The 53,745-nt window shown below is 71.3% G+C and carries 46 protein-coding genes and 3 pseudogenes; 23 read left to right on the forward strand and 26 right to left on the reverse strand.

All coding sequences use genetic code 11. The annotated features are described in order from the left end of the window. Window positions 1-42: 42 nt before the first annotated feature. Window positions 43-873, forward strand: a complete 831-nt coding sequence (gene tnpC, locus AC5JJ1_RS27625; protein ID WP_495788333.1) for an IS66 family transposase — start codon at window positions 43-45, stop codon at window positions 871-873. A gap of 3,101 nt (window positions 874-3,974) precedes the next feature. Here the strand turns inward: tnpC and AC5JJ1_RS27630 are convergent. Further along, the gene (locus AC5JJ1_RS27630; protein ID WP_495788334.1) at window positions 3,975-4,154 is read right to left on the reverse strand and encodes a hypothetical protein; all 180 of its coding nucleotides are present in this window, start codon (window positions 4,152-4,154) and stop codon (window positions 3,975-3,977) included. Between the two features lie 602 nt (window positions 4,155-4,756). Here AC5JJ1_RS27630 and AC5JJ1_RS27635 point away from each other — a divergent pair. From AC5JJ1_RS27635 to AC5JJ1_RS27650, 4 genes and pseudogenes are all read left to right on the forward strand, one after another. Continuing rightward, a complete protein-coding gene (locus tag AC5JJ1_RS27635) occupies window positions 4,757-5,053 on the forward strand; it encodes a transposase (protein ID WP_495788335.1) in 297 nt (98 codons plus the stop codon). Window positions 5,054-5,158: 105 nt separating this feature from the next. Further along, window positions 5,159-5,344, forward strand: a pseudogene (locus tag AC5JJ1_RS27640) (IS3 family transposase); the annotation flags it as partial. Further along, a pseudogene (locus AC5JJ1_RS27645) lies at window positions 5,272-5,706 on the forward strand (DDE-type integrase/transposase/recombinase); the annotation flags it as partial. The pseudogenes AC5JJ1_RS27640 and AC5JJ1_RS27645, both read left to right, overlap by 73 nt. A 26-nt stretch (window positions 5,707-5,732) precedes the next feature. Further along, the gene (locus tag AC5JJ1_RS27650) at window positions 5,733-5,933 is read left to right on the forward strand and encodes an IS3 family transposase (protein WP_495788336.1); all 201 of its coding nucleotides are present in this window, start codon (window positions 5,733-5,735) and stop codon (window positions 5,931-5,933) included. On the opposite strand, the pseudogene AC5JJ1_RS27655 reads toward AC5JJ1_RS27650, so the two are convergent. After that, a pseudogene (locus AC5JJ1_RS27655) lies at window positions 5,870-6,178 on the reverse strand (hotdog family protein); the annotation flags it as partial. The gene AC5JJ1_RS27650 and the pseudogene AC5JJ1_RS27655 overlap by 64 nt on opposite strands. A 358-nt stretch (window positions 6,179-6,536) precedes the next feature. On the opposite strand from AC5JJ1_RS27655, the gene AC5JJ1_RS27660 reads away from it, so the two are divergent. Continuing rightward, complete coding sequence (locus tag AC5JJ1_RS27660) at window positions 6,537-7,832, forward strand: BLUF domain-containing protein (RefSeq protein ID WP_495788337.1); 1,296 nt, start codon at window positions 6,537-6,539, stop codon at window positions 7,830-7,832. Window positions 7,833-7,982: 150 nt separating this feature from the next. Here AC5JJ1_RS27660 and AC5JJ1_RS27665 read toward each other — a convergent pair whose 3' ends face one another. From AC5JJ1_RS27665 to AC5JJ1_RS27690, 6 genes are all read right to left on the reverse strand, one after another. Next, window positions 7,983-9,011 (reverse strand): class I SAM-dependent methyltransferase, encoded by a 1,029-nt coding sequence (locus tag AC5JJ1_RS27665; RefSeq protein ID WP_495788338.1) that lies wholly within the window; start codon window positions 9,009-9,011, stop codon window positions 7,983-7,985. Window positions 9,012-9,024: 13 nt separating this feature from the next. Beyond that, a complete protein-coding gene (locus AC5JJ1_RS27670) occupies window positions 9,025-9,993 on the reverse strand; it encodes a Bug family tripartite tricarboxylate transporter substrate binding protein (RefSeq protein ID WP_495788339.1) in 969 nt (322 codons plus the stop codon). A gap of 49 nt (window positions 9,994-10,042) precedes the next feature. Beyond that, window positions 10,043-10,981 carry an AEC family transporter gene (locus tag AC5JJ1_RS27675; RefSeq protein ID WP_495788340.1) on the reverse strand — a complete coding sequence of 313 codons (939 nt, stop codon included), beginning with the start codon at window positions 10,979-10,981 and terminating at the stop codon, window positions 10,043-10,045. Between the two features lie 3 nt (window positions 10,982-10,984). Next, window positions 10,985-11,455: a hypothetical protein gene (locus AC5JJ1_RS27680; protein WP_495788341.1), complete on the reverse strand. Its 471-nt coding sequence runs from the start codon at window positions 11,453-11,455 to the stop codon at window positions 10,985-10,987. Window positions 11,456-11,518: 63 nt separating this feature from the next. Then, window positions 11,519-12,016, reverse strand: coding sequence for a bactofilin family protein (locus AC5JJ1_RS27685; protein WP_495788342.1), 498 nt, complete (start codon window positions 12,014-12,016; stop codon window positions 11,519-11,521). 344 nt (window positions 12,017-12,360) lie between these two features. Further along, window positions 12,361-13,026: an EI24 domain-containing protein gene (locus AC5JJ1_RS27690; RefSeq protein ID WP_495788343.1), complete on the reverse strand. Its 666-nt coding sequence runs from the start codon at window positions 13,024-13,026 to the stop codon at window positions 12,361-12,363. 102 nt (window positions 13,027-13,128) lie between these two features. On the opposite strand from AC5JJ1_RS27690, the gene AC5JJ1_RS27695 reads away from it, so the two are divergent. The 4 genes from AC5JJ1_RS27695 to AC5JJ1_RS27710 all read left to right on the forward strand — a co-directional run bounded on the left by AC5JJ1_RS27695 (window position 13,129) and on the right by AC5JJ1_RS27710 (window position 17,420). Beyond that, complete coding sequence (locus AC5JJ1_RS27695) at window positions 13,129-14,142, forward strand: adenosine kinase (protein ID WP_495788344.1); 1,014 nt, start codon at window positions 13,129-13,131, stop codon at window positions 14,140-14,142. A gap of 51 nt (window positions 14,143-14,193) precedes the next feature. Beyond that, window positions 14,194-15,129: an ATP synthase subunit B family protein gene (locus tag AC5JJ1_RS27700; protein ID WP_495788345.1), complete on the forward strand. Its 936-nt coding sequence runs from the start codon at window positions 14,194-14,196 to the stop codon at window positions 15,127-15,129. Between the two features lie 195 nt (window positions 15,130-15,324). After that, window positions 15,325-17,154 carry a translational GTPase TypA gene (gene typA / locus AC5JJ1_RS27705; protein WP_495788346.1) on the forward strand — a complete coding sequence of 610 codons (1,830 nt, stop codon included), beginning with the start codon at window positions 15,325-15,327 and terminating at the stop codon, window positions 17,152-17,154. Window positions 17,155-17,237: 83 nt separating this feature from the next. Beyond that, complete coding sequence (locus tag AC5JJ1_RS27710; RefSeq protein ID WP_495788347.1) at window positions 17,238-17,420, forward strand: hypothetical protein; 183 nt, start codon at window positions 17,238-17,240, stop codon at window positions 17,418-17,420. Here AC5JJ1_RS27710 and AC5JJ1_RS27715 read toward each other — a convergent pair. The 3 genes from AC5JJ1_RS27715 to AC5JJ1_RS27725 all read right to left on the reverse strand — a co-directional run bounded on the left by AC5JJ1_RS27715 (window position 17,410) and on the right by AC5JJ1_RS27725 (window position 20,473). After that, a complete protein-coding gene (locus tag AC5JJ1_RS27715; RefSeq protein ID WP_495788348.1) occupies window positions 17,410-17,979 on the reverse strand; it encodes a Yip1 family protein in 570 nt (189 codons plus the stop codon). The two genes, AC5JJ1_RS27710 and AC5JJ1_RS27715, sit on opposite strands and share 11 nt — an antisense overlap. A gap of 2 nt (window positions 17,980-17,981) precedes the next feature. Further along, window positions 17,982-19,484 (reverse strand): flavin-containing monooxygenase, encoded by a 1,503-nt coding sequence (locus tag AC5JJ1_RS27720; protein ID WP_495788349.1) that lies wholly within the window; start codon window positions 19,482-19,484, stop codon window positions 17,982-17,984. Between the two features lie 116 nt (window positions 19,485-19,600). Next, on the reverse strand, window positions 19,601-20,473 hold the full coding sequence (locus AC5JJ1_RS27725) for a VOC family protein (RefSeq protein ID WP_495788350.1): 873 nt from the start codon (window positions 20,471-20,473) through the stop codon (window positions 19,601-19,603). On the opposite strand from AC5JJ1_RS27725, the gene AC5JJ1_RS27730 reads away from it, so the two are divergent. Both AC5JJ1_RS27730 and AC5JJ1_RS27735 read left to right on the forward strand, forming a co-directional pair. Next, window positions 20,472-21,437, forward strand: coding sequence for an NAD(P)H-dependent flavin oxidoreductase (locus AC5JJ1_RS27730; RefSeq protein ID WP_495788351.1), 966 nt, complete (start codon window positions 20,472-20,474; stop codon window positions 21,435-21,437). The two genes, AC5JJ1_RS27725 and AC5JJ1_RS27730, sit on opposite strands and share 2 nt — an antisense overlap. Window positions 21,438-21,534: 97 nt before the next feature. After that, window positions 21,535-21,921 carry a hypothetical protein gene (locus AC5JJ1_RS27735; RefSeq protein ID WP_495788352.1) on the forward strand — a complete coding sequence of 129 codons (387 nt, stop codon included), beginning with the start codon at window positions 21,535-21,537 and terminating at the stop codon, window positions 21,919-21,921. A gap of 18 nt (window positions 21,922-21,939) precedes the next feature. Here AC5JJ1_RS27735 and AC5JJ1_RS27740 read toward each other — a convergent pair whose 3' ends face one another. Further along, window positions 21,940-22,377 (reverse strand): OmpA family protein, encoded by a 438-nt coding sequence (locus AC5JJ1_RS27740; protein ID WP_495788353.1) that lies wholly within the window; start codon window positions 22,375-22,377, stop codon window positions 21,940-21,942. After that, complete coding sequence (locus AC5JJ1_RS27745; protein WP_495788354.1) at window positions 22,374-23,597, reverse strand: cupin domain-containing protein; 1,224 nt, start codon at window positions 23,595-23,597, stop codon at window positions 22,374-22,376. Before AC5JJ1_RS27745 ends, AC5JJ1_RS27740 begins: the two co-directional genes overlap by 4 nt. A 108-nt stretch (window positions 23,598-23,705) precedes the next feature. Between AC5JJ1_RS27745 and AC5JJ1_RS27750 the strand changes: the two genes are divergently transcribed. From AC5JJ1_RS27750 to AC5JJ1_RS27770, 5 genes are all read left to right on the forward strand, one after another. After that, window positions 23,706-28,346: an NAD-glutamate dehydrogenase gene (locus AC5JJ1_RS27750; protein ID WP_495788355.1), complete on the forward strand. Its 4,641-nt coding sequence runs from the start codon at window positions 23,706-23,708 to the stop codon at window positions 28,344-28,346. Continuing rightward, a complete protein-coding gene (locus AC5JJ1_RS27755) occupies window positions 28,343-28,825 on the forward strand; it encodes a mismatch-specific DNA-glycosylase (RefSeq protein WP_495788356.1) in 483 nt (160 codons plus the stop codon). Before AC5JJ1_RS27750 ends, AC5JJ1_RS27755 begins: the two co-directional genes overlap by 4 nt. Further along, on the forward strand, window positions 28,822-30,066 hold the full coding sequence (locus tag AC5JJ1_RS27760) for an MFS transporter (protein WP_495788357.1): 1,245 nt from the start codon (window positions 28,822-28,824) through the stop codon (window positions 30,064-30,066). The genes AC5JJ1_RS27755 and AC5JJ1_RS27760 overlap by 4 nt, the downstream gene beginning before the upstream one ends. A 125-nt stretch (window positions 30,067-30,191) precedes the next feature. Further along, entirely contained in the window at window positions 30,192-31,610 is a 1,419-nt protein-coding gene (locus AC5JJ1_RS27765; RefSeq protein ID WP_495788358.1) for an adenine nucleotide alpha hydrolase family protein, read from the forward strand. A 134-nt stretch (window positions 31,611-31,744) separates the two neighbouring features. Next, complete coding sequence (locus AC5JJ1_RS27770; RefSeq protein WP_495788359.1) at window positions 31,745-32,716, forward strand: TAXI family TRAP transporter solute-binding subunit; 972 nt, start codon at window positions 31,745-31,747, stop codon at window positions 32,714-32,716. Between the two features lie 93 nt (window positions 32,717-32,809). On the opposite strand, the gene AC5JJ1_RS27775 is transcribed toward AC5JJ1_RS27770, so the two are convergent. Beyond that, entirely contained in the window at window positions 32,810-32,989 is a 180-nt protein-coding gene (locus tag AC5JJ1_RS27775; protein ID WP_495788360.1) for a hypothetical protein, read from the reverse strand. A 64-nt stretch (window positions 32,990-33,053) separates the two neighbouring features. Here AC5JJ1_RS27775 and AC5JJ1_RS27780 point away from each other — a divergent pair, with 64 nt between their 5' ends. Together AC5JJ1_RS27780 and AC5JJ1_RS27785 are read left to right on the forward strand one after the other, a co-directional pair. Then, a complete protein-coding gene (locus AC5JJ1_RS27780) occupies window positions 33,054-34,157 on the forward strand; it encodes a mechanosensitive ion channel family protein (protein ID WP_495788361.1) in 1,104 nt (367 codons plus the stop codon). 50 nt (window positions 34,158-34,207) lie between these two features. After that, entirely contained in the window at window positions 34,208-35,170 is a 963-nt protein-coding gene (locus AC5JJ1_RS27785; RefSeq protein WP_495788362.1) for a Bug family tripartite tricarboxylate transporter substrate binding protein, read from the forward strand. Here the strand turns inward: AC5JJ1_RS27785 and AC5JJ1_RS27790 are convergent, their stop codons facing one another. From AC5JJ1_RS27790 to AC5JJ1_RS27800, 3 genes are all read right to left on the reverse strand, one after another. Then, window positions 35,171-35,959, reverse strand: a complete 789-nt coding sequence (locus AC5JJ1_RS27790) for a potassium channel family protein (RefSeq protein WP_495788363.1) — start codon at window positions 35,957-35,959, stop codon at window positions 35,171-35,173. A 2-nt stretch (window positions 35,960-35,961) separates the two neighbouring features. Further along, entirely contained in the window at window positions 35,962-37,197 is a 1,236-nt protein-coding gene (locus AC5JJ1_RS27795) for an argininosuccinate synthase (RefSeq protein ID WP_495788364.1), read from the reverse strand. Window positions 37,198-37,411: 214 nt separating this feature from the next. Then, on the reverse strand, window positions 37,412-37,927 hold the full coding sequence (locus tag AC5JJ1_RS27800) for a hypothetical protein (protein ID WP_495788365.1): 516 nt from the start codon (window positions 37,925-37,927) through the stop codon (window positions 37,412-37,414). 220 nt (window positions 37,928-38,147) lie between these two features. On the opposite strand from AC5JJ1_RS27800, the gene AC5JJ1_RS27805 reads away from it, so the two are divergent. Further along, the gene (locus tag AC5JJ1_RS27805; RefSeq protein WP_495788366.1) at window positions 38,148-38,705 is read left to right on the forward strand and encodes a phosphonate degradation HD-domain oxygenase; all 558 of its coding nucleotides are present in this window, start codon (window positions 38,148-38,150) and stop codon (window positions 38,703-38,705) included. Here the strand turns inward: AC5JJ1_RS27805 and AC5JJ1_RS27810 are convergent. Genes AC5JJ1_RS27810 through AC5JJ1_RS27830 form a run of 5 tightly spaced genes read right to left on the reverse strand, consistent with a single transcriptional unit; the run spans window position 38,693 to window position 43,618 of the window. Beyond that, window positions 38,693-39,502: a metallophosphoesterase family protein gene (locus AC5JJ1_RS27810; protein WP_495788367.1), complete on the reverse strand. Its 810-nt coding sequence runs from the start codon at window positions 39,500-39,502 to the stop codon at window positions 38,693-38,695. The two genes, AC5JJ1_RS27805 and AC5JJ1_RS27810, sit on opposite strands and share 13 nt — an antisense overlap. Continuing rightward, window positions 39,502-40,782 (reverse strand): ABC transporter substrate-binding protein, encoded by a 1,281-nt coding sequence (locus tag AC5JJ1_RS27815; protein ID WP_495788368.1) that lies wholly within the window; start codon window positions 40,780-40,782, stop codon window positions 39,502-39,504. Before AC5JJ1_RS27815 ends, AC5JJ1_RS27810 begins: the two co-directional genes overlap by 1 nt. A gap of 15 nt (window positions 40,783-40,797) precedes the next feature. Then, window positions 40,798-41,607, reverse strand: a complete 810-nt coding sequence (locus tag AC5JJ1_RS27820) for a carbohydrate ABC transporter permease (RefSeq protein ID WP_495788369.1) — start codon at window positions 41,605-41,607, stop codon at window positions 40,798-40,800. Then, on the reverse strand, window positions 41,604-42,485 hold the full coding sequence (locus AC5JJ1_RS27825) for a carbohydrate ABC transporter permease (RefSeq protein WP_495788370.1): 882 nt from the start codon (window positions 42,483-42,485) through the stop codon (window positions 41,604-41,606). The genes AC5JJ1_RS27820 and AC5JJ1_RS27825 overlap by 4 nt, the downstream gene beginning before the upstream one ends. Continuing rightward, complete coding sequence (locus AC5JJ1_RS27830; protein WP_495788371.1) at window positions 42,482-43,618, reverse strand: ABC transporter ATP-binding protein; 1,137 nt, start codon at window positions 43,616-43,618, stop codon at window positions 42,482-42,484. The genes AC5JJ1_RS27825 and AC5JJ1_RS27830 overlap by 4 nt, the downstream gene beginning before the upstream one ends. 146 nt (window positions 43,619-43,764) lie before the next feature. Here AC5JJ1_RS27830 and AC5JJ1_RS27835 point away from each other — a divergent pair, with 146 nt between their 5' ends. Continuing rightward, a complete protein-coding gene (locus AC5JJ1_RS27835) occupies window positions 43,765-43,989 on the forward strand; it encodes a hypothetical protein (protein ID WP_495788372.1) in 225 nt (74 codons plus the stop codon). Between the two features lie 169 nt (window positions 43,990-44,158). Here the strand turns inward: AC5JJ1_RS27835 and AC5JJ1_RS27840 are convergent, their stop codons facing one another. Beyond that, window positions 44,159-46,093: a PhoX family protein gene (locus tag AC5JJ1_RS27840; protein WP_495788373.1), complete on the reverse strand. Its 1,935-nt coding sequence runs from the start codon at window positions 46,091-46,093 to the stop codon at window positions 44,159-44,161. A 153-nt stretch (window positions 46,094-46,246) separates the two neighbouring features. Here AC5JJ1_RS27840 and AC5JJ1_RS27845 point away from each other — a divergent pair, with 153 nt between their 5' ends. After that, complete coding sequence (locus AC5JJ1_RS27845; RefSeq protein WP_495788374.1) at window positions 46,247-46,960, forward strand: response regulator; 714 nt, start codon at window positions 46,247-46,249, stop codon at window positions 46,958-46,960. A gap of 3 nt (window positions 46,961-46,963) precedes the next feature. Here the strand turns inward: AC5JJ1_RS27845 and AC5JJ1_RS27850 are convergent, their stop codons facing one another. From AC5JJ1_RS27850 to AC5JJ1_RS27860, 3 genes are all read right to left on the reverse strand, one after another. Then, complete coding sequence (locus tag AC5JJ1_RS27850; protein ID WP_495788375.1) at window positions 46,964-47,635, reverse strand: MarC family protein; 672 nt, start codon at window positions 47,633-47,635, stop codon at window positions 46,964-46,966. Window positions 47,636-47,702: 67 nt separating this feature from the next. Next, complete coding sequence (locus tag AC5JJ1_RS27855; protein ID WP_495788376.1) at window positions 47,703-51,179, reverse strand: PAS-domain containing protein; 3,477 nt, start codon at window positions 51,177-51,179, stop codon at window positions 47,703-47,705. 40 nt (window positions 51,180-51,219) lie between these two features. Then, window positions 51,220-52,716 carry an N-acyl-D-amino-acid deacylase family protein gene (locus tag AC5JJ1_RS27860; RefSeq protein ID WP_495788377.1) on the reverse strand — a complete coding sequence of 499 codons (1,497 nt, stop codon included), beginning with the start codon at window positions 52,714-52,716 and terminating at the stop codon, window positions 51,220-51,222. A gap of 106 nt (window positions 52,717-52,822) precedes the next feature. On the opposite strand from AC5JJ1_RS27860, the gene AC5JJ1_RS27865 reads away from it, so the two are divergent. Beyond that, window positions 52,823-53,698, forward strand: a complete 876-nt coding sequence (locus AC5JJ1_RS27865; RefSeq protein ID WP_495788378.1) for a polysaccharide deacetylase family protein — start codon at window positions 52,823-52,825, stop codon at window positions 53,696-53,698. Window positions 53,699-53,745 lie beyond the last annotated feature (47 nt).

Raw genomic sequence — 53,745 nt, forward strand, 5'->3', positions numbered from 1 at the left:
CGCGCCCCCTCATTGCGCGATCCTATCCACGCGACAACTGCTGTGACACAGGGGGGAGCCAGGGTGCATGCCGACGACACGCCGATGCCGATGTTGGCGCCGGGCCGCGGCAGGACCCAGACCGCACGGTTCTGGGCCTATCTGCGGGACGACCGGCCGTTCGGCGGGACCGACCCGCCCGCGGTGTTCTACGAGTTCACCCCGGACCGCAAGGCCGAGCATCCGCAGCGGCGCCTGCGCGACTTCCGCGGCATCCTGCAAGCCGATGCCTATGCCGGGTTCAACGCACTCTATGCGGCCGGCCAGGTGGTCGAGGCGGCGTGCTGGACGCACGCCAGGCACTACTTCCATGACGAGCTGGTCTCGACCAGCAGCCCGATTGCCCGCGAGGCGATCGAGCGGATGAAGCCGCTGTTTGCCATCGAGGCGGAGATCGAAGGCCAGTCACCCGAGCGGCGCCTCGCCGCCCGGCAGGCCCGCTCGGCTCCCCTCATGACCGAGTTGCACAGCTGGCTCGAGGCGACGCTGCGGCGGATCTCCGGCAAGTCCGACCTGGCGAAGGCGATCCGCTACACGCTGGCGCAGTGGGCCGCGCTGACGACGGTGCTGCGCGACGGCCGTGCCTGCTTGCATAACAATGCCGTCGAGCGGCAAATCCGCCCGCTGGCTCTCGGCAGAAAAAACTACCTGTTCGCCGGATCGGTCGAGGGTGGCAAGCGCGCCGCCATCATCTACACCTTGATCGGCACCGCCGAGCTAAACGGCTGGGATCCGCAGGCTTACCTCCGCATCCTGCTCGACCGCATCGCCGATTACCCAATCAGTCGCCTCAGCGACCTGGCACCATGGCACCTGCGGCCTGACCCTGCCTGACCCTCGCCACACTGCCGTAGTCGAGGACGGACGCTTACCAGACAAGAGCTTTATGACACAGTAGTATTAGCGGCCGCCTCAGCCGCGTAACAGTGTCCGTGAAAGCGGGTGAAGGCCACCCATGCCTGCATCGCGGAGCGCAGCTCTCATCGAACCTGCACGTTAAGGCGAAGGGGTTCGTTCATTTAACTGCTTTAGAAGGCGTGAAGCTTCCAAGTCTCCGCGCATAGCGCCCTGCTCATACCAATGCATCGCTGCCGTCCGATCGGCCCCAATGGTCCGAGCGCCGGTGCCGTTGAGAGAATCCGGGTCATAGGTTTTACCGAGAGCCGTTGCAGCGGCTGCACTGCCGGCTTCTGCCGCACGTCGGAAGAGCAGACGCGCAGCGGAGACATCACCGGCGTCGCGCATCGCATGACCACGTCGCATGAGATTAGCCAGCATGTCGGGAGAAATGCTGCGCGGAGCCGGAGCTGATGGCGCCCGGTCCGTCGGCGAGGGTAGTAGTTCCGTTGCCAAGGATGGCGAAGGTTGCAGCGGAGCTGGTGCGGGGCGGATGGCAGGTTCTGGAGGGCGTTGTGGATCCGGCTCCGCGATCGCCGCTACCGGACTTTGGGGCGCGGCTTGGATCCGGTTGGCGTCGTCTGCCTGTAGACCCAAACCGGGCGGCTGCGGTGTCCTGGCCGGCGGCAAAGATGTCTCGACGGTGCTGGCACCCGGTGAAAGTGCTGGGACGCTACCCTCAGAAGGTTCCCCCTCCGCTGACCTGGGCGCCGGCGACGCGGCCGTATCAGATGGCGATGGCGCGAATGGCAGGGCAGGCCCGTCACCGCTGCTGGCCTCGGGCCGAGCAGCCAGGGCATCTGTGGCTGACGGCAGCGACGATGCCTCGACATGGTTGACGGGAGGCGGAGCAACCGAACCGTTGGCATCGGCGGCGGTGGCTGCCGGCAAGTTGCGAAGCTCGGGACTGATGCTGTCTGGCTGATCGGTGACGCTCTCTCCTTGGCGCCTCTCTGGCGCCGTCCGGCCCGGCAGGTCCGGTGCCGAAGCAGGCGTGGCTTGATGAGGCGTTTCCGCATCGGCTCGGGACGATCCGTCTTGTGATGTGGCCGACATCGTGGTGGGGTTTGCCGCCGCGGACTGCGCGTCCGGCTGCGGGCCGTGAGCTGGCGCATGATCCTCCGGTAGCCAGCGCGCATCGGGAGATCCGATTGCCGGGGATGAACGAGGTGGCGCTTCAGGCGGTCGGTCCATGGCCTCACCACCTTCGGGATCGTGGCCCAGTCCCGGGCTCGCCCGCGGACCGACTGATGCCTGCGTGGAGGAGGTTGAATGACCCTGGCTCGTGCCTTGTCCGCTCCAGCCCGGTGGCGGATGGTTGGGCGTCAGCGGCCTGCTCCCCTCGACAGCTGATGAGCCGGAGGGCGGTCCCGTTCCTAAGCCAACCATCCGGCCCAGCGGATCGATGACGTCAAACCGACTGACAAGCGCCCAGCCGAGACCCGCAAGGATAATCAGGGTCAGGGTCGAGCCAAGCAGCACCGCAGCGGGGACAGGCTTACGGGTCGGGATGGTGCTGATCGCAGTCTCGGCTGAGGGCTCGCTTCGTGCGGTCTTCTCCCCGACCGGGCTGCTGGCGCGTGGCGGCGCCGCATCGGGTGTCAGGGGCGGCGATCCATGCGAGGCAAACTGAGCGACCGCGACCGCCGGAGATACCGTATGGTGGGGATTAATTGTGGTCCGCGGCGCTTGCGACACGGGATAGCTCAGAGGTGCAACCTCAGGGACGACATCGTGGCGCTGGTGTCCGTCGTTTTTCGAACCGGGCCGAGCGACAAGCTTACCGATGAAGGCATCACGCACGGCTTGCAGCCACGCCTCGGGATCGACCACCTCTAACGGTGGCTCAAGATCAAAAGCAGCCTCGAGCACTTCCTCCAGCGACAGTTCAAGCGGTGGAAGTGGCCGATACAAAATCGGCGGTAAGCTTCCAAACCTCTTCTCGAACCCAGCGGCTATTAAAACCTGCTTCGCCTCCGGCACAGCGTCCGGATTGATCTCGTTCCCCACGAGGGCGATGCCGCGATCGGCACGGCAGAGGCCGCCTTGCGGCTTGCCGTTTACCCCCACCGTGACTGGCAGCACGGTCCAACCCCCATGGACAGCGGAGATCGCCTGCTCAAAGGCCCGAGCGAAGTTTGCGTCGTCGGTAGCCTTCGGAGACAGAATGCCATTAACCATAAGGACAACCACGTCTTTCCAATACGGTAAATCTTAGAGCGATTTTACGCGTATTCTACAAAAATAGTACGGTGGTATGCTGAACCTATTTGGCAACGGCCACCCTTTCGGCGAAGCCTGAGGGGAGCGGGTGTCATCATGGGCACCGGAACGCGATGCATGCTATGGACGCCGCTACCGCCGCAACAGTGGCGCTGCCCGTGGGGAGTGACCAGCACCCGATTGCAAGCGGCTCACGATTTCCGCATCGCGCTGTCGGTTTTCTGGGCTTCGGATCCCGAATCAGGGAGCGCTTTTGGACGTGGGCACCATGCGGGCCACCCAGTGCATTGGCAATCCCCACAGCTAAGGACAGCCGGGGAGGGGGTGCTTTACGACCGATAGACAGCAACGATGCCGTCGAGGCGCTATTCGGCGATGCCGGTAGCGCCGGCTCTCCGCAATGAAAGCCAGCAGCTTTGGCCACAACCGCTGGCAGCAGACGAGAACAGACGTTGCTTAGAGCCCGTTTGACGCCTCTCATACCACCGCAGCATGAGGTGACCACAGCGTCCTGCCGCTTTCCCTGCACCACCCGCGCGCGCGCGCCCGATCCTGGCGCGATGACCTGACGCCCAATCGCTGCCAACGCCTCGCCACGACTGAAGCAATACTGCAGCCGGCTTGAAACCGCCGCCATCAGCTCGTCCCCGGCCTTTTGGCTCGCCTGTCTCATCCCGGTACAGGAGGGCTTGCTGCTGCTCAAAAACCTTCGAAGTCGGAGTTTCGATGCGATTAGATTCTCCCTGCATCCACGTGCTGCAGGACTCGTTCGATCGTCTCGACGGACTGCTTTGGCGCCCAGCGTGTCGATGCGATTACATGCTCAGCCAAAGGGCAACCCCAAGCGGCAGAAGCAAGATCATAATGGCTGCCAAGCGGAGTGCCAACACCGCAATCTGCACCAGCAGCAACGCCCAGACGCCGGCGGTATCCTCGGTGCTGACCAAATCGTGCTGGACCTGGGAGAGCGTAATCCGCCGACGCGACGCATCCATTCTCGACCCTCAGGCAATTTTGTTACGTAATCTTTAGCAAGCTGGAGGCTTTTCTCAACCTAAATTTGAAATCGGGTGGCTTAATTCTATTAATCGCTAAAATTGACACCGGCGCAGACAGGTAAACGTCAGCGAGCCATGTCGTTCTCATAAAGTTGAGTAGTGCGGCAGGCGGTGGTTCGGCGTGTCGAAGCAGAGGCACAGGAGGGGCCGGCATCGATGAGGCATACATTCGGCTTGGGGGAGACACCGCTGGATGACGACGATGTCGGGACGGCATTGTCAACTTGTTGCCTTCGGATCGAGCGAGCTGGCGAGTTGAGGACGACGTGGGCAGGGATTTCAGGTACCCGCGGCAACCCTGCTGATCGTCACCCACAGCTCGAATGCCCGTACCCTTGCGGCCCAACACTGGATGCGGACATGTGGTCGCGGCGGGGGTGAAACAGGTTGGCGATTTGATCGTGGGCCGGAAAGGAAGCGCTGGGCCTGTCGGGCTGACTCGAAGCGCGTCATCTGCCGCTCTTGTCGTCGCGTCGGCTTGGACTTGCCCCTGGGGCTGGTGGGTTTGCCAACGAACCCAGGCCCCCAGGGAGGGAAGGATGGCGGAGAGGCGAACCCGACGAAGCTTCACGAGGGAGGTCAAGGCGCAGCCGGTGAAGCGGCTGCTGGACGGTGGCAAGGGGCTGTCGGAGGTGGCGACGGAGCTCGGTATCGGCACCGGGCAGCTCAGCCAGTGGCGCACCGAGCACCTGGCGGCCGGCTCGGCTGAGGCACTGGCCGCCCGCAAGGCGGACCAGGCGGAAATGCAGCGTCTGAAGCGCGAGGTGAAGCAGCTCGACGAGGAGGTGGAGATCCTCCGCAAGGCAGCGGCTTTTTTCGCCAAGGGGGCCGCGTGACGAAGTTTGCCTTCGTCTCGGCCGAGCGGGCGAACCACGCCATGGCCACGCTGTGCCGGGTGGCCGGCGCGGGCGTGAGCGGCTTCTACGCCTTGGCGGCGCGCGATCCCCGCCGTTCAAACCAGGGCCGAGGCAGAAGTCGAACTCCGTGGGCAGATCGGCCGCATCTTCACCGCCCGGCGGCGGGTCTACGGTTCGCCCCGCGTCCACGCCGAGCCGTGCCCGGGAGGGCTGCGGCATTCGCGCCGGCGGGTCGAGCGGCTCATGCGCGAGATGGGGCTCTCGGCCCGCCGGGGCCGCCGCACACCACGGACAGCCGCCACGACCTGCCGGTCGCCTCCCACCTGCTGGCGCGGAACTTTGCCGCGGAGAGGCCGGACCAGGTCGGGCTGGCCGACATCTCCTACATTCCGCCCGGCGAGGGCTTTCTGTATCTCGCTGCGATCAAGGACATGGCCACCCGCGGGATTGTCGGCTGGTCCATGGCCGACCACCTCAGATCCGAGCTGTGCATCGGCGCCCTGGTCATGGCCATCCAGCGGCATCGCCCGCCACCTGGGCTGGTCCATCACGGCGACCGCGGCGTGCAATACGCCTCCGGGCCGTATCGCGCGGTGCTGGAGCGGCACGGCATCACCCAGTCCATGAGCCGCCGCGGCAACTGCCCCGATAACGCGCGATGGAGAGCTTCTTTGCCTCGCTTAAGACCGGCCACATCCACCAGGTCCGCTTCCGCACCCGCGAGGAGGCGAGGACGGCTGTGTTCGAGTCCATCGCAGTCTTCGACAATCGGCAGTGTTTGCACTCGGGCGTCGGCTACCGCACCCCGGCCGAAGCGCGGGCCAGCATGGAAGGGGGCACCATGCGCCCAGCCGCATAACGCTGTGATCTCACCCCTCCACTCCGCGGGGGAAGTCCAGGTATGCGCTCCGCCTCAAGCTGAGCAAGTGTTGGCGTTCGCCCTGCCTTGATGACCCCACCGCGAACGATAGTGCGCTCGCGCGTAGTGGGAGCCGGCGCACTGATCGCGAACTCGGTCGTCAGAACGCTCCGATTCGATGGCATCAAACTGAGTGCAATGTAGCCAGCGGCGTTATCGGCAATGGCACTGACAGCGGCTGCATGGACGAGCCCATGCTGCTGTCAGCTGTCTGGCGCGGGTGCCAGTAGAACTTCGACCGCAACGCGTGGGGGCGCGGTCGACCGTCGCTCCGAAGGTTGGCATGAGGCCCCGTCCGGCAAAGCTGGACTGGATATGATAGTCCATGGTGTGCTGATCTGTGGTCACGCAGTCTTCCTGACGGAAGGGTGGTGCCCGCGTCCAGGGCCTGCGACGGAGGCGTCAGAGGCTGTTCCAGTATCGTTCAGAAATGGGCTTTTACCCCGGCCTCTCGCCAACCGGGATTCGGTGCGCGCCAACAACCAGGCTTGCCATCTGCCGTACCCTCCGGTTGAAAGGGTACAAAGGGAAGGGAGCGTCGGCATGAGGTACTCGTCGAGCGCACCGCCCGATATCGGGGTTCGGCAGACAAACTCGTCGGCGGCACTGTTTTTCGTCGTGTATCGTAGCCGAGCGGTTCACCCGCTGACAGGGCAAGACCTGCAAGGCCTGATGCAGGCTGCGCGGGCGCGCAACCGGCGCGAGGCCATCACGGGCATTCTGCTGTATGACGAGGGCCGCTTCCTGCAGTGGTTGGAAGGCCCTGCGGACGGCATCAGCCGGGTCATGTGCTCCATCCGCGGCGATGCCCGCCACACGGATATCGAACTGCTCCGTCAAGGCCCGACCTCCGAGCGCAGCTTCAGCGACTGGGACATGGGGCTCGTCCTGCGGAACGCCGACAATGCATTGCAGCCAGAGGGGGTGATTGAGCCATCTCCTGAGCTCATGCGGACCTTGCAGCGGAATCCAGGTCGGGCAGCCAACCACCTCCTGCAACTTGCCAAGGCTTCCAGCCGCAACAACGCCGCAACACCTGCGCCGGAATCCCCGCCTCCTCAGATGCCGATGGTGCGGACAACGGCGTCGGTGCTGCGGAATGTTTTCCTGAACAATGTCGTTCCAAAGCTTCTGGACCGACACGGCACGGCCGACGACCGTCAGGAGCCAACGCTTTTCGCCGCCCGGGCGGCGGAGCTTGCCGAGCTTCTTCTCGCCAGCGACGAGACGGCATCCCGCGAGGTAATCCACGAGTTGCGCGGCAATGCTGGTGGCCTCGCTGCCCTTAGTACCCCCTTGTTTGAGGCAGCGGCCAGACGCCTTGGCGACCTTTGGGCCGAGGATCTATGCAGCGAATTCGACCTGACGCTTGGCCTGGTCCGCTTGCAGACCGCGGCCCGGCTGCTGGCCCAGGACCCGCCTCAATTGCTGCAGGGCGGCCCGCAGCCCAACGTGCTCATCGTGCCGGCGCCTGGAGAGGCCCACCAGCTCGTCGCCTCACTGGATACCCAGCGGCTCTTGGACAAAGGGTGGGCGCCCCGGCATGAATTTCCGGCCGACGACGGTGCGTTGGAGAAGCTCGTAGCAGGCACCTGGGTCGACGTGTTGGACCTTTCCCTCAGCGCTGCCTTTCACCGAAGCGATCAACTGCCTCGGCTTCGCACGAGTATTGCTCTGGCCCGTCGGGCGTCAATCAACTCGGACCTTCTCGTGGTCGTTGGCGGTCGAGTGTTCGCCGAGCACAGAAGCGAAGGCCTCGAAGTCGGCGCAGATGTCGCCAGCCGGACATCGCAGGGCGTGGAGAAGAGGATGTTGGCTGGGCTCGTGAAGCGCCGTTGAAACGGCGAAAAGCCTAACCTGGGTCGGTACCGTGATCGACGGCCTCGGCGCGACGCGAAGCAAGATATCACGAATAATCAGTGAGCGTCGACAGGTCCACAGCCGACGCCAGCGCGAGGGCCCAGACAATATGGACCGGATGCGGTGTGGCTAACCCCCGTCCGACACCACCAGGATCCCAGCCGAGGTCACTGGATAGCCCTGCACCGACAGCCGCAGATGCGGCGGGAAGAGCGGGCCGAGCGGCGGCCCCTCCGCCTCCACCAGCGGCGCGAGGTCGATGAAGCGGTCCAGCATGCCCGGGCCCTGGTTGTCGTCGAGCGGCAGCATGCGGTGCCCCTCGGCAGCCAGACGCGCCGCCAGCCGCTCCAGGTGCCGGCGCTGGTAGAGCACGGTGCTGCCCCGCCCCACCGTGCCGCCGGCGCCGTCGAGGTTGAACTCTGTGGTGTGCACGGCGATGCCGCCCGGCCTCAGGCAGCGCATCGCCGCAAGGACGAAGTCGAGCCCGCGCTCCAGGCTGCCGAGATGCTCCATGGCGCAGGCCGACCAGACCATGTCGAAGCCGCGCTGCTGCAGATCCTCCGGCAGCCGCGCCATGTCCGCCGGGCGGAAGCTGACCAGCCGGTCGAATTCCGCCCGAGCCAGCACCGCAGGCCGGTAGAGCGCCTCCGTCGCATGGCCGTGCTGGCCGGTCTCGATCCAGTCGCGCGCCCGGGCATCGCCGGCATCGAGGTCGGTCGCCACCACCTCCACCCCATGCGCGGCGAGGATCGCCGGCAGCGCCTCCTGCCCCACCGCGAAGCCGAGGGCGCGGCGGCCCGGCGCCAGCATCCCCGCCTCCCAGCCGGCCTGCAGGACGAAGGCGTCCTCCCACAGCTTGCGGTGATAGACCGGCGGCGTGCCGAGGAGGCGCGCCCAGTGCCGCAGCCAGTCATGCTCGATATCGGCCTGCCGGCAGGTGCGGCTGGCGAGGCCTTGATGCGTCGGCCCGGCCGGCACAGGCGCGGCAGGCCCGGCGCGGCCGGCGGCATAGTGCCGCTCGGCCATCTCCGCGCCGAGCACCTTCACGCTCCAGCGCAGCAGCCCTGCCTCCCGCTCCCCGCGCAGCCTGGTGTCGCCGAGCAGCGGCAGGGTGCGGTGCCGCCGCCGCCAGCGGGCGAGGAGGCGCAGGGGATTCAAGCGCCAGGCTGCCTCAGCCGTCGAGCCGGATGCCGAGCTCGCGGATCAGCGGCCGCCACTCCGCATTCTCGCGCCGGACGAAGTCGGCAAACTCCGTAGGCGACCAGGGTGCGCTCTCGATGCCGAGGTCGCGGAAGCGCGCCTGCACGTCATCCGCGCCGACGCCGGCCTTCAGCGCCTCGGCAAGCCGGGCGACGACCGGCGCCGGCGTCGCCGCCGGCACGCTCATCCCCTGCCAGCCATAGGCGATGGCACCGGCATGGCCGAGCTCGCGCAGCGTCGGCACATCCGGCGCGCGGGGGGACCGCGCCTCCGAGAAGACGCAGAGGGTCTTCACCTTGCCCGTGGTGATGAAGGGAATGCCCGAGGCGCAATCGATGACGACGCTCTCGACATTGCCGGCGAGCAGGTCCTGCATCGCCGCCGGCCCGCCGCGATAGGGCACGTGCGTCGCCTCGAGCCCGGTGCGGCGCTTCACCATCTCCATCGCCAGGTGATGCGGCGAGGCCACGGCGGGCGAGCCGTAATTGGGCGCCCGCGTCTTCGACTGCGAGACGAAACCGGCGAAGTCCTTCACCGGGTTGTCCGGCCGCACCACGAGGAAGAGCGGGAAGCGGCCGATGAAGCCGACGCCCTGCAGGTCCTTGTCCGGGTCGTAGGGCAGGCGGCCATAGAGCGCCGGGTTGTAGACCAGGATGCCGTTGTCGACATGCAGCAGGGTGTACCCGTCCGGCGCGCTGCGGGCCGCGGCCTCGCTGGCGACGACGGCGCCGCCACCCGGCCGGTTCTCGACCACCACGTTCTGGCCGAGCCGCGTGCCGATATGCGCGCCGATCAGCCGCGCGAAGGTGTCGCTCGCCCCGCCCGGCGGGTAGCCGACGATCCAGCGCAGCGGACGATCCGGGAAGGCCTGCGCCCGCGCCGTGCCGGCCAGGCCCGCAGCGCCCAGCCCGGCGAGAAGAGTGCGTCGTCCCAGCATCATTCGAACCCCCTTGTGTGCCATCGAACCTAGCGGAATTCGGCGCTGTTCGTCACGGTCCCGCAGCGGCCAGCAGGGATTGCAGCAGCAGGATCCAGCAAGGCAGCGTCGCCACCGCGAGCAGGTGCTCGAGGCTGGTGATCGCCGCCATCAGCGGCGCATCCCCGCCCATGGCGCGGGCCATGACATAGCTGGTGGTCGCCGTCGGCAGCGCCATGAAGGTGACGGCGGCGGCGAGCGGCAGCATCTCGAGCCCGAGCGCCCGGCCGAGGACAAGCGCCAGCGCCGGCATCAGCAGCAGCTTGATCACGCTGGTCGCCAGCTGCAGCGGCAGCCGCCCGCCGAGCGCGCCCGGCGAGAGCGCCGCGCCGACGCAGAGCAGGCCGAGCGCGACCGAGGCCTGGCCAAGGGATTGCAGCAGCGGCTTCACCCCATGCGGCAGCCCGCCGAGCAGCGCGATGGCGAAGCCGGCCAGGCAGGCCAGCAGCAGCGGGTTGAGCAGGAGCTGGCGCAGCACGCGGCGAGGGGAGAGCCTGCCGCCGCTGCCCGGCCCGAGGGCGAAGACGATGGTCGTCAGCGTCTGCACGAAGGGCACGATCAGCCCCGTCGCCACCGCGCCGAGCGCCGTGCCGCCCGCGCCGAAGATCCCGCCGATCACCGCGAAGCCCATCAGGTTGTTGAAGCGGATGCCGCCCTGGAACACCGAGGTGGTGGCCGGATGATCGATGCGGAAGGCCCGGGCCAGCGCCAGGCTGAGCGCCCCGCCCGCCAGCAGGCTGAGCCAGATGGCGAGCCCCATCCGCCCGATCGGCAAGGCGAGGATGTCGACCGAGGCGATGGCCGAGACCAGCAGCGCCGGCATCAGCGCCCAGAAGACCAGCCGCTCGATCCCCGACCAGATGGCGTCCTGCGGCAGCAGCCAGCGCTTCAGCAGGGCGCCCATCAGCAGCAGCCCGAAGGGCGGCACGAAGACGTCGAGATAGAGGATCAAGCCTCAGGCGCCGCGATCGGCAGGGCGGGGGCTGCCCGCCAGCTCGTGCAGGCAATGCGCCTCGGTCCGCGGCTCCGCCCCGCTGGCCCGCGCCGCGGCATGGGAGACGCGGAGCCGCCCGCCCTCCGCGTAGAGGATGAGGTCGAGCGCGCAGGCCGGGCCGGCATAGAGCCAGATCTCGGCCGTGCCCTCGCGGCGGCGGAAGGCGGGCTCGCCGAGCCAGCGGCGCAGCGCCTCCGGCCCGAGGCCGAGGAATTGGGTAGCAACGACCGGCCGCGCCGCGGCAGGCTCGGCCGCTGCCGGCATGGCGACCGGCGTTGCAGCCAGCGGGGCGGCCGGCAGGACAGCCGGTGGGGCGAGGCCGGCGCGGCTGGTCTCGAAGGCCCGGCGGAGGGCATCGGCCCGTTCCTCCGGCGCGGCGCAAGCGCCGAGCAGGCCAAGGACCGGCAGCAGGAGGAGGGGGCGGGGCGCCATGGCGGCGCTGGCTCCGGAGCAGGCGGCACGCCGCCGGGGAGGGCCCCGGCGGCGCGGTTGGCGTCAGGCCTCGACGGGGGTGACGACCGGGCGGGGCGCCGGGGCGGCGCTGCCCTCGGTGATCATCTCCATGCGGCCGGAGACCTGGCCGCCTTCCTCCACCGAGAGCTTGCGGTAGCGGGCGGTGCCGGTGACCTTGCCGGTGCCGCGGATGGTGAGCGAGCCGCGGGCGGAGATGGTGCCGTCGAACAGGCCGGAGATCTCGGCATCCTCGACCTGGACCTCGCCGCGGAACACGCCGGTCGGCGCGACGAAGAGCTCGGCCGCCTGGATCATCTCGGACTCGACGGTGCCCTCGACCACCAGCCGCTCGGCATCGCTCACCGTACCCTGCAGGCTGATGCCGCGGCCGACGACCAGGGTGCGGCGCTCGGCCGCCTCGGGCCGGGCCGGCGGACGGGCAGGCACGCCGAGCGGCGCGGCCGCGGCCGGCACCGCCGGACGGGGCGCCAGGCTCGGCGTGGCGGGGGCGGCATTCGGCTTCGGGGCCATCGACATCATGGGAGTGTCCTTAAGTGTTGAGCGGAAGGGCGGCACGCCGAAATCGGCGTCGCGTGCGGCGGAGGTCGTGCCGGTCCCTTCGGTCCCAGATGCCGGGTTCGGAGCCTCGTTCGACCCTTGGCCCGTTCCAGGGTCGATGGCCGGCGTGGCCGGCCCGTCGTCGCGTTTGCGGCCGAAGATGGCCATGCTGTCCCCCAAAGATCCACGGCGCTGCGCCACGGCGGCGCATCGACGGGCCATGCGTATTCCCCATACGGTCGGCCCGACAGCCACCGGCTAACATGCCGCATTGTGCCAACACAACGGCGTGTTGCATTACGCCTGCGGAATTCTTGATGTGCTCGTTATCCGGTCTGACGATCGGCTCGGTGCAGCAGATGCGTCATCGCCGCCGTGCCGAGGACCGGGACCAGGAGGTTGAGGCCCGGGACCAGCGAGATCGCCGCCAGCAGGCCGCCGACCAGCAGCACCGGCAGTTCGCGCCGCCGCCGCTCCGCCCGCGCCTCGGCCACCGCCAGGCGCCGCTGCGCCACGCCCTCGAACAGGCCATGGCCGAGCGCCACGGTCGAGACCAGCCAGAGGGCGACCGCGCCGAAGGGCGGGGCGAAGGCCAGCAGCGGCAGGGCCGCCAGCGTCACCACCCCCGTCTTCAGCGCAAAGACGAGGTTGAACCGCGCCTGCGCCATGAGGCTCGCGCCCTGCGGCGGTGGCAGCTGCGGGTAGAAGCGCCGCTCCACCGCCGCCGAGACGGGGTCGAGGAAAAGGCCCGAGAGCGCCAGCATCACCGGCACGAAAAGCCACACGGCGAGCACCAGCACCAGCAGCCCTCCGAGCGCCCCGGCGATGCTGGCCAGCCAGCCGCTGCCGCCCGCGACGCCAGCAACGGCCCAGGCCGATGCCGCGGCGAGGCCGAGGAAGGCGAGCAGCGCCGCGCCGAAGCTTTTGGCCAGCGGGCCGAGGAAGGCCGGGTCGCCGAGCTGGCGGAGGGCAAGCAGGCAGGCGGCGATCATGCAGGTGGGGTCCTCTCGGTGGTTGCGGCGGCCCGGGGTGGGGGCTATCCCGGCCCGGACCGGGGCACAATGCCCCGGCCCCAACGCCCCGCATGAGGTCCCATGAGCGAGCCAACCCTCGACATTCTCGGCATCGGCAACGCCATCGTCGACGTGCTCGCCCGCGCCGAGGACGGGTTCCTCGCCGCCGAGGGCCTCGACAAGGGCGCGATGCGGCTGATCGGCGCGGAGGAGGCGGAGGGGCTCTATGGCCGGATGGGGCCGGGGGTGGAGAGCTCCGGCGGCTCGGCCGGCAACACCTGCGCGGTCGCTGCGGCGCTCGGGGCGCGGGTCGGCTATCTCGGCAAGGTGGCGGATGACGCGCTGGGCCGGGTCTTCGCCCATGACATCCGCGCCGCCGGCGTGCATTTCCCGACCGCGCCGCTGCAGGGCGGGGCGCCGACGGCGCGTTGCCTCATCCTGGTCACGCCGGATGCGCAGCGGACGATGAACACCTTCCTCGGCGCCTGCACCGCCTTCTCCCCGGCGGATGTCGACCCGGCCGAGGTCGCGCGGGCCAAGGTGACCTATCTCGAGGGCTATCTCTTCGACCCGCCGGCGGCGCAGGAGGCTTTCCGCGCCGCCGCCCGCGCGGCCCATGCCGCTGGCCGGCAGGTGGCGCTCAGCCTTTCCGATGCCTTCTGCGTGGAGCGGCACCGCGAGGCCTTCCGCCGGCTGGTCCGCGACGAGGTCGACATCCTCTTCGCCAACGAGGCCGAGATCGCCGCCCTCTACCAGACCGATTTCGAGGCCGCCGCGGCCCAGGCCGCGCAGGAGGTGGCGCTGGTCGCGCTGACCCGGAGCGAGCGGGGCAGCCTGATCCTCGCCGGCGGCGAGCGGCAAGAGGTCGCCGCCTCGCCCACCACCGTCGTCGACACCACCGGGGCGGGCGATGCCTATGCCGCCGGCTTCCTCGCCGCGCTCACCCGCGGCCTGCCGCTGCCGGAATGCGGGCGCTGGGGCTCCATCGCCGCGGCCGAGGTGATTTCCCATTTCGGTGCAAGGCCGCAATCCGATCTGAAAGCCCTGGTTGCGACCGTTCCGGGGAACCGCCCCGTCTCCTCCGTGTTGGGCTGAGCAAGGCCCGGCCGCGTCCCCTTTCGGCCGGAGGCCAAAGGAGACGCCCCCATGACACGCAAGACCACGCTCCTCACCACGACGCTCGGCCTCGCGCTGCTCGCGGCGCCGGCCCTGGCGCAGTCCGGCCCGGCGACCATGTCCGGCGCCCATTCCTCGGCCGAAAGCGGCATGATGCATCAGCGCCACCACGGCATGCACAGCGAGCGCCGCGCCGAGCGGCGGGCTATGCGTGAGGAAAACCGCCAGGATGCCGCTGGCCTGGTGGAGGAGGCGAGCGAGGCGCTCCGCCGCGGCCGCACCGCCCAGGCGAACGAGCTGCTCGAGCAGAGCGAGACCCGCCTGCTGACCCGCAGCATCCCCGCCGACCGCGCCGGCCAGCCGATGCGCAGCCCGGCCCTCGACAGCCTGGCCTCCGCCCGCAGCGCCCTCCAGAGCCGCGACCGCGCCGGCGCCCAGACCCAGATGCAGCAGGCCATCGCCATCCTCCGCCGCGAGGGCACCGGCATGTCCAGCGGTGCCGATGCCTCCTCGATGCCGATGCAGGGTTCCGGCATGAGCTCCGGCATGGGGCAGACCGGTGTGTATCCGGGCAGCATGACCCAGGGCCTGCCCGACCAGGGTGTGTCGGACCGCGGCATGTCCGGCCAGGGCACCTATGGCCGCGGGATGATGCAGGATGGCGGCGCCGCCGGCCGCTCGATGAGCCGGGCCGATGGCATCCTCCGCGTGCAGGGCACCGGGATGAACGCCCCGCGGGACATGCAGACCCGGCGCGACGGCCAACCGGCGACCAGCCATGGCGCCACCAACCATGGGGCCGGCGGGGTCGGCGCCGCGCCGACGCCCGGCGCCACGCCGACGCCGCAGGTGACCGGCAGCGGCCGCAGCCACAGCGGCGGCGCCGTCACCATGGGCACGCCGAGCAGCGGCAATGCCAGCGGCACCCCGGCGAATCCGGCGCCCAACCAGTCCTACGGGCGCTGAGCACGACGGGCGGGAGCGGGCTTCAGCCCCTCCCGCCCGCGTTTCCCGCACTCGGCCCTCGCTTTTTGCCCGGCGAAGGCCTATGTGTGCGCTGCAACAAGCCGCCAGCCTGCCCTGCCCGACCCCCAGCCGCCCCTGGCTGCCGAGGCCGGGCTTTGCCCTGCGTTGCGACGGCACCGGAATCAAGGCCCCGCAATGGACATCCGTAACGTCGCGATCATCGCGCATGTCGACCATGGCAAGACCACGCTGGTCGACAACCTGCTGAAGCAGGCCGGCGCCTTCCGCGCCAACCAGGCCGTCGCCGAGCGCGCCCTCGACCGCAACGACCTGGAGCGCGAGCGCGGCATCACCATCCTCGCCAAGTCCACCGCCGTCGAGTGGAAGGGCGTGAAGATCAACATCGTCGACACCCCGGGCCACGCCGATTTCGGCGGCGAGGTGGAGCGCATCCTCTCCATGGTCGACGGCGCGATCGTCCTCTGCGACGCCGCCGAGGGGCCGCTGCCGCAGACCAAGTTCGTCCTGACCAAGGCGCTGGCCCGCGGCCTCCGCCCGATCGTCGTCATCAACAAGGTGGACCGGCAGGACGCCCGCCCGGACGAGGTGCACAATGAGGTCTTCGACCTCTTCGCCGCCCTCGGCGCGACCGACGAGCAGCTCGACTTCCACACCCTCTTCGCCTCCGGCCGCCAGGGCTGGGCCGATCTCGAGCTGGAAGGGGCCCGCAAGGATCTCTCGCCGATGTTCGACCTGATCCTGAGCCATGTCCCGCCGCCGAAGGTCGAGCTCGACAAGCCCTTCGCCATGAACGCCTCGATCCTCGAGAGCGACAATTTCCTCGGCCGCATCCTGACCGGCCGCGTGGAGCAGGGCACGGCGCGCGTCAACATGCCCGTCCGCGTGCTGCGCCAGGACGGCACCGTGGTCGAGAGCGGGCGGCTGACCAAGCTGATGACCTTCTCCGGCCTCGACCGCGTCCCGGTCGAAGAGGTCCAGGCGGGCGACATCATCGCCATCGCCGGCCTCTCGGATGCGACCATCCCGGACACCATCGCCGCGCCTGACGTGACGGAGCCGCTGCCCGCCATCCCGGTGGACCCGCCGACGCTCGCCATGACCTTCCGCATCAATGACGGCCCGCTCGGCGGCCGCGAGGGCAAGAAGGTGACGTCGCGCCAGATCCGCGACCGGCTATTCAAGGAGACCGAGGGCAACGTCGCCATCAAGGTGAAGGTGTCCGAGGAAGTGGACGCCTTCGAGGTGGCCGGCCGCGGCGAGCTCCAGCTCGGCGTGCTGATCGAGCAGATGCGCCGCGAGGGCTTCGAGCTCACCATCGGCCGCCCCCGCGTGCTCACGCGCGACAACCCGGAGACCGGCGAGCGCGAGGAGCCCTTCGAGGAGGCGCTGATCGACGTGGACGAGGCCTATTCCGGCGTCGTCGTCGAGAAGATGTCGCAACGCAAGGGCCAGATGCAGGACATGCGCCCGTCGGGCGGCGGCAAGGTCCGGCTGACCTTCCACATCCCCTCGCGCGGCCTGATCGGCTACCACGGCGAGTTCATGACCGACACGCGCGGCACGGGCATGATGAACCGCCTCTTCCTCGGCTACTTCCCCTGGGCGGGGCCGATCGAGGGGCGGCGCAACGGCTCGCTGATCTCCAACTCCGACGGCGAGGCGATCCAGTACGCGCTGTTCTACCTGCAGGAGCGCGGCACGCTCTTTGTCGATCCGGGCGTCAAGGTCTATGTCGGCATGATCCTCGGCGAGCACAGCCGGGACAACGACCTGGACGTGAACCCGATCAAGGAGAAGAAGCTCACCAACATCCGTGCCGCCGGCAAGGACGAGGCGCTGCTGCTGATCCCGCCGCGGCGGATGAGCCTCGAGCAGGCCATCGCCTATATCGAGGATGACGAGCTGGTGGAGGTGACGCCGGGCGCGATCCGCCTGCGCAAGCGCTACCTCGACCCGCATGAGCGGAAAAAGCACGCCCGCCGCGCGGATAGCGAGGCGGCGTAAAAAAAGCGGCCTTTGTCCATGATTCGGGAAGGCTCCGGTGGCATGATGCCGGAACCTTCCCGATCCGGACCGAGGATGCTGCCGTGACCACGCCCATCGCCGAGGATTTCGCCGCCATCCGCGCCCGGCTCGAGGCCATCTACGCCGAGGAGCGGGGCCGGGCCGCCGAGCCGGCCCCCCAGCCCCGCGCCACCCAGCCGGCCGATTTCTACGCCTGGCTGACCGGCGGAAACCTCTGGCCGGCCAGCAGGCCCGTCACAGGCTGAAGGCGAGGCCCGCTACCATGGCGACGAGGAAATTCACCACGATTCCGATCAGCACTGCGGCCAGGGTGAAGCCGCCCACCCGCTCCTGCGGCATGCGCAGCACGATCGGCGCTCCCTTGTAGAAGGTGTAGAGGCTGTAGAGGCCGAGGAAGGCGAGGATCGCCAGCGGCGGGATCAGGGCGAAGATCCCAGCCAGCCAAGCCGCCGTCGGCGTATGGACGGCGAGCTTCATCGCCGAGGTCTCGTCCGCCGCTCCGCCGAAGCGGGGCGAGAGCGCCTGGATCACCTTGCCCCAGATCCAGAGGCCGAGCAGCCCCAGCAGGTAGCTCAGCACGGCATTCGCCAGCAGGCTGAAGACGCCGATCCGCGCACCGAGCACGCTGCCGAGATAGCTGGCGAAGATCGCCGAACCGATGAAGCCCGCCACCGCCGGAATGGCCGCGAGCGGCGCCGCATAGCCCTGGAAGAGGCTCGCCGTATCCGCCGGCTCGGCCGCGATCGCCCGCCATTCCTGCTCGGGCCGCTGGAGGAGGGCCTTGGCCCGTTCGAAGAGCGCCATGGTCAGCGGTAGACGAAGGCGGCGTCGTCGAGGTCGATGGCGGCGAAGGCATCCTTCTCCGTCCAGTAGTCCTGGGTATGCTGCCATTCCGGCTTGTCGCCGCGCTTCGGCAGCAGGTGCATCCCCCGCATCAGGTAGCCCGGGTTAAAGTTCTCGGGGTCGATCCAGGGAAGGATCGGCATGTCCCGATCCTCCGGCCGCAGCGCCACCTCGACGCGCTTCGCCCCCTTCGCCTCCATATGCTGCAGCAGCCGGCAGACGAAGTCGCCGACGAGGTCCGCCCGCAGCGTCCAGCTCGCGCGGAAATAGCCGAAGACCCAGGCCAGGTTGGGGATGCCGGTGAACATCATCCCGCGATAGGTCACCGTCTCGTGGAAGGCGAGCGGCTTGCCGTCGATCTCGAAGGCGATGTCGCCGAGGACGTTGAGGTGGAAGCCGGTGGCGGCGACGACGATGTCCGCCTCCAGGTGCTGGCCCGACTTCAGCCGGATGCCCGCCTCGTCGAACTGCTCGATCTCGTCGGTGACGACCGAGGCATCGCCGCGCGCCACCGCCTGGAACAGGTCGGCATCGGGGACGAAGGCGATGCGCTGGCGCCAGGGCCGGTAGCTCGGGGTGAAGTGGGTGTCGAGGTCGTAGTCCGGCCCGAGGATGGAGCGGAGGTTGGCCAGCATCTCGGCCTTCACCTTCTCCGGCTCGGCGAAGCAGCGCTCGGTGAAGACGGTCTGCTCCAGCAGGATCTTGCGGCGGACGATCTCGTGGATCCAGGTCTCGTCGACCTGCAGCTTGCGCAGCTCCTCCGCCAGCTCGATCGCGTTGCGCCCGGTGCGGAAATAGGTGGGCGAGCGCTGCAGCATCGTCACATGCGCGGCCTTGCCGGCCATGGCCGGCACGATGGTCGCGGCCGAGGCGCCGGAGCCGATGACGACCACGCGCTTGCCGGCATAGTCGAGGTCCTCCGGCCAGGTCTCGGTATGCACGAGCGCGCCGCGGAAGCGCTCCTTGCCCGGCCAGTCGGGCATGTAGCCATGGTTGTGGCGGTAATAGCCCTGGCACATCCAGAGGAAGCCGGCGGTGATGGTCACCGCCTCGCCGGTGTCGCCGCGCGTCGCCTCGACGGTCCAGCGGTTCTCGGCGCTCGACCAACGGGCGGAGTGGATGGTGTGGCGGTAGCGGATATGCCGGTCGAGGCCGTTCTCCTCGATCACCTCGCCCATGTATTTGCGGATCTCGTCGGCGGTCGCGATCGGCGTGCCGGTCCAGGGCTTGAAGCGGTAGCCGAAGGTGTGCAGGTCGCTGTCGGAGCGGATGCCGGGGTACTTGTGCGTCCACCAGGTGCCGCCGTAGGTCTCGGCCGCCTCCAGCACGAGGAAGCTGGCGCCCGGGCGCTGTACCTTCAGATGATAGGCGCCGCCCACGCCGGAGATGCCGGCGCCGACGATCAGCACGTCGACATGCTCGGCCTGTTGCGGGGAGGACCGTTCGAGGATGGCGGCTTCGGACATCGTCCCTGCTGTTCCTTGCTGGAGGCGCCGATAATGGTAGCAGCCTACCGGTCGAACAAGCAGGATCGCCCTGGCGGGGCCATTCGCCCGCAGGGTCACCCTGTCGCGACCGCCGCTCAGCGGAAGGCGAGGATCAGCCCATGCGCCATGGCCGGCGGCACGGCCAGGCCGAAGCAACCCTCCATCGCCCCGGTCCCCGCCGCGGCGCGCACGGCGGCGGAGGGGCTGGCGACCCGCACCGCCAGCGTCACCGGCCCCGCTGGCGGCAGGCCGGCAAGGTCAAGGCCGGGATAGCGCCCGGTGCGATGCAGCCCGGTGAGGAAGACCAGCGGCGCCGCCCCGGTCTCCACCCGCATCGCGCCATCCGGCTCGGCCACCGGTGCGCTGTCCAGCACCCGGCCCACCGCCTCGGCCGCGGCGACGGGGTCGGCCGTCAGCACCTCGATGCCGGCCAGCGCCTCGGCGGTGTTCGGGTGGTCCGCGAGGCCGGGCATCCAGGTCGCCTCCGGCGTCAAATGCTCGCAGGCGAAGAGGCGGAGGCCGGGCGCCGGCGCCTCGGCCAGGTGGAAGGTGCGGAAGCGCGCCTCCGCCGGCACGCCATCCGGCATGGGAACGGGCCGGCCGAAGCGCTGCACCGGCAGCGAGGCGACGCCCCGGGCCGCGAGCTCGGCGGCGCCGGCCTCGGCGTCATGGGCGCGGAGCGCGATGGCGGAGATGCCCTCCCGCTCCGCCAGCGCGGCGCGCCAGCCCGCATTGCGCGCGGCCGGCGCCAGCACGCCGAGCAGTTCCACATAGTCGGCGCGCAGCATGATGCAGTGATTGCCGGTGCCCATCTCCGCCGAATGCACCCCGCGCGGCGCCACGGCGAAGCCGAGGCGGGCAAAGCTCGCCGCCGCGGCATCGAGGTTCCGCACCAGCGCCACGCCATGGTCGATCCCGCCCAGATGCGTCAGCATGACCGCGATGTCCTCCAGCCCCAGGGGCGCCATGTCCTACGCCATCGAAACCCGCGTCACCCGCCTGCTCGGCATCCGCTATCCGATCGTGCAGGGCGGGCTGGCGCGCGTGGCCTTCTCGGCCCTCGCTGCCGCCGTGTCCAACGCCGGCGGGCTCGGCCAGATCAGCACGGCGGGGCTCGACGGGCCGGAGGCGCTGCGGGCCGAGATCCGCCGCTGCCGTCGCCTGACGAGCATGCCCTTCGCGGTGAATTTCCCGATCGGCCGCAATGACATCACCCCGGGCCTCGAGGCGGCGCTGGAGGAGGGGGTGCGGATCATCGCGCTCACCGCCGGCAACCCGGCGCCCTTCATCCGCCGCTGCGAGCAGGCGGGGGCGAAGACGCTGGTGCTGACCGCCGGGCCCGAGCTGGCGCGGAAGGCCGAGGCCGCCGGCGCCGACATGGTGGCGACCGTCGGCTACGAGGGCGGCGGCCATATCGGCCGCTCCGACGAGACGACGATGGTCATGGTTCCCCGCACCGTCGCCGCGGTGAAGATCCCGGTCCTCGCCTCCGGCGGCATCGCCACCGGCGCCGGGCTGCTGGCGGCGCTGGCGCTCGGCGCCGAGGGGGTCGAGATGGGCACCCGCTTCGTCGCCAGCGCCGAGGCCGTGGCCCATGACAATTACAAGCACGCCCTCGCCGCCGCCGCACCCACCGATACCATGCTGATCAAGCGAACCCTCGGCATGCCCGGCCGGGTCCTGCGCAGCCCGCATGCCGAGCGCATCGTCGCCGCTGAGGCCGCCGGCGCACTGCGTGAGGAGCTGATCGCCATGATCGCCGGCGCCGCCAATGCCCGCGGCACCGATGCCGGCGACCTCGAGGACAGCTATGTCTGGGCCGGACAATGCGTCGGCCTGATCGACGGGGTGGAGCCCGCCGGCGCCATCGTCGCCCGCATGGCCGAGGAGGCCGCGGCCGGCCTCGCCCGCCTGCGCGCCATGATGGGGTGAGGGGAAGGCGCACCGCTCTCGCCACGGCCTGCCTGCCCACCGGCTTCCGCCTCGCCGGTCGGGCAGGAGACGGACGGAACCAGACCATCACCAGTTCGTGATCAAAGTCTGGCCGGTTCCGGACAGGGCCGTGCATCCGGATCGCCATGCCACTCGTACCGCAACGAAAAGGGAAGGGCCTCTGTCCTTTTTCGGCTCCTTCATTCGGTGCGGAACGATGACGACATCCCGGTTCAGGTTGTGCCCCATCCCCGATGGACTGGCCGATCCCGCCTGGCTCCTCAGCTGGTACAGGGGCCCGTGCGAGACCCTTGCCGCCTCGGTCGAGGAGGCCCGATGGCTCGCTGCCGGCCGGTACACGATCGCGGCGCAAAAGGACCCAAGGCTGGCAAGCCAGGTTTCCCCCTGGCTCGACAGCAGCCTTGTCGCGGTCGAACCGGTGACGGCCGACCAGGGTGAGCTCAGTCCGGGCGGCGTCGCCTGATCGGAGCCGGGCCGCGCCTCAGGGCGCCGGGGGCAGCAGCACCACCGTCACGCTGCGCTCCACCGGCACCGCGCCGCGGGCGAAGGCGGCGCGGCGCGCCTCGGCCCGGATGCGGTCGCGCTCCACCCCGAGCTTCGACAGCGCCTCGGCCACCGCCCCGGCCCGCTTCGCGGCAAGCTGCAACCCGGCCTGCGCCCCGCCCTCCTGCGGCCCGGCATGGCCGAGCACGCAGAGCATCCGCTCCGGCTCCCGCTTCGCCCGGTCGGCGGCGGCGTCCAGGTTGGCCCGCGCATCCGCCCGCGGCGCGGCGTCGCCACGGGCGAAGGGAATGGCGAAGGCATCATCCTCCAGCTGCTCGGCGCCGATGCAGGTGAAGGGGCGGGGCTGCGCCCAGGCCCCCTTGGACGTGACCAGGCCAGGCAGCAGCAGGGCGGCGGCCAGCAGCGGGATCATCATGCGGCCGCCAGCAGCCCCGCATCCCGGAGCCGCGCCAGCAGCGCCGCGGCGTCGACGCCGGGATGGGCAGCACGCAGCTCTGCCTCCGCCACATCCGGCCGGGCGAGCAGCCAGCCGGCCGCCTCCACCTCGGCGCCGGCGAGCGGCAGCACGCCGCCGGCGGTCTTCAGCACCCAATCCGCGCCGCGCCGCACCGGCTTCGCCCCCGGCGCCAGCACGCGGAAGGCGGGCGCATCGGCCTCCGCGGCCGGGGCCTCGCCGGCCGGGGCGATGCCGCGGGCAGCCAGCAGGTCATTGCCGCCACGGTGGAACCGGTAGTCGGCGACGAAGCGCTCCAGCACCTCCATCACCTTCGGCTCCCGGCAGAGCTCGGCCAGGCGCTGGCCGAGCGCCCCGGCCCGGCTGGTGAGCGCGAACCTCGCCGCCGCCGAGCCGTCCTGCCGCGGCAGGGGCTTGCGGAACTCCGGGTCGTAGAGCGCCCGCTCGACCAGGATGTTGAGCAGGTCCATCCCGAGCGGCGCGTGCACGCCATAGGCGATGTGGACGGAGGCCGGCGCCTCGGCCAGCGCGTCGTGGTACCAGCCGCGCGGCAGGTAGAGCAGGTCGCCCGGCCGCAGCGTGACCTTCTCGCGCAGCCGGCCCTTCTGCTGCTCGTGCTGCGCCTGGGACATGCCGCGGAAGACGGGGTGGGCGATCGGCCATTCTGCCCGGCCCTCCCAGAGGTTCCAGGTCTTCTCGCCCTCGACCTGCACCGCCCAGACCTCATGCGTGTCGAAATGCGCGGGGAAGGCCTTGTGGCTCTGCCAGGAGATGTAGACATTCGCCTGCGCCTTGCCGAGCCCGGCGCCCTCCAGCGCGGCGGACACGGCGGCGAGGCCGGGCGTCAGGCTGTCCACGTCGTTCATGACGATGCTGGCGCCGCGCTTCACCCAGTCCCGCACCTTCGGCGCCTCGGGCTGCAGCACCTGCGCGTTGTCCCGGCTGGTGGCGCGGCCGCAATACTGCTCCGGCGGCACCGGCGTGCCGTCCATCACCAGCTGCAGCGAATGGCCGGACCAGATATGCGTCATGTCCAGCAGCCGGTTGATCTGCCGCCAGGACAGGACATGGGCGAATTTCGCCGCCCCGCCCGGCACATGCAGCGGCTTGCGGTCGTAATGCTCGGCGAAGAACCGCTCCGGCGTGACCGGGGCGAGCAGCTCGGCAAGGGTCAAGGTCATGGGCCCCCTGTAGCAGATCGCGCGCCCGAGCGGGACCGTTCGTGAGGCTTGCGGCGGGCGGCATAAGCCGCGAAGAGAGGCCCCAAGGAACCTTGGGGGATGCAACGGATGACCGAGCCGGCCCGGCTTGAACTGTTCCACCTGGCGGAGGATGCGCTGCGCCGCCAAGCCCCCGCCCTGCCCGCCGAGGCCGCCCTCCTGCTCCGCACCCTGCATGCCGGGGTGCCGACCACCGAACTCGCCGCGCCGGAGGCGGTGGCCGCCGCCGCCGCCAGCCTCTTCTCCCTCGCCGAGCAGCGGCCGCCCGGCACGGCCCGCATCCGCCTTATCCCCCCCGCTGCCGGCCAGGGACCGCATGCGGTGGCAGAGATCGTCACCGACGACATGCCCTTCCTGGTCGACAGCGCCCTCGGGGCGCTGGCCCGGCAGGGGCGGGTGGTGCGCCAGCTCCTCCACCCCGTCGTGCCGGTCCGACGCGATGCGGCCGGGCGGCTGCTCTCCCTCGGCGGCGAGGGCCAGGGGGAGGCGCGTCCGGAGAGCATGATGCGCATCACCCTCGGCGCCGCGCCCACCGCGCTGCTGCCCGGCCAGCCCGCCGTGGCGCCGGACGACTGGGCCGGGCTCGAGGCCGCGCTGACCCGGGCGCTGGGCGATACCCGCCGCGCCGTCGAGGACTTCCCCGCCATGGCTGCGCTCCTGCGCCAGGCGGCGGAGGAGGTGGCGCCGCGCGCCGAGCCGGGCGCCATCGGCTTCCTCCGCTGGCTGGGCGAGGACAATTTCGTCCTGCTGGGCCATCGCCGCCTCGACCTCACGCCGGAGGGCGGGCTGCGCGCGGTGGAGGCGGAAAACCTTGGCCTGCTGCGCGACGCCGCCCTGCCGGTCTTCGACGTGCTGCGCGGCGAGGGTGCCCTCTCGCCCCAGCTGCGCGCCGCGCTGGCCGACAGCGCCGCCGTCACCATCGCCAAGGCCAATATGCGGAGCACCGTGCACCGGCCGCAGCATGCCGACGTGGTGGTGACGGATGTGCTCGGCGCCGATGGCGGCGTGGTCGGGCTGCGGCTCTTCCTCGGCCTCTTCGCCGCCGCGGCCTACAACCGCAACCCGCGCAGCATCCCGCTGCTGGCGGAGAAGGTCGCCCGCATCCTCGGCGCCGCCGGCTACGACCCGGAGGCGCATGACGGCCGCGCGCTGCGCAACATCCTCGACACCTGGCCGCGCGACGAGCTGTTCCAGGCGCCGGAGCCGCAGATCCTGGCCGCCGCCCGCCGCGCGCTCGACCTGCAGATCCGGCCGCGCCCGGCGCTGGCGCTGCGGCGCGACCCCTTCGGCCGCTTCGTCTCGGCGATCGTCTGGCTGCCGCGCGACACCTTCGACACGCGGCTGCGCGAGCGCGTCGGCGCCATGCTGGCGCGGGCCTGCGGCGGGCATTTGAGCGCCTGGTACATCGCGCTCGGCGACTCGCCGCTGGCGCGGGTGCACTACATCATCGGCACCGACCCGGCGCGGCCGGCCGAGTTCGACGAGGCGGCGCTGGAGGCGGCCGTCGCGCAGGCGGCGCGCGGCTTCGGCGACCGGCTGTCGGAGGCGCTCGCCGCCGAGCGGGGCGAGGCCGCCGCCGCGGCGCTGCTGGCGCGCTGGCAGGATGCCTTCCCGCCCGGCTACCGCGAGACGGCGACCGGCGCCGAGGGCGCGGCCGACCTCGCCCTGGCCGAGCGGGCGCTGGCCGAAGGCCGCCCTGCTGCGGCGCTGGCCCGGCCGCCGGGCGCGGCGGGCCTCGTGCTGCGCCTGGCCAATCCCGGCGGCCCGCTGCCGCTCGCCGATGCGCTGCCGCTCTTCGAGAGCCTCGACCTCCGCGCCATCGAGGAGCTGCCGCACCGCCTCACCCCCGCCGGGGCGGGTGAGGTCGTGCTACACGTCTTCACCCTGGAGCCTGGCGCGGCGGTCGAGCCCGCCTGCTTCCCCGCCCTCCTCGAGGCGCTGGCCGCCCTGCTCGACGGACGGGCGGAGGCGGATGGCTTCAACCGCCTCGTGCTGCGGGCCGGGCTCGGCTGGCGCGAATGCTGGCTGCTGCGCGCGCTCTATCGCTGGCTGAAGCAGGTCGGCTTCGCCTTCGCGCAGGCGAGCGTCGAGGCGGCGCTGGCTGCACACCCCGCCGCGGCGCGGCTGCTGCTCGACCTCTTCCATGCCCGCTTCGACCCGGACCGGCCGCGCGGCGAGGAGGCGGGGCTGGAGGAGGCCTGGCGCGCGCTGCTTGACACCGTCGAGAACCCGGACGAGGACCGCATCCTCTCCCGCCTGCACACCGTGCTCGGTGCGGTGCTCAGGACCAACTACTTCCAGGGCAAGGACTACCTCTCGCTCAAGATTGACAGCGCCGCCGCGGGCGAGATGCCGGCACCAAGGCCCTGGCGCGAGGTCTTCGTCCATTCGCCGCGGATGGAGGGCGTGCATCTCCGCGCCGGGCCGGTGGCGCGGGGGGGCATCCGCTGGTCCGACCGGCGGGAGGATTTCCGCACCGAGATCCTCGGGCTGATGAAGGCCCAGCGCGTGAAGAACGTCGTCATCGTGCCGACCGGCGCGAAGGGCGGCTTCGTCCTGAAGAACATCCCCGCCGAGCGCGAGGCCTTCCAGGCCGAGGGCGTCGCCTGCTACCGCCTGCTGGTCCGCGGCCTGCTCGACATCACCGACAACCTCTCTCCCGCCGGCGTGGTGCCGCCCCCGCGCGTGGTGCGGCGCGACGGGGACGACCCCTACATGGTCGTCGCCGCCGACAAGGGCACGGCGACCTTCTCCGACATCGCCAACGGCCTCTCCGCCGAATACGGCTTCTGGCTGAGCGATGCCTTCGCCAGCGGCGGCTCGGCCGGCTACGACCACAAGGGCATGGGCATCACCGCGCGCGGCGCCTGGGTGATGGTGGCGCGGCACTTCGCCGAGCTGGGCCACGACATCTTCGCCGAGGACTTCACCTGTGCCGGCGTCGGCGATATGTCGGGCGACGTCTTCGGCAACGGCCTGCTGATCTCGCCGCACACGAAGCTGGTGGCCGCCTTCGACCACCGCCACATCTTCCTCGACCCGGACCCCGATCCGGCCGCCTCCTTCGCCGAGCGGCAGCGCCTCTTCGCCCTGCCGCGCTCCTCCTGGGCGGATTACGACACGACGAAAATCTCGGCCGGCGGCGGCGTCTTCCCGCGTAGCCTGAAGACCATCCCGCTCTCGCCGCAGGTGCGCGCCCTGCTCGGGATCGAGGCGGAGCGGGTCGAGCCGGCGGCGCTGATGCAGGCCATCCTCCGCGCCCCGGTCGACCTGCTCTATTTCGGCGGCATCGGCACCTATGTGAAGGCGAGCGGCGAGAGCCAGGCCGAGGCCGGCGACCGCGCCAATGACGCGGTCCGCGTCAACGGCGGCGAGATCCGCGCCCGCGTCGTGGGGGAGGGGGCCAACCTCGCCGTGACGCAAGCCGGCCGGGTCGAGGTCGCGCGCGCGGGCGGGCGCATCAACACCGATGCGCTCGACAACTCGGCCGGCGTGTCCACCAGCGACCATGAGGTGAACATCAAGATCCTGCTCGCCGATGCCGAATCCTCCGGCGCGCTGACCCGCACCCAGCGCGACGCGCTGCTCGCCGAGATGACCGACGAGGTGGCGGAGCTGGTGCTGCGCGACAATGCCCAGCAGGCGCTCGCCGTCTCGCTCGAGGAGCGCGCCGGGGCCGAGGCGCTGCCGGGCCAGGCGGCGCTGATGCTGCGGCTGGAAGCGGCCGGGGTGCTCGACCGCGCCGTCGCCGGCCTGCCCGATGCAGCCGCCATGACCGGCCGCATCGCCGCCGGCGAGGCGCTGGCCCGCCCCGGCATCTGCGCCCTGCTGCCGCTGGCCAAGCTCTGGCTCACGGAGGCGATCGAGGAGAGCGACCTGCCGGATGATCCGGTCTTCGCCCCCATGCTGCTCGCCTACTTCCCGAAGCCCCTGCGGGCGCGCTTCCCGGAGATGATCGCCCGCCACCGGCTGCGGCGGGAGTTGGTGGCGACCGCCATCGCCAACGAGGTGGCGAACCGCCTCGGCTGCGCCGCGCTCGGCCGGCTGGCGGCGGCGGCCGACCCGGTGACCCTCGCCCGCGCCGCCTGGCTGGCGGGCGAGGTCTTCGCCCTGCCCGGCGCGGCCGATGCGGCGGATGCCTGCGCAGCCCCGGCCCCCGCCCGGCTCGACCTGCTGCTCGCCTTGCGCCGGCTGCAGGAGGAGGCGGCGCTCGGCCTGCTCGATGCCCCCCGCCCGCTGGAGCTGGCCCTCGCCGCGCTGCGCCCCGGCGTCGAGGCCCTGGTCGCCGGCACCGAGCCGGGGCCCGAGGCCGCCGCCTGGCGTGCGGCCGGCCTGCCGGAGGAGGCGGTGTCGCTCGCCTCCGCCGCGGGGCGGCTGGCCGCCGCGCCGGTCATCCTCCAGCTTGCCGGCGCCACCGGGGCAACGCCGGAGGAGGCTGCGGGCGCCTGGTCCGCCATCGGCGCCGAATACGGGATCGAGGCGCTGCGCGGCGCCGCCCATGCCGCCCCCGTGCCCGGCCCCTTCGGCCCGCGCGCCCGGGCGGCGCTGCTCGCCGATCTCGGCGCGACCCAGGCCAGGCTCGCCGCCGCCCGCCTCGCCGGCACCGCACCGCGGGCCGAGCCGCCGCTGGCCCTGGCGCGGGAGGCGGCGATGGCCGGCGACCTGGCGGCGCTCGGCGTCGCGGTGCGGGCGCTGGCGACGGTGGCGTGAGCCATGTCCTGCCGGACCTGCTGCGGCCGGGGCTGCGGCTGGTGATCTGCGGCAGCGCGGCGGGCACCGTCTCCGCCGCGCGCGGCGCCTATTACGCCGGGCCGGGCAACAAATTCTGGGACATCCTGCACCGTATCGGCCTGACGCCGCGGCGCTTCCGGCCGGAGGAGTACCCCCTGCTGCTCGAGCTCGGCATCGGCCTCACCGATCTCTGCAAGACCGCCTTCGGGCCGGATGCCTCGCTGCCGCGCGACGGCTACGACCTGCCCGGCCTCCGCGCCCGGCTCGCCGCCGCGGCGCCGACCCTGCTCGCCTTCAACGGCAAGGCAGCGGCCTCGTGCTGGCTTGGCCTCCGCGCGCCGCGCTTCGGCTGGTGGGAGGGGGCGCCGCCGGTGATGGTGCTGCCCTCCACCTCCGGCCTCGCCTGCCGGAGCTGGCAGGAGGCGCCCTGGCTCGAGCTCGGCCGGCGCCTGGCATGACCCGCCAGGCCTGGGCCTGGGCCCTCTACGACTGGGCGAACAGCGCCTTCCCCACCGTCGTCTCCACCTTCGTCATCGCCGCCTATTTCACCAAGGGCATCGCCCCGGACCCGGCAACCGGCCAGGCGCAATGGGGCTGGATGCAGACCGCGGCGGGCATCGCCATCGCCCTGCTCTCGCCCGCCCTCGGCGCGGTCGCCGATGCCGGCGGCAGGCGGCGGCTGATGCTCGGCCTCTGCACCGCCGTCATGGTCGTGGCGACGGCCGGCATCTGGTTCGCCGAGCCGCGGCCCGACCATGCGCTCTGGGCGCTCGCCTGCGTCGGCCTCGCCACCGTTGCCTTCGAGCTCGGCACGGTCTTCTACAACTCGCTGCTGCCGGAGGTGGCGGCGCCGGCGCAGATCGGCCGCGTCTCCGGCCTGGCCTGGGGCCTCGGCTATGCCGGCGGCCTCGCCTGCCTCGTCGTCGCGCTCCTCGTCCTGGTACAGCCGAAGCCGCCCCTCTTCGGCCTGGATGCGGCGAGCGCCGAGCCGGTGCGGGCGACGGCCCTGCTGACGGCCGCCTGGGTCGCCGCCTTTGCCTGGCCGGTCCTCGCCCTGCTCCCCGGCAGCCAGGGCCCGAAGCCCGGCTGGTGGGCGGCGGCGCGCGGCGGCATGGCGGAGATCGCCCGCCTGCTGCGCGGCCTGCCGCGCAACCCGGTGATGGCCCGCTTCCTCGTCGCCCGGCTCTTCTACACCGACGGGTTGAACACCCTCTTCGCCTTCGGCGCCATCTATGCCGCCGGCGTCTTCGGCATGAGCTTTGAGGAGATCCTGGTCTTCGGCATCGCCCTCAACCTGACGGCCGGGCTGGGCGCCGCCGGCTTCGGCCTGATCGAGGACCGCATGGGGTCGAAGCGCACGGTGATGGTCTCGCTCGGCGCCCTCGTCCTGCTCTGCGCCGGGCTGCTGGTGGTGGAGGGGAAGCCTGCCTTCTGGGCCCTCGCCCTGGCGCTCGGGGTCTTCATCGGCCCGGCCCAGGCGGCGAGCCGCACGCTGATGGCCCGCCTTGCCCCGCCGGAGGAGGTGGCGGCGCATTTCGGCCTCTTCGCCCTCAGCGGGCGCGTCACCGGCTTCCTTGGCCCCGCGGTGCTCGCCGCCGTCACCGCGGCGACGGGCAGCCAGCGGGCGGGGATGGCGACGGTCATTGTCTTCCTTGCCCTCGGCGCGGCGATCCTGGCCGGCCTGCGGGAGCGGCAGTAGCGCCGGGATTCGTTTAGATTCATTGATGTCTTTTGCATCTACAGCCCGCCCCGCTCGTTAGGCCGGCACGGCGGCCGCCGCGAGCCACGGGCTCTCCGGCCGAAAACTGGGGGGAAACAGGCGGGATGCTGATCTCGGACGCTGGGCCGCGCGCCCATCGCCGCCAATTCGTCATGGCGAGGCAGCCCGTCCTACCGGACGAGGATTGGGCGTCGCGGGCCATCTCCAACGGCTTCTACCTGTCCTATCAGCGGGACCTCCCGGTCCATGTCCTGGAGCGGGAGGGCCAGTCGGTGATCCTGCTCGGCCATGCCGTTCCCGTGGCGCCGGGGGCCGGGCCGGATGAGCTGGCAGGGCGCTTCGTCCGGATCGAATGGCCTTACCTCTACCCGGATCCGAGCGCGCTGCTGCCCATCTATTACGGGACCACGCCGGACGGGCCGCTCATCACCTCGAGCCCGAGCCTCGCCGCGCGGCTTGGCGGCGGTGCCGTCACCCACCGCGAGATCGCCTGGTCGGGCCTGAACTGGACCCCGCCGCCCGCCACCGCGGTGGCGGGCATCGCCACGCTGCTGCGGGACCAGCGCCTCGTCATCCCATCCGCGACGGTCGAGGGCCTGGACTGCCCGATCCGTCCCGCCGCCTCGGTTGAGGCCGCCCGGGACGAGATGGCTGCGGACCTGACCAGCCTCGCCGGCACGCTCAAGGACCGCGGCGGCACCACCTACCTGGCGCTGACGGCCGGGCTCGATTCCCGCACCCTCCTCGCCGGCCTGCTCGCCGCCGGCACGCGCTTCGAATGCGTCACGCAGAGCTTCGACGGCGTGAAGCCGGCCGATATCGAGATTGCCGGCCGCATCAGCCGCCATCTCGGCGTTCCCCACCATGTCATCGACCCCGAGGCCTTCGACGAGGCGCCGCTGCGCCTCTGGCGCGAGCATGGGCTCGAGAGCTACCACGATGCCGATGATGCGCATCTGATCCCGCAGAACCAGTACCGCTTCCTCGGCGCCGGCGACCTGCTGGTCCGCGGCGGATGCTTCGAATTCGGCCGCCGCTTCTATGCCTCGCGCTTCACCGGCCTCGATTTCGGCAATGCGACCGGCGCGGCGCTCTGGTCCCGCTTCGAGGCCACGGTGCCGCACCCGCCGACGGTCGCGGCGCTCGAGGCCTGGCTCGACTGGCGCCGCCGCCATGCGGACGGCCTCGACCTGGCCGACTCCTTCTACCTCGACCAACGGGCTGGCGGCTGGCTCTCCGCGGTCGAGCATGGGCTGGACATGCTGCCCGGCCTGTCGCTCCCTGCCGCGAATTGCAACCGCATCCTGTCGGCGCTGATCACGCCGGGGGAGGCGGACCGGTTGGATGGCCGCCTGCAGCGCGACGTCATCCGCCGGCTGGAGCCGGGGCTGCTGCGCTTCCCGGTCAACCCGCCGAGCCTCGGCGAGCGGGCGACGCGGCTGCTCCACCGCACCCGCGACGGGATCAAGCGGCGCCTCAAGCGGGTCCTGCCCGGCGCGGTGGTGCGGCGGCTGCGGAGATAATCCGCAGCGCCGCACCCCGCCGCCGCGTTTGGAGCCGTGCCGGGGCGGGCGGGCCGCCATCCGCCGGGGCTTCCCTGAAGCGCCGCCCCGCCCTATTGATCTGGCAAGCAAACATCCGTTCCGGGAGCAACGCCATGACCACCCTGACCCGCCGCGCCGCGCTTGGCGCCGCAACCCTGCTCGCCGCCCCGCGCTTGGCGCGCGCCGCCGAGACCCAGCTCGCCATCGCCACCGGCACCACCGGCGGCGTCTACTACCCGCTCGGCGGCGGCCTTGCGAATATCCTCTCCCGCACCATCCCGGGGATGAGCGCGACCGTCGAGGTCACCGGCGGCTCCGTCGCCAACAACCAGCTGCTCGGCGCCGGCCGCGTCGGGCTGATCTTCACCCAGGTCGATGCCAGCGTGGATGCGGTCAACGGGCAGGACCGCTTCCGCGGCCGTCCGGTGAAGGTCCGCTCCATCGCCGTGCTCTACTCCAACCGCATGCAGGTGGTGACGACCGCGGCGAGCGGCATCCAGAGCCTCGCCGACATGAAGGGCAAGCGCGTCTCGACCGGCGCCCCCGGCTCGGCGACCGAGGTGATGGCCTTTCGCCTCATCGAGGCCGCCGGCCTCGACCGCGACAAGGACTTCCGTGCCCGCGAGCGCCTTTCGCCCGCCGAGAGCACCAATGCCGTCAAGGACGGCAAGCTCGATGCCTATTTCTTCGTCTCCGGCGTGCCGACCAGCGCGATCACGGACCTCGCCGCCTCGCCCGGCGTCACCATGCGGCTGATTGACCATGCCGACTACATCCCGCAGATCACCGCCAAGTACGGGCCGGTCTACTTCCCGGAGGTGATCCCGGCCGGCACCTATCCTGGTCAGACCACGGACAACCAGCAGATGTCGGTGGCGAACATCCTCGCCGTGCTCGACACGATGCCGGACGAGCTGGTGACGAAGATCTTGGAGAGCACCTGGAACGGGCGGGCCGAACTGGCCCAGGTGCATGCCGAGGGGCGCGGCTTCACCCTTGAGCGGCAGAAGACGGCGGCGGCCGGCGTGCCCTGGCACCCAGCGGCGGAAGCCTTCTGGAAGAAGCAGGGCGCAGCGCTCGCCTGACGAGGCGCCCTGGCCCCGCCGGGGGGAAGGCTCCCCCGGTCCTGCCCTGGATACGCCGTTACCCGCTGGGCAGCCGTTGGCCGGAAGGGCGGGTCAGCGCTTCCCGTCCCACTCGGGCTCCGCAGCGGCGCTCTCGGCCTGGGCCCGCTGGTCGTTCGGCCGGCCCTGAGGCGAGCCGCCGGCCTTCTCGATCTCCTCCGGCCTGGCGCCGCCGCGCGACGTCTCCTCCTCGCTCCACGGCGTCTCGCCCGTGCCCAGCTTTGCTTCCGGCATTCCGCCTCCCCTCCGTATCGGACGTCCAGCGAGGCCTGTGCGCCACGGTTCCGCCGCTGGCGCGTTGGGGCGCCGGCTGCCCTGTGGAAGAACGCCCCTGCTGACCGACCTGCTGGTGGGAGGGCGGGAGCTGCCGCTCTGGCTCTCCCTGCTGGTCCCCTTCGTCCTCGCCCCGGCGCTGGCGCTGCTGGCGCTGCGCCTCGTCCACGTCCTGCTGGACCGGGTGCTGGCCGCCAGCCTAGCCCGCCTGCTCCGCCGCGTGCTGGCCGATGGCCGCGGCGCCGTGCAGGCCGCCATCGCGCTGCTGGCAGTGGAGGTGACGCTGCCCGCCGTCGACCTGCCGACCGCCGCCGAGCAGGCCGCGAGCCGTGTCGCCGCGCTCGGCCTGGTGGTGGCGATCGGCTGGGCGCTGACCCGCAAGGTCGCCGCCGTCTTCGACGCCTGTCTGGAGGGCCCGCTCGGCGAGAATGCCGACTGGCTGCAGCGCCGCCGGCGGACCCAGCTCATCGTCTTCCGCCGCCTCGCCGTCTCCACCGGCGTCGCGCTGACCGCCGGCCTGGTGCTGACGGCCATCCCCGCCGTGCGTGCCGTCGGCCTCAGCCTCTTCGCCTCGGCCGGCGTCGCCGGCATCGTCGCAGGCCTGGCGGCGCGGCCGGCCGTCTCCAACCTCATCGTCGGCATCCAGATCGCGCTGACCCAGCCGATCCGCCTCGGCGATGCCGTGCTGGTCGAGGGCGAGTGGGGCCATGTGGCGGAGATCACCGCGACCTATGTGACCATCGCCACCTGGGACCAGCGCTCCCTCGTCGTCCCCATCGGCTACTTCGCCGAGCGGCCGATCCGGAACTGGACGAAGACCAGCGCGCAGTTGCTCGACATCGTCTTCCTCTATGTCGACTACACCGTGCCCGTCGCCGAGCTGCGCGCGGAGGCGCAGCGCATCCTCGGAGCGAGCCCGCTCTGGGACCGGCGCGTCTTCGCCGTGCAGGTCACCGACCTGAAGGAGCGCAGCGTCGAGATCCGCGTGCTGATGAGCGCCGCCAATTCCGGCGCGATGTTCGACCTGCGCTGCCTGATGCGCGAGCGGCTGATCGCCTTCCTCGCCGAGAAGTATCCGCGCTCACTGCCCCAGGCGCGCCTCGTCGTCTCCGAGCTGCGCGCCGCTTGACCGCCGGCGCCGGCGCCACCAGCCTGCGCGCAAAGCAGGGAGCGGGCGATATGCCGCGACGTCGCATCGTGATCGGGGGCGCGCTCGCCGCCGCCGCCATCCGCCCCGCCGGGGCCCAGTCCTGGCCGGACCGCCCGATCCGCATCATCGCCCCCTACGCGCCCGGCGGCCAGTCCGACACGGTGGTCCGGCTGCTCGCGCCGAAGCTCACGGAGCACCTCGGCCAGGGCGTCGTGGTCGAGAACCGGACGGGCGCCGGCGGATCCATCGGCGCCGGCGTCGTCGCCCAGGCACCGCCCGATGGCTACACGCTGCTCTTCGAAAGCTTCGCCTTCCTTGTCGTGCCCTTCATCGTGAAGGGCCTCGCCTTCGACTACGAGACGGCCTTCGCCCCGGTCGGCCAGGCCGTCGCGCTGCCCTATGTGCTGGTGGTGCGGCGCGACTTCCCGGCGAAGGACTTCGCCGGGTTCCTCGCCTATGCCAAGGCGCATCCCGGCGTCAGCTACGGCACGCCGGGCGTCGGCACGGTCGGCCACCTGGCCGGCGCCCTGCTGGAGAGCCGGGCGGGGATCAAGCTGGAGCACGTCCCCTATCGCGGCGGCGCGGAATCGGCGCGGGACCTGGCCGGCGGCGTCATCGACGCGGCGATCGGCACGGCGAACAGCTTCGGCCCGCTGGTCCAGGAGGGCAAGGTGCGCGGCCTGGCGCTGACCAGCGGCGAGCGCCGCGGCACGCTCCGCGACCTGCCGACCATCGCCGAGAGCGGCTTCCCCGGCTACGACCTGACGAGCTGGAACGGCCTCTTCGCCCCTGCCGGCACCCCCGCGCCGGTCCTGGCGAAGCTGGAGGCGGCGCTCGCCCATGCGACGAGCGACCCGGCGACGCGCGAGAGGCTGGCGATGACCGGCAACGACGCCGTCACCGAGGGCTCGGCCGCCTTCGCCGCCCGCATCCAGCGCGAGCGGGCGGTGGTGCGGCAGATCGTGGCGCAAACCGGCATCCGCGCCGAGTAGTCAGTCATTGCCCTCGTCGGGGATGTTGAGCAGGGTCCCGCAGGCCTTGCAGTGGACGGAATCCGGCTCGTGCCGCTGCAGCCCGCAATCGGGACATGGGAAGCGCACCTTGTTCGGCCGGAACAGCGTCTGCGCCAGCCGGAGGAAGAGGGTGACGCCCGCCAGCATGATCACCACCGATAGCAGCCGCCCCGTTGGCCCCTGCAGGGTGATGTCGCCGAAGCCCGTCGTGGTCAGGGCGGTGACGGTGAAGTAGAGCGCATCGGCGTAGTTGGTGATGTGCGGGTTGCCGCGGTGCTGCGTCTCGAAGACCAGCCCGGTCATGATGAAGATGAAGACGCCGAGCTGCGCCGCCGCCAGCGCCGCCTCCTCGTTCTGGCGAAAGAAGGGCAGGTCGCTGCGGAGCGAGGTGATGAGCCGCACCGAATGCAGCAGCCTCAGCGTCCGCAGCACGCGGAGGAAGGCGAGCGCGCCGTAGAGCAGCGGCGCCAGCAGCAGCGAGAGGATGCCGAGCAGGTCGGCCAGCTCCAGCGGCTGGATCAGGGCGCGCCAGGGCCGGCCGCTGGCGCTGATCCGCCCGGCGAATTCGGCCAGCAGCACGAGGCCGAGCCCGACATCCACCGCCAGGACCAACCCGCTGAGCGGCAGGAAGGAGGCGACGACGATCCAGCCGATGCTGACCAGGTCGAGGCCGAGCAGGGCGTAGCGGAAATGCCGGGCCTCCGGCACCTCCGCCCGGTAGAGACGCCGCAACGCGACGCGGAGCCGGTCGCGCCGCGGCCACCGCATGGCTACAGCGCGCCGCCCCGGCGCCCCGCCATGGCCCCGAGCCGGAGCCGCAGCGCGTTCAGCTTGATGAAGCCCTGGGCGTCGAACTGGTCGTAGGCGCCCTGGTCCTCCTCGAAGGTGACGTGCTTCATCGAGTAGAGGCTGTGCGGGCTGCGCCGGCCCGTGACGATGACATTGCCCTTGTAGAGCGTCATCCGCACCTCGCCGCTGACGCTCCGCTGGCTCTCGTCGGCCATGGCCTGGATCATCCGCCGCTCCGGGCTGAACCAGAAGCCGTTGTAGACGATCTCCGCATAGCGCGGCATCAGGCTGTCCTTCAGGTGCATCGCCTCGCGGTCGAGGGTGATGCTCTCGATCGCCCGGTGCGCCTGCCAGAGGATGGTGCCGCCCGGCGTCTCGTAGCAGCCGCGCGACTTCATGCCGACGAAGCGGTTCTCGACGAGGTCGAGCCGGCCGATGCCGTTGGCCTTGCCGAGGGCGTTCAGCTCGGTCAGCAGCGCCGCCGGGCTCAGCCGGCGGCCGTTGATCCCGACGGCATCGCCGCGCTCGAACTCGACTACGATCTCGGTCGGGCTGTCGGGCGCCTCCATCGGGCTGATGGTGCGCTGCCAGACCATCTCGTCCGGCGCATCCCAGGGCTCCTCGAGGATCTTCCCCTCGGAGGAGCTGTGCAGCAGGTTGGCATCGACCGAGAAGGGCGCCTCGCCGCGCTTGTCCTTGGCGATGGGGATCTGGTTCGCCTCGGCGAATTCCAGCAGCCGGGTGCGGCTCGTCAGCTCCCACTCGCGCCAGGGGGCGATGACCTTCACGTCCGGCTTCAGCGCGTAGTAGCCGATCTCGAAGCGCACCTGATCGTTGCCCTTGCCGGTCGCGCCATGGGCGACGGCATCGGCGCCCACCTCCTCGGCGATGCGGATCTGCTCCTGCGCGATCAGCGGCCGGGCGATGGAGGTGCCGAGCAGGTACTGCCCTTCATAGAGGGCGTTCATCCGGAACATCGGGAAGACGAAGTCCCGCACGAACTCCTCGCGCAGGTCGCGGATGAAGATGTTCTCCGGCTTGATGCCAAGCAGCAGGGCCTTGTCCCGCGCCGGGCCCAGCTCCTCCCCCTGGCCAAGATCGGCGGTGAAGGTCACCACCTCGCAGCGATAGGTGGTCTGGAGCCATTTCAGGATGACGCTGGTATCGAGGCCGCCGGAATAGGCCAGAACGACCTTCTTGACATCCTTCACGCGCATGATCCTGGTCCTGACGGGGGCTGATGGTGGCCGAAGCGGGCCAGATGCCGCGTTTGCCGCGCGGCGACAAGGGCTTGCGCGCAGCCCCGGCCCTCTGTCCGCACCGCCCCCCGCCGCGGCCAGGTCCGGCCGCCGCGCCATCCGCGGCGGCGCGCGCCGGCGCCTCCCGATCGGGCCGGCCTTGGCGCCCCGGCCGAGGGCGCAGGGCCTGGGGTCAGGCCGCCGCTTCGGCCACCGCCTCGTAGGGCAGGCGCTTCACCCGGTCCATGTTGACGCCCTCGATCCGCAGCAGGCGGGTTGGGCCCTCGCGGCGCGGGGCATGCAGCTCGCCCGGCTCGTAGAGATAGGCATCGCCCGGCTGCAGCCGGTAGTCGCGCACCGGCTTCGCCTTGCCCGGCGCGGTCTCGGTCGGGCGGGCGAGGCATTCGTAGTCGGTCATGACGGTCTCGCCCTCCGCCTGGCCATAGATCGCCCAGGAGGGGCCATGGTCGTGCGGCGTGCTGCTCTTCGCCCCCTCATAGGCATGGGCGAGGATGGCGAAGCCGAGCTCCGGGTCCTCGTAGATCACCTTCCGCTCCGGCGTGCCCTCGGGCAGGATGGAGGCGACGAAGCCGCGGTCCTGCAGGGCCTTCTGCACCAGCTCGCAGACCGCGACGCGCCCCTCGGTGCCGGGATGGGTCTTGAGGGCGGTGCGGCAATCGGCGGCGAATTGCTCGAGAGTCAGCGCCATGGCCTGGCCTCCTCCGTGTGATGGCGCGGAGGACGGTAATCCCCGCGCCGGTGGTGTCAACCGCGGCGGTTCCGGATCGATTCCTGTTCAGGCCCGGCATGGAAGGCCGGGCGATTGGGACAATTCGATGAAACCGCGCGCCGGCGCGGCTCCAGCCGTGTACGGCGCGGGCGGAACCGCTCTAGGGTCCGGCCCCGACCGCAGACCGCAGGGTGCCCGCATGACCGACCCCCGCCTCGCCCGGATCGAGGAGCTGCTCACGCTGAAGGCCGATGGGCAATATGGCCTCGCCGACATCAACCAGCGGCAGCACGCGCTGCAATCCGCCTGGCTGGCGGAGCGGCAGGGCTGCCCGCCCCCGCTGATTGCCGCCGCGCTGATGCACGACATCGGCCACCTGGTCCACGAGCTCGGCGACGACCCCGCCTCCGCCGGCGTCGATGACGAGCATGAGGCGGTGGGCCACGCCTTCCTGGCGCAATGGTTCGGCCCGGAAGTGACGGAGCCCGTCCGCCTCCACGTCGCCGCCAAGCGCTATCTCTGCGCGACCGAGGGCGACTATTTCGCCAAGCTCGCGCCGGATTCCGTCCGCAGCCTGGAGCTGCAGGGCGGGCCGATGTCGGCGGAGGAGGTCGCCGCCTTCCGCGCCCTGCCGGAGGCCGAGGCGGCGGTGCAGCTCCGCCGCTTCGACGAGCAGGCCAAGGTGAAGGGGTTGGAGACGCCGCCCGTCAGCCACTTCATGCCCCATGTGGCCGCCTGCATCCGTCAGGCCCGGTAGGTCTCCGCCCGGATCGCCGAGAGCCAGGGCCGCTCCATCCCCTCGGGCGAGACCAGCTCGGTCCGGACCTCATCCTCCAGCAGCCGGTGCAGCAGCGCGCCGGTGCAGCGCTCGCCCGGCAGCCCGTCCTGCGGCGGGTCGACGAGGAAGGAGGCCGGCGGCGCCCAGGCATAGCGCACCGCTCCGCGCTGGAAGCCGTGATGCAGGTGCAGGTGCCCCGAGGCCACCAGCCGCAGCCCGGGATGCCCCAGCAATGGCGCCAGCGCCGCGCGCGCATGGGGCGGCACCGACCAGTAGTCGAAGGTCGGGTCGCCCGGCTCGGTGATGAAGACCGGCTTGTGCAGGAAGAGCGCCAGCCGCCGCTCCGTCGCCGCGGCCTCGGCGATGAAGCCGGCCTGCGCCGCCTCATCCGCGAGGCCCGTGCCCATGATCTCCGTGTCGAGGCCGACGATCCGCCAGCCGGGGAGGTCCCGCATCCACCGGTCCGGCCCGACGATGCGGCGGAACCGGGCGAGCCGTGTCGCATCCACCGGCTGCGCCGGCATGGTGCGGGCATGGCTGCCGACATCGTGGTTGCCGGGAATGGCGAGCAGCGGTGCCGGGAAGCCCCGCAGCGTCTCGACGGCGAGCGCCAAGTCCTCCTCCCGGTCCGCCCCGTCCAGCGCCAGGTCGCCGCTGGCGATGACGAGGTCGAGCCGCGCCGCCTCCGCCCATTCCCGCAGCCGCGCCAGGTTGCCGCGGAACAGCCCGTTCCGCGGCGAGAGATGCATGTCGGAGACCTGCAGGATGGTGAACATCAGCTCGCCCGCCGCGGCAGCAGCCGGCGCACCTCGGCGGCCATCCCGGGCAGCACCTGCTCCGGCGTCGCCCGCTGCTCGACGATGCGCGCGGTGTTGTCGACGATCACCTGCGTCACCCGCACGCTGTTCGCGCCGGGGAAGGCGTACCAGGGGATCATGATCGGCACCTGCTTCACCGCCGTCGTGTAGAGCGGGTTGTCGCGGTAGAAGGCGCCGAGCCAGTGCGGGTCGTCGATAGCGACCTGGTTCATCGGGATGTAGCCGGTATTCCTCGCCATCAGCGCCGTCCCTTCGGGGCTCGTCGAGAAGCGGAGGAACTTCCACGCCGCCTCGCGCTTCGCCGGGTCCTTCGCCGTCAGCATCCCCGCCGCGCCGCCGGTCGGCAGCCGGCCCTTCGCCGGGTCGATGATCGGCATCGGCCCCGTGCGCAACTCGAAATTCCGGCCCACCTGCTGGATCGTCCCGCGCAGCACGGCCGTCGTCCAGTAGAACATGCCGAGCTTGCCGGCGGCGAAGGCCTGCTGCGCCGCCTCGGTGCTGAGATTGGCCATGCCGCCCTCCTTCACCATCCGGTCGACGAGCCTCAGGCTCTCCAGCCCCTCGCGCCCGGCGAAGCCGATGTCGCGCTCGTCCTCGGTCAGCATCCGCCCGCCATGGCCGAAGAGCAGAGCGGAGAACATCCAGTCGTCGCCCATCCAGCGATAGAACATCCCCTCCGTCCCGTCGCCAAGCGCCTTGATGCGGCGGGCGAGCGCGATATGCCCGGCCCAGTCCGTCGGCATGCTGTCCGGGTCCCCGCCCGCGCGCCGCACCAGGTCGGCGTCGTAGAAGCAGACCGGGTTGGACGCGGCGAAGGCGAGGCCCGACTGGAAGCCGCCGAAATGGCCGAGCGCCAGCAGGTTCGGCGTGTAGCCCATCGCCGCCGGGTCCCCCTCCGCCTGCAGCAGCGGCATCAGGTCCTGGGCGATGCCGCGCTCGGCGAAGAGGCGCAGCCGGTTGAAGCCCTGGTAGCTGAGGTCCGGTATCCGCCCCGCCGCCTGCTGGCGGAGGATGAGCTGCATGCCCTCCTCGTAATTCGGCGTGGTCACGAACTCCACCTGGATGTTCGGCTCGCGCTTCGCGAAGGCCGCCGCGATCGCGTCGTAGCTCTCTTTGTAGATGAAGGGCTGCGCATAGTGCACGGTGATCGAGACCGGCGCCTGGGCGCGGCCGATGCGCGGCGCGGCGAGCGCGGTGGCGCCGAGCGCAAGCGCCGCACGGCGGGTGAGGTTGGGCATGGTTGTCTCCTTCTGTCAGCCTTTGAGACCGGTGGTGGCGATGCCTTCCACGAAGCGGCGTTGCGCCAGCAAGAAGGCGAGGACGAGCGGCAGCGTCATCAGCACCGCCGCCGCCATCATCGCGCCGAAATCGTCGCCCGCTTCCTCGGAGCGGAAATAGAGCACGCCGAGCGCCGGCGTCGCATGCGCATGCCCCTGCACGACGATCAGCGGCCAGAACAGGTCGTTCCAATGGCTGACGACGGAGAAGATGGCGAAGGCCGTCGCCGCCGGCCAGGCATTGGGCAGCACCACGCGCCAGACGATCGACCACTCGCCCATGCCGTCCAGCCGCGCCGCATGCAGCAAATCATCGGGCAGGCTGCTGAAGAACTGCCGGAACAGGAAGATGGCGAAGACCGAGATGGTGAAGGGCGCGATCAGCGCCGTGTAGCTGTCGAGCAGCCCGAGCCCGCTCGCCGCCACGTAGAGCGGCAGCGCCGGCACATGCGGCGGCACCAGCAGCCCGAACATCACCGCGCCGAAGGCGATGCCCCGCCCGGGGAAGCGCAGCTTCGCCAGCGCATAGCCCGCCGGCACGGCGAAAAGGAGCTGGAAGACCAGGATGCCGCCGCAGACGACGATGCCGTTCCAGAGGTAGTGCAGCACCGGGACGCGCGCCAGCACCTTGCCGTAATTTTCGGCCGCCGCGAACTGCTCCGGCCAGAGCGAGAGCGAGGCACGGAAGATCTCGCTCGCCGGCTTCAGGCTCGCCGCCACCATCCAGAGATAGGGCATCAGCACCAGCGCGCCGAGCAGCGCCAGCACCGCGATCCGCGCCCTCACGCGTAATGCACCCGGCGGTCGAGCACCCGCGTCTGCACCCACATCAGCGCCAGCACCACGGCGAGGAAGACGAGGGTGATGGCCGCCGAATAGCCGAGCCGCAGATAGGTGAAGCCCTGCTGGTACATGGTGAAGAGCAGCACCTCGGAGGCCTTGTTCGGCCCGCCCTGCGTCAGCACCGCCACCGTGTCGAAGACCCGCAGCGAGCGGATCATGCTGATCGTCAGCACGAAGAGCGTCGTCGGCCCGAGCAGCGGCCAGGTGACGAGGCGGAAGCGGTCGAAGCCGCCCCGCGCCCCGTCCACCTCCGCGGCCGCATAGAGCTCGCGCGGGATGGCGGTGAGCCCCGCCATGAACAGCACCATGTTGAAGCCGATGCTCTCCCAGACGCCGATGGCGGCGAGGCTCAGCAGCACGGTATCGGACGAGGAGAGCCAGAAGGGCGCCCCCAGCCCCATCGCCCTGAGCGCCGCATTCACCGGCCCGATGGTGGGATGCAGCAGGTACTGCCAGGCCGCCGCCATGGCGACGGTGAGCGAGACGACAGGCAGGAAGAAGACCGCGCGGAAGAAGGCCAGGCCCTTCGCCTCCGCCTCCACCAGCAGGGCGAGCCCGAGCCCGCCGAGGATCGAGACGGGCGTCACCAGCCCGACATAGACCAGCGTGTTCCGCACCGAGACGCCGAAGCCGCGGTCCGCCAGCATCTCGCGGAAATTGTCGAGCCCGGTCCAGCCGGGTGCCGGCGCCCCCAGCTCGTAATCGGTGAAGGCGAGCAGCACCGTCGCCAGCGTCGGCAGCAGCAGCAACAACAGGTAGGCGATGCCCGCCGGCAGCGTCATCAGCGCGCCGGCCACCGCCTCCCCGGCCAGGCGCCTCACGCCGCCACCCGCGTGGCATCCGCCCGGGCCGCCACGCGCCTGCCATCGGCGCCGAACAGCAGCGCCCTCGACGGCGCGAAGCCCAGCCGCAATGCCGCCCCCGGCTGCACTCCCCCCCGCGCCTCCGGCTCCAGCCGCGCGATCAGCGAGGCCCCGTCCGGCGCCTGCCGCGCATGCAGCAGCAGCCCGTCGCCGAGGAATTCCAGATGCTCCGCCACAACCGGCAACCCTTCGGCCGCGGGCCGCAACGCCTCCGGCCGAAGCGCCAGCGTCAATGCCCCGCGCGCCTCCGCACGCAGGCCGACCGGCAGCCCCGCGACGCTGACCCGCCCCTCCGCATCCGCCTCCGCCGCCAGCATGTTGATCCGCGGCGAGCCGATGAAGCCCGCCACCCGCAGATCCGCAGGGTCGGCATAGATCGCCTCGGGCGAGGCGACCTGCAGCATCTCGCCCCCCATCATGACGGCGACCTTGTCCGCCATGGTCAGCGCCTCGGCCTGGTCATGCGTGACGTAGAGGGTGGCGACGCCCGCCGCCCGGTGGATGTCGACGATCTCCCGCCGCGTCTGCACCCGCAGCGCCGCATCCAGGTTGGACAGCGGCTCGTCCATCAGGAAGGCGGCGGGCCGGCGGATGATGGCGCGGGCCAGCGCCACCCGCTGCCGCTGCCCGCCCGAGAGCTGTCCCGGCCGTCGGTCCAGCAGCGGCCCCAGCCCGAGCGGCGCCGCGGCCCGCGCCACCTCCTCGCCGATCGCCGCCCGCTTCGCCCGCGCCCCCGGCAACACCCGTCCGAGCAGCGGCATCCGCTCCAGCGCCGAGAGGCGCCGCATCGCCAGCGACACGGCGATGTTCTCGTGCACCGTCAGGTGCGGGTAGAGCGCATAGGACTGGAACACCATGGCGACGTCGCGCTCGGCCGGCCGCAGCCGCGACACCGCGCGTCCGCCGATCACGATCTCGCCAGCATCCGCCGTCTCGATCCCGGCGATGATGCGCATCAAGGTGGTCTTGCCGCAGCCCGACGGCCCGACCAGCGCCACGAATTCCCCCGGCTCCACCGCCAGCGACACGCCCCGCAGCACCGGGGTGGCGCCGAACTGCTTGACCACGCCGGTGATGGTGATGCCCGTCACGCCAGCTCCTTCGCCTCGCATGCAGGGCCGGCTCTAGTCATTGCCGATGACAGTGGCGTTCAGTTCCCGTGAAAAATATGTGTCGCCCGGCTTGACCGGTCAGGCAGAACGGATGACTCTCCGCGTCATCGGACCACGGATGCCGTATGGACCGTCGAGCCCAGCCCCGCTCCAGCCTCTACCGCGCCCATCGTCTGGTCGCCCGCGGTGCCGCGCCGGAGGGTTGGACGGTTTCCATTCACCCGCCCGGCGGCCAGCCGCGGGCGGTGCTGCGCAACACCGTGCCCCATGGCCTCGCCATCCTCATCGAGGAGGCGAAGCACCAGGTCGATCGCCGCCTGGACGGCGCCGACTGGCAGCGGGAGCCCTAGAGCGAGCCCCGACCAGGTGGAATCACCCGATCGGAGGTATTTGCCCGCATGAACAAGAGGCCAGAGCGGCTTGGGTGAGCCAGTGCGACCGGAAGCCGCGCTCGGGCAAGCCCCGACCGGATGGGATCATCCGATCGCGTTGCGTGAGGCAGGGCGACTGCAACGCACCCTAGCTCCCGATCTCGCCGCCCCCCTTGCGGGTGATGGCAATGACCGAAGGCCGCGGCGGCACGCCCTCCCTGAAGTCCGGCCAGCGCGTGCTCGGCCGCTCGAAGCTGCTGCCCGGATCCTCGCCCGGATGCTGGATGGCGAGGAAGATCGTCTCCCCATCCGGCGTGAAGCGCGGCCCGCAGACCTCCGCCCCGGTCGGCGCCTGGTAGAAGAGCCGCGGCAGCGCCCGCCCGTAGCCGGTCGTATCCGCGGCATAGAGCCCGTCCGCGACACCGGCCGCCGCCGGCGCGCCGTCGGTCGCGATCCAGAGCCGCCCATGCTTGTCGAAGGCGCAATTGTCGGGGCATGACAGCCAGCCCTGGTCGCTTGTCGCCCGGTGGTAGCGCGCGCCCGCATCGACGCCCGGCTTGCCGGCGAGGAGGAAGAGCTCCCACCGGCCCGTCGCCGCCGCATGATCGACGCGCCCCGTCCCGGCGCCAGGTGGGATGATCTCGACCACATGCCCGTGGTCGTTGTTCGGCCGCGGATTGGCCGCGTTCAGCCGCTGCGCCGTGCGGGCGATGTTGTTGGTCAGCATGGCATAGACGTGGCCCGTCGCCGGGTTCGGCTCCACATCCTCCGGCCGGTCCATCGGCGTCGCGCCGAGGAGGTCCGCCGCGCGCCGCGTTTCGATCAGCACCTCGGCCTGGGAGGCGAAGCCGTTCGCCGCCGTCAGCGGCCCCTCGCCATGGACGAGCGGCAGCCAGGCCAGCGTGCCGTCATCCTGGAAGCGGGCGGCGTAGAGCGTGCCCTCGTCCAGCAGGTCGCGGTTGGCCGCCGCATCGCCCGCCACGAAGGGCCGCGCCGTGACAAATTTGTAGATGTACTCGTTGCGCTCGTCATCGCCCATGTAGATGACGACGCGGCCGTCGGCGCTGATGGCGTGGTTGCAGGCCTCGTGCTTGAAATGGCCGAGCGCCGTGCGCTTCACCGGCACCGAGTTCGGATCGTAGGGGTCGAACTCCACTACCCAGCCGAAGCGGTTTGGCTCGTTCGGCTCGCGGTCAAGGTCGAAGCGCGCCTGGTAGCGCGACCAGGCGTAGATCGACTCCGGCACGATACCGTAGCGCCTGTAGTGGTCGCGCTGCGCGCCGCTGGCCGCCGCCGCCCCGCCGAAATAGACGTTGAAATTTTCCTCGGCCGTGAGGACCGTCCCCCAGGGCGTGTTGCCGCCCGCGCAGTTGTTGAGCGTCCCGAGCACCCGCAGGCCCGTCGGGTCGGCGGCCGTCCTCAGCCGCTCATGCCCCGCCGCCGGCCCGCTGATGCGCATCGGCGTCTCCGCGGTGATGCGCCGGTTGAGCCGCCCCTCCCGCACCGGCGCCCAGCGCCCGTCCCGCCGGCGGATCTCGACGACGGAGAGGCCATGCGCCGCCTGCTCCACCGCCGCCTGCTCGGCGCTCGCCTTCTGCGCCGCGCTGCGGCCAGCGCCGAGCCCGGCGAACATCAGGTTGGTGTTGGTGTATTCGTGGTTCACCACCAGCAGCCCGTGGTCGCTCGCGGCGGAGCCGCGCGGCAGCGGGAAGAAGTCGACATAGTCGTTGTTGTAGCCGAATTGCTGCGCCTGGGCGGCCGCCGTCAGCGCCGCCGGGTCGAAGGGCGGGGCATCGGCCAGCACCGGGTCGCCCCAGCGGATCACGGTCTGGATCTCATAGCCCTCGGCCACCGCGTCGCGCTGGCTCAGCCGGTGGGAGAGCTCGCTGAAGCCGAGGCTCGACGGCCCCTCCGCCTCGGCCATGGCCGGGCCGGCGGCCAGCGCCACGGCGGCCGCGGCCCCGGCCAGCACTCCGCGGCGGGAGAGGCGGCGCGCGGCGATCTCGGCCAGGGTCTCGCGCGGCTCCGGGTTGCTGCCGATATCCTCGATCTCGATGAAGTCAGGCTCGTCGAGCGGCGGCATGGCGTCTGGGTCCCTTTCAGTGATGGCGCATCAGCGCATGCTACCCCAGGAAGGCGGAATGACGCTTCGATGAAGCTTCCACGTCCATCGGCGGCTCTTGCCGAGGCGCCGCCCATGGTTACAATCCGCCCCTCCATCGTGAGAGCGAGTCGCATGGCCGCACCCCGCATCGTGCTGGTGGAGGATGACGGTTTCCAGCGCCAGCTGGTGACCGACTACCTGGCCCAGCACGGCCTGCGCCCGGTGCCCGCCTCCTCCGGCGCCGAGCTGAAGCGCATGGCCGAGCAGTCCATGCCCGACCTTGCAATCCTCGACGTCCAGCTCGGCGAGGCGGAGGACGGCTTCGCCCTCGCCCGTTGGCTGCGCGGCCGCTCGGCGCGCATCGGCATCCTGATGCTGACCTCGGCGGGCGACATGGTGGACCGCGTGGTCGGCCTCGAATCCGGGGCCGACGACTACGTCACCAAGCCCTTCGAGCCGCGCGAGCTGCTGGCCCGCGTCCGCGCCCTGCTGCGCCGCGCCGCCGGCGCCGCCGCCCCGCCCCCGTCCAGGCTCTCCGAGGTCCGCGTCGGCACCTGCATGCTGGACCTGGAGCGCCGGCTGCTGGTCCGCCCCGACGGCAGCGAGGATGCGCTGACCGCCAGCGAGTTCGACCTGCTGAAGCTCTTCGTCAGCCACCCCAATCGGCCGCTGACCCGCGACTGGCTGCTCGAGACCAGCTCCCACCGCGAGGCGGATGCCTTCGACCGGGCCATCGACAACCGCATCCTCCGCCTCCGCCGCAAGCTGGAGGCGGACCCGGCCAAGCCGGAGGCGATCCGCAGCGTCCGCGGCGTCGGCTACATGTTCGTTCCACCGAGGGACTGAGGGTCAGCCCGCGGCCAGCAGCGGCCGCAGCACGTCGGTGACGCCGCCAAGCGTGATCTGCGTGCCGACGCAGAGCATCAGAAAGGCCGCCAGCCGCGAGACCACCCGCGCCCGCGCCTCGCCGAGCAGCCCGGTCAGCCGGTCGGCCGAGGAATAGGCGAGCCATACCGTCACCGCGACGGCGATGGCCGCCGCCGAAACCCCCGCGAAGAAGGGCAGGATCGCCCCGATGCCGCCCGGCGGCCGGTTGGCGCCGAGCGCGACCGCGACCGAGATGGTGCCGGGCCCGGTGGTGAAGGGCATGGTCAGCGGGAAGAAGGCATCGTCGGCCGCGCCGGTGGCAGCGCCCGCCTGCTCCTGCTTGCGCGCCTCGATCCTCTCCGGCGCCATCAGCAGGTGCCAGGCCCTGACGGCCACCACCAGCCCGCCGGCGATGCGCAGCGCCGCCAGCGAGACGCCGAAGAACTCCAGCACATAGGCGCCGAGCCAAAGCGCCCCCAGCATCATCGCCGCCGCGTAGAGGCCGATGCGCCGCGCCAGCACCGCCCGCTCCGCATGGCTGCGGTCGCCCGTCACCTGGCTGAAGACCAGCGCCGCGCCGATCGGGTTCACGATGGAGAAAAGCGCCGAGAAGGCGAGGACGAGGTTCTGCACCCCGCTGCTGAACTCGGGCATGTCAGGCGTCGGAGGGGGGAAGGGCAGGGGGCATCGCCCCCGCTCATAGCATGCCGGAGGTCGGGCGCTACAACCCGGCCCGCGCCGCCCGCAGCGTCTGCGCCAGCAGCGCCTCCATCCCGGCCGCCGCCTGCTGCGCAGCGGCCAGAGCGCCCTCGCGCGCCAGGCTCTCGACGCGCGCCGCCTGCTCCGCCAGCAGCCGCGCCCCGACCATGTGCGAGGCGCCCTTCAGCCGATGTGCCGTGCCCGCCAGCTGCTCCGGCTCCGCCGCCGCGGCCAGCGCCGCCATCTCCTGCGAGGCATTGGCGGCGAAGCTGTCGAGGATGCCCGCCAGCCGCGCCGCATCCGCCCCGAACAGCCCGCGCAGCGCCTCCGGATCGAACAGCGCGCCGCTGACCGTATCCGCCGCCGCCCCCGCCGCGCCCTCGGGCGCCAGCTCCGGCAGCCAGCGGCCGAGGGTGCGGGCCAGCGCGTCGAGCGAGACGGGCTTCGAGAGGAAGCCGTCCATCCCCGCGGCGAAGCAGCGCGCATCCTCGCCCTTCAGCGCATCCGCCGTCACCGCGATGAGGCCGGTGCGCGGCAGCCCCTCCGCCTCCTCCTCCTCGCGGATCAGGCGGGCGAGGCCGAAGCCGTCGAGCTCCGGCATGTGCAGGTCGAGCAGCAGGATGCCGTGCCGCCGCGCCTGCCAGAGCCGCAGCGCCGCCGCCCCGTCCTCGGCGACATCCGCGGTGAGGCCCAGCATCTCGAGCTGCCGCAGCAGCACCTCCCGGTTGACCGGATGGTCGTCCGCCAGCAGCAGCCGCGGCAGCCCCTCCAGCACCTGCGGCGCAACGGCGGGGCCGGCCAGGGCCGCCCCCGCCGCTTCCCCCGTCGCGGCCGGGGCGAGCAGCAGCGTCGCGGTGAAGCGGCTGCCGCGGCCGGGCGTGCTCTCCACCGTCACGTCGCCGCCCATCAGCTGCGCCAGCCGCCGGACGATGGACAGGCCGAGCCCCGTCCCGCCGAAGCGCCGCGTGGTCGAGCTGTCGGCCTGGGCGAAGGGCAGGAACAGCCGCAGCTGGGTCGCGGCATCCATGCCGATGCCGCTGTCCTCGACGGTCAGCACCACGCGAACCTGCCCGTCCGCCTCGGCCCTGGTATCCGCCATCACCCGGACGAAGCCGCGCTCGGTGAATTTCAGCGCGTTGCCGAGCAGGTTGAACAGGATCTGCCGCACCCGCGTCGGGTCGCCCGTCACCCAGTCGGGGCCCGGCCCGGGCGGGTCGGCGAAGAGGGCGAGGCCCTTGGCGCGGGCCTGCGGCGCCAGCGTCTCCACCATGCCCTCGACCAGGCCGCGCAGGCTGAAGGGCAGCGCCTCCACCTCCAGCCGCCCGGCGTCGATCTTCGAGAAGTCGAGGATGTCGTCGATGATGCGCAGCAGCGACTGCGCGCTCTCGCGCATCACCGCCAGCGCCCGGCCCTGCTCGGCGGAGAGGTTGGAGCGCTCCAGGATCTCCATCATGCCGAGCACGCCGTTCATCGGCGTGCGGATCTCGTGGCTCATGGCGGCGAGGAAGGTCGCCTTGGCCCGCGCCGCCGTCTCGGCCGCGTCGCGCGCCGCCTCGGCTTCGCCCTTGGCGGCCAGCGCCGCCTGCTCGTTGAGCTTCACGGCCGTCATGTCCCGGCAGGTGGCGAGGATCTGGCCGTTCGGAAGGGTGCGGAACTGGTTTTCCACCCATTTGCCGTTCGGCATGAGGCGCAGCGGCATCGGCCCGTTCGAGGCCGTCACGGTCGCCCAGCGCTCCTCCACCACCTCGTCTTCCGGCCGGTCGAAGCCGTACTCGCCGCGGCGGTAGCGCCAGCGCTGCACCGCCTGGTGGGAGGAGCCGCGCTGCAGCAGCTCTTCCGGCAGGCCGAACAGGGCAGGGGCCTTGCCGTTGGTCTCGATGATGGCGCCATCCGGGTCGAGCAGGATCACCGCATCCTGCAGCCCGTCCAGCACGCGGCGAAGCAGGGCGCGCTCCGCCTCCAGCGCCTCTTCCTGGTCCTTGAGGCGGGTGATGTCGCGGAAGCAGGCGAGCAGCCCGCCATCCGGCAGGGGCTGCATGTTGAACTCGATCCAGTAGCCGCCCGCGGTCTTACGGATGTAGCGGTTGCCGCCCGGCTGCAGCATGACATGGGCGCGCTCCTCGACCAACGCGTCGAGCGCCTCGGGCTCCTCCGGCGGAGGGCCGAAATCGCCGCGCTGCGCCTGGAAGCGAAGGATGTCGCGCCCGCTCGCGCCGGGATAGGCCACCTCCGGCGGCAGGCGGAGGAATTCCAGCAGCTGCCGGTTGGCGATGCGCCAGCGGTAGTCCTTGTCGAACAGCATCACGCCATCGGCCAGGTTGTCGATGACGGTGCGCAGCGTCGCCCGCTCCGCCTCCAACGCCAGGGCGCTCTCGCGGATCTCGGTGACGTCGCGCGCGACGATGCAGAGCTTGCCGTCCGGCTGCGGGTGGTAGTGCAGCTCAATCCAGCGGCCATTGGCGAAGCGCTGCGCGATCCGCTTGTGGCCGGGCGAGGTGAGGGCCAGCCAATGCATGGCGACCTCGGCATCCTCCGGCCGGTCCTGGCCGAAATCGCCGCGGCGGACCATGTGGCGCAACGCATCCTGGAAGCGCGCGCCTGGCCGGCCGAATTCCGGCGGCAGGCCGAGCACCCCCTCCTCATGCCCATTGGTCTCGAGCAGTGTGCCGTCGGCGTCGAACAGCATCACCGCATCGGAGAGGTTGGCGAGCAGCCGGCGTGCCTGCGCGCGCTCCGCCTCCAGCGTCGCCTGCGCCTCCTTCAGCGCGGTCACGTCGCGGATGATGATGAGCAGGTGGCCGTCCCGCCGCGGCCAGAAATTGTACTCCGCCCAGACCCCGTTCGGCATGAGGGCAGTGAAGCTGAGGTCGCCGGCGGCGAGGATCTCGGCGCGGCGCCGGGCGACGAAGGCGTCCTCCGGCTCCTCGAAGCCGTAGTCGCCGCGCCGGTACATGAAGCGCAGCACCTCCTGATGGGTGCATCCCGGCTGCACCAGCTCCGGCGGCAGGTCGAGCAGCCGGCCGGAGCGGTCGGTATTCTCAAGAATCACCCCATCGGGGTCGAGCAGTACGACGCAATCGGTGACGTAATGCAGCAGGAGCTCGGTGCGGCTGCGGGCCTCGGCGAGGCTCTCCTCCGCCTCGTGCTGCCAGGTCAGGTCGCGGAACAGGCCGAGCCGGCTGCCATCGGCCAGCACCTCGACCTCGACCTCGATACGCCGGCCATCCGGTGTGACCCAGCGGGCGGTGCCGCCGGCTGGGGCTTCGAAGGGCGCCAGCGCCGGCCCTGCCGAGGCGCCGATCAGCGCGGCCAGCGCCTGGCCGCGGAAGGGCCGCATGGTCAGCCCCAGCACCGTGGCGAAGGCGGGGTTGGCGAGGCGCAATGTCAGGTCCGGCTCGAACACGCCGATGCCGGCCTTCATCTGGCGCAGCAGGGCGGGCAGCAGCACCGAGGCCTCGGCGGGGTCCATCAGCTCCTGCGTCGGGACATGGTCGGGCATACCGCCCATTGGACGCCTCATGCGTCTCATTGCAGTCCCATCATCGCGGAAAAATTGTCGCGTCTGTCGCGCTGGCGGCGGTGCGGCCGGCGACCCGCTGCAGCAGGCGGCCCGACCGGGCCTCGGTGGCGCCGCCCGCCCCCGTATACGCCGTCTGCCCGTTGACCCAGACCTCGGCGATGCCGGCCGCCGGTTGCCGCGGCTCGGCGAAGGTCGCGCGGTCGGCGATGGTCGCCGGGTCGAACAGCACCAGGTCGGCGAAGGCCCCCGGCGCCAGCACCCCGCGCCCCTCCAGGCCGAAGACCGCCGCAGGCCGCCCCGTCATCTTGTGGACGGCCGCCTCCAGGCCGAACAGGCCGAGCTCTCGCCCGTAATGCCCGATCACCCGGGGAAAGGTCCCCCAGAGACGCGGATGCGGGTGCTTCGCCAGCGGCCCGCCATCGCTGCCGATCATCGCCATCGGGTGGGCCATGATCCGCTGCACGTCCTCCTCCGCCATGTTGTGGAAGATGCCGCTGGCCGGCAGCAGCCGCGCCACCGCCGCCTCCAGCGAGACGCCCCATTCCGCCGCGACCTCGTCCAGCATCCGCCCCGCCATCTCCGGATAGGGGAGGGAGGTGGCGATCCTGACCGGCACATCCGCCCGCGGCCTGCGCGCGGCGAGCGATGTGGAGGCGGCGGCGTAGGGATAGACGTCGAAGGCCACCGCCTGCCGCCGCGCCCCGGCCTCGATGGCGGCCAGCGTCTCCCGCGAGCGGCCGTGGTTCTCCGGCATGGCGCATTTGTGGTGGCTGATGACCACCGGCACCCCGGCGGTCACGCCGATCGAGAGCGCCTCCTCGATGCTCTCCAGCACCCCATCCGCCTCGTTCCGCATATGGGTGACGTAGAGCCCGCCCCGCGCCCTCAGCGCCTCCGCCACGGCGACCACCTCCTCCGTCGGGGCGTGCCGGCTCGGCGCATAGAAGAGCCCGGTCGAGAGCCCGGCCGCCCCCTCGGCCAGCGCCGCGTCCAGCTTGCGGCGCATCGCCTCCGCCTCGCGGTCGGTGGCGGGCCGGTCGAGGTCCCGCCCCATCGCCCCGAGGCGCAGCGACATATGCCCGATCAGCGCGAGCGTATTGACCGAGGCCGGCTCCCGCCGCAGCCGCTCGGCATAGGCGCCGAAGCTGTCGAAGACCCACCACTCGGGCGCGCAGACCTGGTCGAGCGGCGCCGGCGGCCGTTCCGCCATCGGCACCGGCGAGAGGCTGATGCCGCAATTGCCGACCACCACCGTGGTCACCCCCTGCGAGGTCTTGCAAACCATGCAGTGCGGCCCGCAGAGCACCGCCTGGTCGTCATGGGTATGGGCATCGATGAAGCCCGGCGCCACCGCGAGGCCGCCTGCCATCACCTCCCGGTCCGCGCTCGCCCCGGACAGGTCGCCCAGGGCCGCGATCCGGTCCCCGCTGACGCCGACATCCCCCCGCCGCGCCGGCGCGCCGGTGCCGTCGACCAGCGTCGCGTCGCGGATGATGAGGTCGCAGCGCAGGCCCATGGTCGTCTCCCTCCCCCCTTGGGACAGCAAACTTGGCGCGCCGGCCCGGGGCTGCCAAGCTGCCGCCATGCCGGCTGCCTCGCCCGGGGCGTGCGGAGAACCTGAGATGAGCATGCAGCCACGCGACCGTGCCGCCTATTCCGCCATCGTCGACCGCCCGCCGCTCGGCCTGCCCGGCGATGCGCGCATCGCGGTCTGGACCATCGTCAACCTCGAGGTTTGGGATATCGGCAAGCCCATGGCCCGCCAGGTGCTGCCGGCGCCGACCGGCCAGGTGCTGCTGCCCGACGTGCCGAACTGGTCCTGGCACGAATACGGCATGCGCGTCGGCGTCTGGCGCTTCTTCAAGCTCTACGAGCGCCTCGGCATCGCGCCCACCCTGTCCATCAATGCCCGCGTCTGCGAGGATTACGAGCGCGTCGCCCGCCAGGCGCTGGAGGCCGGCTGGGAGTTCATGGGCCATTCCTGGGAGCAGGGGCCAATCCACAAGGAGGCCGACCAGCGCGCCATGATCCATCGCTCGATGGATGCACTGGAGCGCTTCACCGGCACGCGCCCGGTCGGCTGGCTCGGCCCGGGCCTGACCCAGACGCTCGAGACGCCGGAGCTGCTGGCCGAGGCCGGCGTCCAATATATCGGCGACTGGGTCTATGACGACGAGCCGACCACCATCCACACCGACCGGGGCCCTCTCGTCACGCTGCCCTACACGGTGGAGCTGAACGACATCCCGATGATGCTCGTCCAGCACCACGAGAGCGACTACCTGCTGAAGCGCGCCATCGACCAGTTCGACCGGCTCTACGAGGAAGGGGCGGAGCGGGCGAAGATCATGTCCATCGCCATCCACCCCTACATCTCCGGCCAGCCGCACAGGATCAGGTATCTCGAGCGTTTCTACGAGCATGTGGCGAAGCATAGCGGCGTGCTGCACTGGAACGGCGTGCAGCTGCTGGACTGGTACCGGTCGCAGTCTCAGTAGTCGACCCTGAATAACTCGCAACCCACTGATCTGCCTGGGAGCTTCGC

The sequence above is a fragment of the Belnapia sp. genome (assembly GCF_059504005.1).

What these genes read in the sequence shown, in the direction of transcription:
- AC5JJ1_RS27725 (WP_495788350.1), bottom strand. Translation starts at nt 20,473, where the DNA reads ATGGCGCCCCTGGGGCTGGAGGACATCGCGGTCATGCTGACGCATCTG.
- AC5JJ1_RS27730 (WP_495788351.1), top strand. Translation starts at nt 20,472, where the DNA reads ATGTCCTACGCCATCGAAACCCGCGTCACCCGCCTGCTCGGCATCCGC.
- AC5JJ1_RS27835 (WP_495788372.1), top strand. Translation starts at nt 43,765, where the DNA reads ATGGACCGTCGAGCCCAGCCCCGCTCCAGCCTCTACCGCGCCCATCGT.
- typA (WP_495788346.1), top strand. Translation starts at nt 15,325, where the DNA reads ATGGACATCCGTAACGTCGCGATCATCGCGCATGTCGACCATGGCAAG.
- AC5JJ1_RS27765 (WP_495788358.1), top strand. Translation starts at nt 30,192, where the DNA reads ATGCTGATCTCGGACGCTGGGCCGCGCGCCCATCGCCGCCAATTCGTC.
- AC5JJ1_RS27785 (WP_495788362.1), top strand. Translation starts at nt 34,208, where the DNA reads ATGCCGCGACGTCGCATCGTGATCGGGGGCGCGCTCGCCGCCGCCGCC.
- AC5JJ1_RS27770 (WP_495788359.1), top strand. Translation starts at nt 31,745, where the DNA reads ATGACCACCCTGACCCGCCGCGCCGCGCTTGGCGCCGCAACCCTGCTC.
- AC5JJ1_RS27795 (WP_495788364.1), bottom strand. Translation starts at nt 37,197, where the DNA reads ATGCGCGTGAAGGATGTCAAGAAGGTCGTTCTGGCCTATTCCGGCGGC.
- AC5JJ1_RS27650 (WP_495788336.1), top strand. Translation starts at nt 5,733, where the DNA reads ATGGAGAGCTTCTTTGCCTCGCTTAAGACCGGCCACATCCACCAGGTC.
- AC5JJ1_RS27865 (WP_495788378.1), top strand. Translation starts at nt 52,823, where the DNA reads ATGAGCATGCAGCCACGCGACCGTGCCGCCTATTCCGCCATCGTCGAC.
- AC5JJ1_RS27635 (WP_495788335.1), top strand. Translation starts at nt 4,757, where the DNA reads ATGGCGGAGAGGCGAACCCGACGAAGCTTCACGAGGGAGGTCAAGGCG.
- AC5JJ1_RS27840 (WP_495788373.1), bottom strand. Translation starts at nt 46,093, where the DNA reads ATGCCGCCGCTCGACGAGCCTGACTTCATCGAGATCGAGGATATCGGC.
- AC5JJ1_RS27805 (WP_495788366.1), top strand. Translation starts at nt 38,148, where the DNA reads ATGACCGACCCCCGCCTCGCCCGGATCGAGGAGCTGCTCACGCTGAAG.
- AC5JJ1_RS27855 (WP_495788376.1), bottom strand. Translation starts at nt 51,179, where the DNA reads ATGCCCGACCATGTCCCGACGCAGGAGCTGATGGACCCCGCCGAGGCC.
- AC5JJ1_RS27815 (WP_495788368.1), bottom strand. Translation starts at nt 40,782, where the DNA reads ATGCCCAACCTCACCCGCCGTGCGGCGCTTGCGCTCGGCGCCACCGCG.
- AC5JJ1_RS27845 (WP_495788374.1), top strand. Translation starts at nt 46,247, where the DNA reads ATGGCCGCACCCCGCATCGTGCTGGTGGAGGATGACGGTTTCCAGCGC.
- AC5JJ1_RS27670 (WP_495788339.1), bottom strand. Translation starts at nt 9,993, where the DNA reads ATGATGCTGGGACGACGCACTCTTCTCGCCGGGCTGGGCGCTGCGGGC.
- AC5JJ1_RS27745 (WP_495788354.1), bottom strand. Translation starts at nt 23,597, where the DNA reads ATGACCTTGACCCTTGCCGAGCTGCTCGCCCCGGTCACGCCGGAGCGG.
- AC5JJ1_RS27860 (WP_495788377.1), bottom strand. Translation starts at nt 52,716, where the DNA reads ATGGGCCTGCGCTGCGACCTCATCATCCGCGACGCGACGCTGGTCGAC.
- AC5JJ1_RS27760 (WP_495788357.1), top strand. Translation starts at nt 28,822, where the DNA reads ATGACCCGCCAGGCCTGGGCCTGGGCCCTCTACGACTGGGCGAACAGC.
- AC5JJ1_RS27690 (WP_495788343.1), bottom strand. Translation starts at nt 13,026, where the DNA reads ATGATCGCCGCCTGCCTGCTTGCCCTCCGCCAGCTCGGCGACCCGGCC.
- AC5JJ1_RS27695 (WP_495788344.1), top strand. Translation starts at nt 13,129, where the DNA reads ATGAGCGAGCCAACCCTCGACATTCTCGGCATCGGCAACGCCATCGTC.
- AC5JJ1_RS27800 (WP_495788365.1), bottom strand. Translation starts at nt 37,927, where the DNA reads ATGGCGCTGACTCTCGAGCAATTCGCCGCCGATTGCCGCACCGCCCTC.
- AC5JJ1_RS27810 (WP_495788367.1), bottom strand. Translation starts at nt 39,502, where the DNA reads ATGTTCACCATCCTGCAGGTCTCCGACATGCATCTCTCGCCGCGGAAC.
- AC5JJ1_RS27700 (WP_495788345.1), top strand. Translation starts at nt 14,194, where the DNA reads ATGACACGCAAGACCACGCTCCTCACCACGACGCTCGGCCTCGCGCTG.
- AC5JJ1_RS27720 (WP_495788349.1), bottom strand. Translation starts at nt 19,484, where the DNA reads ATGTCCGAAGCCGCCATCCTCGAACGGTCCTCCCCGCAACAGGCCGAG.
- AC5JJ1_RS27680 (WP_495788341.1), bottom strand. Translation starts at nt 11,455, where the DNA reads ATGGCGCCCCGCCCCCTCCTCCTGCTGCCGGTCCTTGGCCTGCTCGGC.
- AC5JJ1_RS27715 (WP_495788348.1), bottom strand. Translation starts at nt 17,979, where the DNA reads ATGGCGCTCTTCGAACGGGCCAAGGCCCTCCTCCAGCGGCCCGAGCAG.
- AC5JJ1_RS27850 (WP_495788375.1), bottom strand. Translation starts at nt 47,635, where the DNA reads ATGCCCGAGTTCAGCAGCGGGGTGCAGAACCTCGTCCTCGCCTTCTCG.
- AC5JJ1_RS27740 (WP_495788353.1), bottom strand. Translation starts at nt 22,377, where the DNA reads ATGATGATCCCGCTGCTGGCCGCCGCCCTGCTGCTGCCTGGCCTGGTC.
- AC5JJ1_RS27685 (WP_495788342.1), bottom strand. Translation starts at nt 12,016, where the DNA reads ATGATGTCGATGGCCCCGAAGCCGAATGCCGCCCCCGCCACGCCGAGC.
- AC5JJ1_RS27750 (WP_495788355.1), top strand. Translation starts at nt 23,706, where the DNA reads ATGACCGAGCCGGCCCGGCTTGAACTGTTCCACCTGGCGGAGGATGCG.
- AC5JJ1_RS27630 (WP_495788334.1), bottom strand. Translation starts at nt 4,154, where the DNA reads ATGGATGCGTCGCGTCGGCGGATTACGCTCTCCCAGGTCCAGCACGAT.
- AC5JJ1_RS27660 (WP_495788337.1), top strand. Translation starts at nt 6,537, where the DNA reads ATGAGGTACTCGTCGAGCGCACCGCCCGATATCGGGGTTCGGCAGACA.
- AC5JJ1_RS27790 (WP_495788363.1), bottom strand. Translation starts at nt 35,959, where the DNA reads ATGCGGTGGCCGCGGCGCGACCGGCTCCGCGTCGCGTTGCGGCGTCTC.
- AC5JJ1_RS27775 (WP_495788360.1), bottom strand. Translation starts at nt 32,989, where the DNA reads ATGCCGGAAGCAAAGCTGGGCACGGGCGAGACGCCGTGGAGCGAGGAG.